At 61.8% G+C, this 57,671-nt stretch carries 42 protein-coding genes (1 of these 42 running past the window's edge); 18 read left to right on the top strand and 24 right to left on the bottom strand.

Features of this window, described 5'->3' with window-relative positions:
• Window positions 1-10: 10 nt before the first annotated feature.
• The 8 genes from AB5Y93_RS19000 to AB5Y93_RS19035 all read right to left on the bottom strand — a co-directional run bounded on the left by AB5Y93_RS19000 (window position 11) and on the right by AB5Y93_RS19035 (window position 13,232).
• Window positions 11-1,173, bottom strand: a protein-coding gene (locus tag AB5Y93_RS19000; RefSeq protein WP_368229181.1) for an IS3 family transposase whose coding sequence is annotated in 2 segments (ribosomal slippage) — window positions 11-918 and window positions 918-1,173 — 1,164 coding nt in all. Because the reading frame shifts where the segments join, the coding sequence is not laid out codon by codon here.
• A gap of 280 nt (window positions 1,174-1,453) precedes the next feature.
• Window positions 1,454-2,167, bottom strand: coding sequence for a M48 family metallopeptidase (locus tag AB5Y93_RS19005; protein WP_039038872.1), 714 nt, complete (start codon window positions 2,165-2,167; stop codon window positions 1,454-1,456).
• Window positions 2,167-5,271 (bottom strand): type I restriction endonuclease subunit R, encoded by a 3,105-nt coding sequence (locus tag AB5Y93_RS19010; RefSeq protein WP_368230115.1) that lies wholly within the window; start codon window positions 5,269-5,271, stop codon window positions 2,167-2,169. Before AB5Y93_RS19010 ends, AB5Y93_RS19005 begins: the two co-directional genes overlap by 1 nt.
• Window positions 5,272-5,387: 116 nt before the next feature.
• Window positions 5,388-7,433, bottom strand: a complete 2,046-nt coding sequence (locus AB5Y93_RS19015) for a DUF262 domain-containing protein (protein ID WP_368230116.1) — start codon at window positions 7,431-7,433, stop codon at window positions 5,388-5,390.
• Between the two features lies 1 nt (window position 7,434).
• Window positions 7,435-8,883 carry a DUF262 domain-containing protein gene (locus tag AB5Y93_RS19020; protein ID WP_042016506.1) on the bottom strand — a complete coding sequence of 483 codons (1,449 nt, stop codon included), beginning with the start codon at window positions 8,881-8,883 and terminating at the stop codon, window positions 7,435-7,437.
• The gene (locus AB5Y93_RS19025) at window positions 8,880-10,220 is read right to left on the bottom strand and encodes a restriction endonuclease subunit S (RefSeq protein ID WP_279987499.1); all 1,341 of its coding nucleotides are present in this window, start codon (window positions 10,218-10,220) and stop codon (window positions 8,880-8,882) included. Before AB5Y93_RS19025 ends, AB5Y93_RS19020 begins: the two co-directional genes overlap by 4 nt.
• Window positions 10,220-12,682 carry a class I SAM-dependent DNA methyltransferase gene (locus AB5Y93_RS19030; protein ID WP_042016507.1) on the bottom strand — a complete coding sequence of 821 codons (2,463 nt, stop codon included), beginning with the start codon at window positions 12,680-12,682 and terminating at the stop codon, window positions 10,220-10,222. Before AB5Y93_RS19030 ends, AB5Y93_RS19025 begins: the two co-directional genes overlap by 1 nt.
• A 139-nt stretch (window positions 12,683-12,821) precedes the next feature.
• On the bottom strand, window positions 12,822-13,232 hold the full coding sequence (locus AB5Y93_RS19035; RefSeq protein WP_279987500.1) for a hypothetical protein: 411 nt from the start codon (window positions 13,230-13,232) through the stop codon (window positions 12,822-12,824).
• Between the two features lie 279 nt (window positions 13,233-13,511).
• On the opposite strand from AB5Y93_RS19035, the gene AB5Y93_RS19040 reads away from it, so the two are divergent.
• The 3 genes from AB5Y93_RS19040 to AB5Y93_RS19050 all read left to right on the top strand — a co-directional run bounded on the left by AB5Y93_RS19040 (window position 13,512) and on the right by AB5Y93_RS19050 (window position 15,173).
• Window positions 13,512-14,294, top strand: coding sequence for a Sir2 family NAD-dependent protein deacetylase (locus AB5Y93_RS19040; protein WP_042016509.1), 783 nt, complete (start codon window positions 13,512-13,514; stop codon window positions 14,292-14,294).
• Window positions 14,295-14,323: 29 nt separating this feature from the next.
• On the top strand, window positions 14,324-14,656 hold the full coding sequence (locus AB5Y93_RS19045) for a cyclic-phosphate processing receiver domain-containing protein (RefSeq protein ID WP_279987501.1): 333 nt from the start codon (window positions 14,324-14,326) through the stop codon (window positions 14,654-14,656).
• Window positions 14,657-14,993: 337 nt separating this feature from the next.
• Window positions 14,994-15,173, top strand: coding sequence for an AlpA family transcriptional regulator (locus tag AB5Y93_RS19050; protein ID WP_080768032.1), 180 nt, complete (start codon window positions 14,994-14,996; stop codon window positions 15,171-15,173).
• 38 nt (window positions 15,174-15,211) lie between these two features.
• Here AB5Y93_RS19050 and AB5Y93_RS19055 read toward each other — a convergent pair whose 3' ends face one another.
• Window positions 15,212-16,405, bottom strand: a complete 1,194-nt coding sequence (locus AB5Y93_RS19055; protein WP_257726148.1) for a site-specific integrase — start codon at window positions 16,403-16,405, stop codon at window positions 15,212-15,214.
• A gap of 188 nt (window positions 16,406-16,593) precedes the next feature.
• Here AB5Y93_RS19055 and sbcB point away from each other — a divergent pair, with 188 nt between their 5' ends.
• Both sbcB and AB5Y93_RS19065 read left to right on the top strand, forming a co-directional pair.
• Window positions 16,594-18,009, top strand: coding sequence for an exodeoxyribonuclease I (sbcB, locus tag AB5Y93_RS19060; protein WP_368230119.1), 1,416 nt, complete (start codon window positions 16,594-16,596; stop codon window positions 18,007-18,009).
• A gap of 146 nt (window positions 18,010-18,155) precedes the next feature.
• Window positions 18,156-18,662 carry a hypothetical protein gene (locus AB5Y93_RS19065; protein ID WP_202045264.1) on the top strand — a complete coding sequence of 169 codons (507 nt, stop codon included), beginning with the start codon at window positions 18,156-18,158 and terminating at the stop codon, window positions 18,660-18,662.
• 58 nt (window positions 18,663-18,720) lie between these two features.
• On the opposite strand, the gene AB5Y93_RS19070 is transcribed toward AB5Y93_RS19065, so the two are convergent.
• Entirely contained in the window at window positions 18,721-20,436 is a 1,716-nt protein-coding gene (locus AB5Y93_RS19070; RefSeq protein WP_368230121.1) for a glycoside hydrolase family 36 protein, read from the bottom strand.
• Window positions 20,437-20,566: 130 nt separating this feature from the next.
• Here AB5Y93_RS19070 and AB5Y93_RS19075 point away from each other — a divergent pair, with 130 nt between their 5' ends.
• From AB5Y93_RS19075 to cdd, 3 genes are all read left to right on the top strand, one after another.
• The gene (locus AB5Y93_RS19075) at window positions 20,567-20,926 is read left to right on the top strand and encodes a CidA/LrgA family protein (protein WP_139435327.1); all 360 of its coding nucleotides are present in this window, start codon (window positions 20,567-20,569) and stop codon (window positions 20,924-20,926) included.
• The gene (locus AB5Y93_RS19080) at window positions 20,923-21,609 is read left to right on the top strand and encodes an LrgB family protein (RefSeq protein ID WP_368230123.1); all 687 of its coding nucleotides are present in this window, start codon (window positions 20,923-20,925) and stop codon (window positions 21,607-21,609) included. The genes AB5Y93_RS19075 and AB5Y93_RS19080 overlap by 4 nt, the downstream gene beginning before the upstream one ends.
• A 233-nt stretch (window positions 21,610-21,842) precedes the next feature.
• Window positions 21,843-22,724, top strand: a complete 882-nt coding sequence (cdd, locus tag AB5Y93_RS19085) for a cytidine deaminase (protein ID WP_010674459.1) — start codon at window positions 21,843-21,845, stop codon at window positions 22,722-22,724.
• Window positions 22,725-23,198: 474 nt separating this feature from the next.
• On the opposite strand, the gene AB5Y93_RS19090 is transcribed toward cdd, so the two are convergent.
• The 3 genes from AB5Y93_RS19090 to AB5Y93_RS19100 all read right to left on the bottom strand — a co-directional run bounded on the left by AB5Y93_RS19090 (window position 23,199) and on the right by AB5Y93_RS19100 (window position 26,464).
• Window positions 23,199-24,863 (bottom strand): AMP-binding protein, encoded by a 1,665-nt coding sequence (locus AB5Y93_RS19090; RefSeq protein ID WP_368230125.1) that lies wholly within the window; start codon window positions 24,861-24,863, stop codon window positions 23,199-23,201.
• Window positions 24,864-24,962: 99 nt separating this feature from the next.
• Window positions 24,963-25,241, bottom strand: a complete 279-nt coding sequence (locus AB5Y93_RS19095) for a YfcL family protein (protein ID WP_010674457.1) — start codon at window positions 25,239-25,241, stop codon at window positions 24,963-24,965.
• Between the two features lie 107 nt (window positions 25,242-25,348).
• Window positions 25,349-26,464: an ATP-NAD kinase family protein gene (locus AB5Y93_RS19100; RefSeq protein ID WP_368230127.1), complete on the bottom strand. Its 1,116-nt coding sequence runs from the start codon at window positions 26,462-26,464 to the stop codon at window positions 25,349-25,351.
• A gap of 117 nt (window positions 26,465-26,581) precedes the next feature.
• Here AB5Y93_RS19100 and AB5Y93_RS19105 point away from each other — a divergent pair, with 117 nt between their 5' ends.
• Complete coding sequence (locus AB5Y93_RS19105) at window positions 26,582-27,304, top strand: TerC family protein (RefSeq protein ID WP_010674455.1); 723 nt, start codon at window positions 26,582-26,584, stop codon at window positions 27,302-27,304.
• Window positions 27,305-27,390: 86 nt separating this feature from the next.
• Here the strand turns inward: AB5Y93_RS19105 and aroG are convergent, their stop codons facing one another.
• The 5 genes from aroG to AB5Y93_RS19130 form a co-directional block, all read right to left on the bottom strand.
• Entirely contained in the window at window positions 27,391-28,446 is a 1,056-nt protein-coding gene (gene aroG / locus AB5Y93_RS19110; protein WP_041212942.1) for a 3-deoxy-7-phosphoheptulonate synthase AroG, read from the bottom strand.
• Window positions 28,447-28,643: 197 nt separating this feature from the next.
• On the bottom strand, window positions 28,644-29,924 hold the full coding sequence (aroA, locus tag AB5Y93_RS19115) for a 3-phosphoshikimate 1-carboxyvinyltransferase (RefSeq protein ID WP_041212941.1): 1,281 nt from the start codon (window positions 29,922-29,924) through the stop codon (window positions 28,644-28,646).
• Window positions 29,925-30,094: 170 nt separating this feature from the next.
• Window positions 30,095-31,183: a 3-phosphoserine/phosphohydroxythreonine transaminase gene (gene serC / locus AB5Y93_RS19120; protein ID WP_257711181.1), complete on the bottom strand. Its 1,089-nt coding sequence runs from the start codon at window positions 31,181-31,183 to the stop codon at window positions 30,095-30,097.
• 224 nt (window positions 31,184-31,407) lie between these two features.
• A complete protein-coding gene (locus AB5Y93_RS19125) occupies window positions 31,408-32,337 on the bottom strand; it encodes an electron transfer flavoprotein subunit alpha/FixB family protein (RefSeq protein ID WP_042017251.1) in 930 nt (309 codons plus the stop codon).
• Window positions 32,338-32,440: 103 nt separating this feature from the next.
• Entirely contained in the window at window positions 32,441-33,190 is a 750-nt protein-coding gene (locus tag AB5Y93_RS19130) for an electron transfer flavoprotein subunit beta/FixA family protein (protein WP_039038996.1), read from the bottom strand.
• Between the two features lie 126 nt (window positions 33,191-33,316).
• Here AB5Y93_RS19130 and AB5Y93_RS19135 point away from each other — a divergent pair, with 126 nt between their 5' ends.
• The 3 genes from AB5Y93_RS19135 to AB5Y93_RS19145 all read left to right on the top strand — a co-directional run bounded on the left by AB5Y93_RS19135 (window position 33,317) and on the right by AB5Y93_RS19145 (window position 36,929).
• Window positions 33,317-34,960, top strand: coding sequence for an electron transfer flavoprotein-ubiquinone oxidoreductase (locus tag AB5Y93_RS19135; protein ID WP_368230129.1), 1,644 nt, complete (start codon window positions 33,317-33,319; stop codon window positions 34,958-34,960).
• Between the two features lie 415 nt (window positions 34,961-35,375).
• Window positions 35,376-36,323 (top strand): magnesium/cobalt transporter CorA, encoded by a 948-nt coding sequence (gene corA, locus AB5Y93_RS19140; RefSeq protein ID WP_005301617.1) that lies wholly within the window; start codon window positions 35,376-35,378, stop codon window positions 36,321-36,323.
• Between the two features lie 144 nt (window positions 36,324-36,467).
• Window positions 36,468-36,929 carry a DUF2919 domain-containing protein gene (locus tag AB5Y93_RS19145; RefSeq protein ID WP_368230131.1) on the top strand — a complete coding sequence of 154 codons (462 nt, stop codon included), beginning with the start codon at window positions 36,468-36,470 and terminating at the stop codon, window positions 36,927-36,929.
• Between the two features lie 9 nt (window positions 36,930-36,938).
• Here AB5Y93_RS19145 and AB5Y93_RS19150 read toward each other — a convergent pair whose 3' ends face one another.
• Window positions 36,939-37,688 (bottom strand): hypothetical protein, encoded by a 750-nt coding sequence (locus AB5Y93_RS19150; RefSeq protein ID WP_103259986.1) that lies wholly within the window; start codon window positions 37,686-37,688, stop codon window positions 36,939-36,941.
• Between the two features lie 215 nt (window positions 37,689-37,903).
• On the opposite strand from AB5Y93_RS19150, the gene AB5Y93_RS19155 reads away from it, so the two are divergent.
• The 5 genes from AB5Y93_RS19155 (at window position 37,904) to AB5Y93_RS19175 (ending at window position 44,192) form a co-directional block, all read left to right on the top strand.
• The gene (locus tag AB5Y93_RS19155; protein WP_368230133.1) at window positions 37,904-39,139 is read left to right on the top strand and encodes an MFS transporter; all 1,236 of its coding nucleotides are present in this window, start codon (window positions 37,904-37,906) and stop codon (window positions 39,137-39,139) included.
• 60 nt (window positions 39,140-39,199) lie between these two features.
• The gene (locus tag AB5Y93_RS19160) at window positions 39,200-41,173 is read left to right on the top strand and encodes a siderophore amonabactin TonB-dependent receptor (RefSeq protein ID WP_042017256.1); all 1,974 of its coding nucleotides are present in this window, start codon (window positions 39,200-39,202) and stop codon (window positions 41,171-41,173) included.
• A gap of 78 nt (window positions 41,174-41,251) precedes the next feature.
• Entirely contained in the window at window positions 41,252-42,268 is a 1,017-nt protein-coding gene (locus AB5Y93_RS19165; RefSeq protein ID WP_010674444.1) for an amonabactin ABC transporter permease subunit 2, read from the top strand.
• A gap of 12 nt (window positions 42,269-42,280) precedes the next feature.
• Window positions 42,281-43,330, top strand: coding sequence for an amonabactin ABC transporter permease subunit 1 (locus AB5Y93_RS19170; RefSeq protein WP_368230135.1), 1,050 nt, complete (start codon window positions 42,281-42,283; stop codon window positions 43,328-43,330).
• Between the two features lie 43 nt (window positions 43,331-43,373).
• On the top strand, window positions 43,374-44,192 hold the full coding sequence (locus tag AB5Y93_RS19175) for an amonabactin ABC transporter ATP-binding protein (protein ID WP_124244602.1): 819 nt from the start codon (window positions 43,374-43,376) through the stop codon (window positions 44,190-44,192).
• A gap of 90 nt (window positions 44,193-44,282) precedes the next feature.
• On the opposite strand, the gene AB5Y93_RS19180 is transcribed toward AB5Y93_RS19175, so the two are convergent.
• The gene (locus AB5Y93_RS19180; RefSeq protein ID WP_368230136.1) at window positions 44,283-45,014 is read right to left on the bottom strand and encodes a 4'-phosphopantetheinyl transferase; all 732 of its coding nucleotides are present in this window, start codon (window positions 45,012-45,014) and stop codon (window positions 44,283-44,285) included.
• 185 nt (window positions 45,015-45,199) lie between these two features.
• Here AB5Y93_RS19180 and AB5Y93_RS19185 point away from each other — a divergent pair, with 185 nt between their 5' ends.
• Window positions 45,200-46,138: an ABC transporter substrate-binding protein gene (locus AB5Y93_RS19185; RefSeq protein ID WP_368230138.1), complete on the top strand. Its 939-nt coding sequence runs from the start codon at window positions 45,200-45,202 to the stop codon at window positions 46,136-46,138.
• A 75-nt stretch (window positions 46,139-46,213) separates the two neighbouring features.
• On the opposite strand, the gene amoH is transcribed toward AB5Y93_RS19185, so the two are convergent.
• The 4 genes in view from amoH to amoF are tightly spaced (at most 29 nt apart) and all read right to left on the bottom strand, a layout consistent with a single transcriptional unit that may run on beyond the window.
• Window positions 46,214-47,758, bottom strand: a complete 1,545-nt coding sequence (gene amoH, locus AB5Y93_RS19190) for an amonabactin biosynthesis glycine adenylation protein AmoH (protein WP_368230140.1) — start codon at window positions 47,756-47,758, stop codon at window positions 46,214-46,216.
• Window positions 47,755-54,048, bottom strand: coding sequence for an amonabactin biosynthesis non-ribosomal peptide synthetase AmoG (gene amoG / locus AB5Y93_RS19195; protein ID WP_368230142.1), 6,294 nt, complete (start codon window positions 54,046-54,048; stop codon window positions 47,755-47,757). Before amoG ends, amoH begins: the two co-directional genes overlap by 4 nt.
• Window positions 54,049-54,062: 14 nt before the next feature.
• The gene (amoA, locus tag AB5Y93_RS19200) at window positions 54,063-54,812 is read right to left on the bottom strand and encodes an amonabactin biosynthesis protein AmoA (protein WP_195878483.1); all 750 of its coding nucleotides are present in this window, start codon (window positions 54,810-54,812) and stop codon (window positions 54,063-54,065) included.
• A gap of 29 nt (window positions 54,813-54,841) precedes the next feature.
• Window positions 54,842-57,671: the 3' portion of an amonabactin biosynthesis non-ribosomal peptide synthetase AmoF gene (amoF, locus tag AB5Y93_RS19205; RefSeq protein WP_368230143.1), read on the bottom strand. It continues 272 nt past the right edge of the window; the window shows 2,830 of its 3,102 coding nt (coding positions 273-3,102); its start codon lies off the right edge, out of view; the stop codon is at window positions 54,842-54,844.

Here is a 57,671-nt window from a genome sequence, read left to right on the forward strand (position 1 = left end):
AGTGTAGTGGTCAACTAAATCCGGACACACAGTTAAGCCGATTTTCGGCCTCTGCTGGCGGTATCCCATCATTGTGTTGATGCGGGCGCCGCCAGTTGTAGTAATCCATCAGGTAGTAGCTGATATCCCGCTTGGCTTCCCGCAGGCTCATGTACCCCGTGGTCGGAAGCCATTCCGTCTTGAGGCTCCTGAACAGCCGCTCCATCGGCGCGTTATCCCAGCAGTTGCCACGCCGACTCATGCTCTGGGTCATGCGATAGCGCCACAGCCGTTGCCGAAATACCCGGCTGCCGTATTGGCTGCCCTGGTCGGAGTGAAACAGCACGCCAGACGGGCAGCCCCGTTGCTGATACGCCATGTCGAGCGCTTTCACGGCCAACTCAGCATCAGGCCTGCCGGACATCGCCCAGCCCACGACCCGTCGGGTGTGGAGGTCGAGCACCGCGGCCAGGTAATGCCAGCGGCCACCTGCCCATACGTAAGTGATGTCGCCGCACCACACCTGATTGGGTTGCGGGGCAGCAAATTCACGCGCCAGATGATTGGGAATATCCGGTCGTTCAGACCGCACGACCTGATAACGATGAGCTCCCGGTTGTTTGGAGACCAGCCCGACCTCCTTCATCAGACGACGCACCTTGAACCGGCCAATCTGATGCCCCAGTGCCCGCATCATTGACATCAAGGCCCGGCTGCCAGCTGAGCCTCTGCTCTCTTTGAACAGACACCGTAACTCACTTCTCTGCTGCCCCCGTTCACGGTTAATTGTGCGCCTGCGAGCCAGATAGTCGTAAAAACAGGCGGTTGGTATACCGAAAGCGCAACAGACCAGGGTGGTGGGGGCTTGCTCCCTTAATCGGTCTATCAGCGCGTACGTTCGAGTTCGTCCGCCATCAAGAGAGCAGTAGCCTTTTTTAGAATGGCCTTTTCGCGTTCAAGCCGGTTGATGCGGGCTTCCAACTCCTGAATTTTTTGCTGCTCAGGGGTCAGCGCCCGGTTAGCAGGTGTAGCGCCACTTCGTTCTGATTGAAGTTGCTGAACCCATCGACGCAGCACGGTTTCGCCGACATCCAGTGAACGGCTGGCTTCGGGGACTGAATAGCCTTGGTCGAGCACCAGGGATGCGGCTTCCAGCTTGAACTCGGCAGTAAATGAGCGACGTAATCTTGTCATTGAACACCTCAAATAATGGTGGCGACTGTACCACCTAAAACGGTGTCCGGGATGATTAGACCACTACAGAGATATCCTTCAATCTTTTGATGAATTTTTCTGACTGAGTACTGTGGCACTCATCCCCTGATGATAAAAAATACTTGTTTAGTGTTTTGGCACATGGAGGATACAGCTTGTCTTTATTTATGCTAGGGGAAGTAAACACGCCTCGAAAAAATTCCCCTTGTGAAGGAAAACCAAGCCATTCGATAAACTGCGATGGATCATAAAGAAACATTTAATACCCCCACCGATTAAACGCCAGCGGCATCTTGTTGAGCTTCTCGCGGTGCTCTCGCCAATTTGGCAGGTGCAGATCCATCAGGGAGATAAATCGCTGGTTATGCTTGCGCTCTAATAGATGCACCATCTCGTGAACCACAATAAATTCCAGGCATTCAGGGGGCTTCTTGACCAACTCGAGGTTGATCCAGATGCGAGCAGTATCTGTTTTGCAGCTACCCCACATGGTTTTCATGCGTTTGATACCCACAAAGGAAGGTGACACCTTTAACGTCTCCTGCCACTTGGCGATAAGATCTGGCAAGCGCTGGCGTAGCAACTGGCGGTACCACTCAAGGAGCAACACCTCGCGGCGGTCTGCGTCATAGTGTGCAGGCACCCGCATACGGATCCAGCCGCCCTGTAACTTGACGCTATGGTCACCATCGGTCTGAATCACATCCAGCCGGTAACCTCGTCCCCAAAGATAATGGGTCTCTCCGCTACACATCTTGCGCTCGCTCTGGCGCGGCTGGGCAACAAACGCCGCCTGCTGCTGTCGAATCCAGGCCAGTCTTCGCACCACTGCAACTCGAATGGCGGTATCTGACAAAGAAGCAGGCGCGGATACACGCACCCGTCCATCAGGGGGTAATACATTGATGTGCAAGTTTTTGATGCCCTTGCGCTGCAACTCGAACGTCAGCTCACCGAAGGTAACCAACGCCATCAATGGTACTCCGGCTGGGCTTTTACCAGGGTCATCACATCCGCGACGGTCACATCGTACTCTTTGATCTCTTCGGCAATAGCAAAGGCAACCTCCCGCTCTTTGAAGCGATCACCGAGCCAGTCCGCTTTTTTGGTATATCTGACGGCAGTATCGATCTTGGTCACCAGCACTTCATCGCAGCCCAAATTGTCATATAGCGCGCGCTTGGCTGAGGTATCTACACTCGCAGGGTAGGTCTGTGCCCCCGCGCTGGCTGGACGTTTCACCTTCATGGCCAGCTCGCGCACCTTTTCCAGATACTCCTGGTAAGAGATAGCCTGAGAGCGACGCAGCTCAATCAGCTCATCGAGCAGCACCGACATCTTTTCGTAGTACTTGGGGTTAACCGGATTCTCGTCGACGATGGTCCGTCGCACGTTGTTTTCAATCGCCTCAGCCATAGCCTCGGGGTCTTTACGCAGTCCCTCAGGCGCCCCCTCAAGCCCTTCAGCTCCCCGCTCGATGATCAGCTCCAGCAATCCCAGCTCTTCAAAGTCCATAAGGGTTTCACTGGGGTCAGCATCAATATAGAGATCCAGCATCTGGCGCATCGCCGGCTCGAATTGCTTCATATCGACGTGATCACTACTGGCTACTTTGATCATGTAGCGCACCTTGCTGTAGTGCTCCACCTCACGACGGATTACAGCAGCCTGGCTCGCGCTATAACCGGCCTCTTCCATCTCCCCCGCCAACGCGGTGAACGCACGGATAAGCTTGGCGACATATTGATAAAGGGTTAGACGCAGCGCCTCCTTGTCGAGCAGCTCATCTTCGTTTGCCCCCGGAGCACAGCAGAAGTAGTGCTGATAATCCAACTCCTCGCGGGGAGCCTTGACCGGTTCGCAGAGCGTTCGCACTACCTCCAGAGCGTCGTCAAGATCCTGCCGTCCTTGCGCCAAGCGATCTTTGAGTAACCCAGCGACATCCTCCTTGTCATAGCCTTCAAACGCCTCGGCCGTATAATCCTTGACGGTCTTCTCAAGAGAGCGAAACAGATCCTTGTAATCGACGATGTAGCCATACTCCTTATCGGCACCATCGAGCCGGTTGACCCGACAGATAGCTTGAAAAAGGTTGTGATCGGCCATCTTTTTATCGATGTAAAGGTAGGTCGCCGACGGCGCATCGAAACCGGTCAACAGCTTGTCCACGACAATCAGCAGCCGCATCCGACCAGGCTCCTTGATAAAGCGCTGTTTGACCGTTTTCTCAAACTCCTCCACCCGCTTGCCAGCCTCATCCTCGCTCTGGCCGAAAAAGTTCGCCAGCATCTTGCGATAGATATGGTATTTCGCCAGCTTTTCGGTCAACCCAGCACCGGTCGTCTGTCCTTTGATGTTACTGGCATTAAGCTGATAGCTGGTGATGATGGCACACTTGTCAGCAAATCCTGCCTGACTGAACAGCTCATAGCTTTTGCAAGCCTGATAGACACTGGAGCACACCAGCATGGCATTGCCACGGCCATCCGCCAGGCGCTGTTTACGGTCAAAATCGAGCAGGATATCGGCCACGATCTGCTCGAGTCGTGAGCGGCTCGAGAGCAGCTTCTGCATCGAGGCCCACTTCTCTTTTAACTGCTGGCGACCAAGTCGGGAGAGCGCCTTGGTCTTCACCTCGAACCATTCATCCACCTTGGCCTGGGACTTGACCCGTTGGTCAATGTCGCGGGCCTCATAACGCAAGTCCAGCACCACCCCATCGCTCACCGCCTCGTCAAACTTGTAGGTGTGAATGAAGGGTCCAAACACCTCTACCGACTTCTTCTTATCCTTCTTCATCAGGGGTGTGCCGGTGAAGCCAATAAAAAGTGCCTCGGGCAATATGCTCTTCATGGCCCCATGCAACTTGCCCGACTGGGTACGGTGGCACTCATCCACAAACACAAAGAGTTTGCCCTTGGCCGCAAAATCAGCCGGCAGGCTGGCTTTGAGCTCGGCGATAAATTCATCGTCATCTCGCTCAGCCGTCTCATCTTCTTCTTCCGTGTGTCGGCCAAATTTGTGTACCAAAGAGCAAAGCAGCCAAGGGTGTGCCTCGTTAAGACAGCGTACCAGATCGGCCCCACTCTTGGTGCGCAGGATCTCCTCTTCAACCCCGGCAAATACTTTCTCTATCTGCTCATCGAGCTCGGTACGGTCAGTGATGATCAAGACCCGACTATCAGCGACATTCTCTCGGATCCACTTGGCCAGCCACACCATGGTCAGGCTTTTACCGCTGCCCTGGGTATGCCAGATGATCCCGCCCTCATGACGTTCAATAAACCGCTTAGCTGCCGAGATCCCGAAATACTGGTTATGGCGACAGGTTTTCTTAACCCCACTATCGAAGACAATAAAGTTGTGAATTAACTCAAGAAAGCGCCCCTTCTCGCAGAGCTGGGCCAGGTGGCGATCCAACGGATTTCCATCCAGCAAAGAGCCGGCCTCTTTCCACTCCAGATAATATTTCTCAGGGGTTTCGATGGTACCGTACCGCAGACCCTGGCTGTCGTTGCCTGCCATGAGCAACTGTTGAGTGGTGAAAAAATTGCGAATGAAATCCTGTTGCTGGTTGTCGAGGTTTTGCCGGATCCCTTCACCGATAGAGACGGTGGAGCGCTTGAGCTCGATCACCCCTAGCGCAATACCGTTAACGTAGAGCACCAGATCCGGCCGCTTGGTATTCTCCCCCGCGACCGTCACCTCCTCGGCGATGGCAAAGTCGTTAGCCTCAGGATTGGCCCAATCTACCAGCCAGACGGTCTGATGCTGCTCACCCGCCCCGCTCTTCTCCTTAACGCCATAGCGCAGCAGTCGGTAGACCTCTTTATTGGCATCATAGAGCTGACGCCCCTCCCCCAGGCTGGCCGCCCGCTCCAGCTGGCGCAGGACTCGGGGAATAAGCGCGCCATCCACCCCACGCCCAGCCAACCAACTGGTCAGCAAGGCGGGCTCGACATTGCGATTGTTGGGGCGGGTATGCCAGTTACCCAGATAGCGATAGCCCAGTGTCTCGCTAAAAAAACGGACGACTCGCTGCTGGGTAGCTCGTTCACGTTGGCCGACAGTTGTCACTGTTGTCATTCCTTCTAATCAAACCAAGCAGCCCAACCGGGCTCATCAGGTTTCCAGGGTTACTCAACACCGTCGTTGATAAACACCCGGAGCAAAACGACTGATAGTGATAAACATCACTCTTCAGCAGAGGTCCCTATGGTGCCTAGATAACGTTCAACAGCCGCAAAATACTTCTGATACTCTTCAATCATTTTTTGCTGATGGGCCTGCGCCCGCTCACCATTCCACTGTTCATGTTCATAAATCAGCGCCAACTTTAGAGAATCAACCCTTGCGGCATTTCGCTCACGAAAGCGCGCTCGTTTTTCGGCATAGGGCTTGTTGCCGTATTCCGAGTTGATGCTGCGTGACACCAGACCCAAATTGCCAAAACAGTCGCGTAATTCAGGGGCTACTTGATTGGTGTCAAAGGACTCAGGCTGCTGTGGCGAGACATGTTCCACCGAGTTTCTGGCAGTCATCCGAAACGCCTGCCACGCACTTCCTTTCTGGGTGCGGTAGCGATCCCACAAAATGTATTCCAGCTTGTAGAACCAGTAATGAGAAAAGTCAGTCCCCTCATTGGCGGTCAGCACCGCCTGCATATCACGAAGCGGATAAGCCCGACTCCATGGATTGAGTACAAACTCACGGGTTCGCACGATAAGAGGCTGTTCACTTTCACTGCACAACAGGTGGTTATCCAGATACTGGAGATAGCAATGAGCGTTTTCACCGCCAGGATCCAACAGATAATTCAGCAGCGGGGTTAACCAGTAATGAGTGGTCAATTGCTGCGAGTGATAGAGCATGCTTTGCAGCATGGCAAAGTTGCTTTCGGCATCACGGCTATCTCGGATCAGGCTCCGGTAGCCTCGGCTTTCATTAACCCTGAGCCGGCGAATACCATGATTTTCTTCATTATTTTCATCGCTGATCCACTTGATGACGTGTTTATCGAACAGATAGCGGCAGCGCCACAACAGCTCGATAAAATAACGCACCTCATTGGCCTGCTTCTGCTTGTCACACTGGGACAGCCCTTCCAGCCAGTGGCTCTGGAAAATCTGTAACAACTCTTTGTCCAGGATCTTGTTGATGTCGTCACGCTGCGACCGTAACAGAAAGAGGCGTAACACATGCTGCAACAACATGGGGAAGCCAATAACGCTGCGCACATCATCCGCCTCATACTCCTCCTCATTTCTTGTCTCACCACTGGATGGCTCCGTCAGGAGTGCCGCACCATTGAGGATCTCTTCCAGTGAATGAGGCTTGATGTCCTGCTGATTATCAAGCGCGAGCAAGGCATCACGTACAGCCAAGGGATCTGCGAGCCGCTCCTGATCGCGTTTTGCTTCATCCGCATCATAAAGAGGTATAAGTTTTAGCCCCTTGACGGTACGCAGATTCTTCTCGACATAGGCGCCCATAAACGAGCATGCATCCCACATCTGACCATAAACTTCCCGTTCACTTCTCTCTGGCAACAATGCCAGCAAGCGAGCCTTCAGAATTTCATGATGCTGCAATTGCACACCGCGATTATTGATAACCTCAAACAACTTGTTGAGATCCGTGTTAGCGGGAACCCGGGTCAGAACCAGTTGTACCCGCTCACGAATAAAACGGCCCAGTTTGACAAGATCAACACGGCTGCGTTCATCCGTCCTGTCTGAGAAATACCCCTCCATCACCTGCATCGCATAGCTCAACGCCGACGCTTGCGGCTCATCAGGCACAGCGCGGCCATCAAGCAACGCCGTGAAAAAGCGGCTAACACCGGGACGAATAGCAAACCGGATACGTGGTTCACGATTATCTCCAAACCAGGCACAGCGAAAATCAGTCAGAGGGTTATGAGCGGTTTGCTCGTCCCTTGAGGGTGGGAGCAGACGCTCCATCACCACACTCAGCAGCCACAAGGTCGTAAAACGTTGCTGGCCATCGATAAGATCCAGCAAAGGATGCCCACATGCAGTCCTCCCCTGTTCAATGACCAGTGTCCCCCCTAGGTAAAACACGTCCTTGTCTGCCTCGCAGGCCGCAACCAGATCATCGAGCAGAACTTTGATCTGATCACTGCCCCACACGTAAAGGCGTTGATAGATAGGGATATTGAAGAGGCGCTTATCTGCAATGATGTCGGCCAACGTGGTCAATTTTGATTCATGTTGCATCTTATTTTTCCATCTTCAGCCAACAGGCAAGCACCCAATTTTTACCCTCAGGGGCAGCGTCAAGCTGGAAATAGCCCAGCAATGCGGCCAGATAACAGCCCTGTACACCCTTCTGGAGGGTAATGTTGCTGACCTTTTTGTATCCCTCTGAACGTTCAATTTCAGAGCTTAAAAATGCCATCACCTCTTCCGGGCGATAGGCACCGCATATCTCATCGAGCAGGTTATAGGGGGCATCTCGCAGGTACTTGAGCGGCGACTCCTTGAAGATGTATTGCTTTTCCAGCCGCAGCCCGCCCAGAACCAGTTCCAGCCCCACGGCAAATGCCAATAACCGTTGATAGCCAAAGCGATCGACATACATCAACAAGGCCAGCTTGAAGAGCTCTTGCAAGTAATAGGCATTGACACATACAACCCGGCGGTAAAACTCACGAAATGCCGTCAACTCCAGGTTGGCGCTCTCCTGATACAACAACGCATCGAGCAACGCCGCATATTTTTGTGCATAGAGGAAGAAACCCACGCCCTTGTGAATGGGCTGACGCAAGGTGAACGGCAAACTGGCTGCACTTCCCCCCACCTGAACAGGGGTCAGAGCCAATCGATAATCGTTGCTGCCCTGCAATTTGAGAGCGCTGGCAAACTGATTGTGGTACCCCGGATAGAGCGGCACCTCGTCGCTCTCAACCCCCCCGATACTTTGCTGCTGAAAAGTCTCCAGCAAACGATCATGATCTTCGCGCTCAATATACTTGTTGCCCCGCCAGTTACGGGCACGCCACAAAAATTGCTCAAACAGTTCGGGGGCATAATCCTGCCGCTTGCCAGCTTGTCGATAAGGGCCCGCCACTTGCACCGCCTCCCAACGCTGGGCACAGAGCTGTTGTAGCGATTCGGCATGCGGACCAGTAACTGCTCGCAAATGATAAGCCTTGAGCAAGTCGGTGGCATTCAGTGGTACACCACGATGGTTCTGGGTATCGAAAAAGGTAAACGCAAGATCTTCACGCTCTACCGTGATCACGGTAAAACGTAACTGCTCAAAGATAGAGGGGTCCAGCTCAATATTGCTTCGCTCAAGCATCAGTTGGCGCGCCTCGTGCAAGTTGCGCGCCGAAATGGGGGATCGATAATGAAACGCTAACCCCTCAGGTAGCGAACCACACAAGGTGTAATACAGCACCGCCAGCGTACTGAGCCGCTGCTGGCCATCGATCACAAATCTGACCTGCTTCTCATCATTACGATGCAGCAACACGGTGCCGAGATAGTAGGCCTGCTCCTTGCTAGAGCGTCTGAACTCGTGTAAATCACTCATCAGTTGATTTACCTTGATTGAGTCCCACACATAGGGTCGCTGATAGTGATCGAGTTGTAATGCGGCGCCCTTACTGCACAGCTCATTAAATCCCTGAACAGTAACATCAACAGGCTGTCCGCGTGTCATGCAACCACCTCCAGCGGCAGGCGGATACGGCCGGTCAGCAACTGCTGCATCATTCCCTGTTTCAAGGAACGGGCCTTGGCCAGCTTTTGCTCCAGCACAGTTAGTTCGCTATCCATATTGGAAAGAATGGTGGCGATGGTGGTTTGTTCGAGTAATGTGGGGATTACTATCATCGTTGCACGGATAATTCCGTTATATAGCCTTGATATGGTACTGCCCTCTGGTGAGGCCCACCGAATCAATTTATAAGCGTGATATAAATACTCATTACAAATCTTGCTTTTATCGATTTTCAACCAGACAATGTTTGAGTCTTGAAAGTATGCAGGATATCCATCATAAATAACAGTTTTACCCAAAGTACCTGCTGCAGATATCAATATGTCTCCCTTTTCAGGAAATGAGTATTTATCTCTAAACTTCTTATATAAAGAAACAGAGATATATGCATCAGGCTCTCCACCAAAGGTCCCTATTTTATAGAAAGGTATCTCACCAACTTCCACTGTCTGACCAGAAAATATACGTTTACACATACAAACTTCAGAGATATCACCTAATGTTGTTGCATCCCAATCTTCAGGAATTTGTCCCAGCTCGCTGGTTTTATAACCTTTTGTGGTACCATCAGGGCGCAGGGCGAACTGCGGCAGGCGGGTACGACCGGTCAGCAGTTGCTGCATGGTGGCGGTCTTGATGGCTTGTTTCTTGACGATCAACTGCTCTAAGCCTGCAATCAGTTCATCAGTATCAGATAACACTCCGGCAATAGCTTTTTGCTCATTAAGTTCAGGAACGTAAAACTTCAACCCATTTATTTTCCCCAACGTCAGCCTTGTGATAGCGTTCCCTGACATCTCATCTTTTATAGTGGATTGGAATGTGGCTGACAATATTTGTTGGACAAAGAACTTAGGCTCATGATGTTTTTTATTTAGCCGTAAAAAAGCCACACTTGATAACAAGCTAAATGGCTCGTCGAGAGGATTTAAACATACATTGCCTGTATTGGCTCCATCCTTGGTTATGAGTATGTCATTTATTGTTACATCACACCGCCTGTATATTTTTTCATGCTGACACTTATCAATATAGTCAGCAGATTTCAGATCCAAAAAACCATTTCTTATGTTTTTAGATGTTATATAAAGGAACTCGCCCCCATTTACCTTGGGTGAAAAATGAGTTCCGTCCTGGATTTTTACAAATAGCTCTCGGCCATTTATCACTTTCCAGTCACTTGGAATCACCCCAATCTCAGTCAGCTTATACCCCGCCGGAATAATTTGCTTGGCGGCCATTTCACCCGCTTTATTCTGCTTCATCTGTTCCGCCATTATGCCCACTCCAGCCCCATGCTCTTAAGATGGGCAGCGACCTTAGCTTCCAGCTCGCTCACGTTTTTGGTGAGTTGTGGCAGGGAACTGCTATAACGCTCCTCCAGCTCCTTGACCCGGTTAGCCAACTGCTGAGTAACCCGCTCAATCTCGGCTTCCAGCGCGCCGCGCAGGCTCGCCTGCCATTTCGCTCCCACCAGCAGAGTTTTAATCTCGCCATCTTGCAGTTTGGGGTAGTGGGCAAATACCGCTTTATCGAGGTCGTCGCAGGCCTCCTTGTGGGCCTTCTTGGCGCGGGTCTCGGCGTCGAACAATTGCTGCGCCAGCTTGAGCACAGCCAGTTCTTCTTTGTCGGTGGCGGCCTTGATACGCGCCTTGACGCTGGCGGCGGTCACCTTCTCCTTGTCGTTCATGGCATCGACCAGACCGCCCTCTTCCCCGCTCTGCTCCTCGATAAAGCTCTCCAGTGCCTGGCTCGCTTCATCCAGCGCGGCTTGCAGGGTATCGAGCTCTTTTTGCTCATGGGCAAAGAAGCGGGCCACCAGCAAGGCGGGCGGGATCAGTTCCGCCTTGTACTTGGCCTTGCCAATCACCAGATCCGGGCTCTCTTTGATCTTTTCGCCCTTGTCGGCAATCAGCTCGCGCAGGACACGGCCCGCAGGCCAGCCATCCTGTGAAAGCACATAGAGATCGTCTTGCAGTTGGTTCTGCCAGTAGTCCATCAGCAGCTGATAGATGGCGTAGGGGTCGAGCAGCTCACCGGTCGCCTCGGCAGCGGTGCGGTAGTGCTCCAGCAGCGCTTCACTCACCTCGTCGATCAGCGCCTTGGGCGAGTCGCCCTTGGCAAACTCACCGAACTGGCACTCGCTAAACCACTGGGCGAACGGCGCCAGCGCCGCTTGTTTGAAGCGGGCAAACTCCTCACAGGCCAGTATGGTGCCCTTGACCTTGGCGGCGGCTACCCGCGCCTCACTGTAACCGGGCCGCAGCGGGGCAAACAGGGTAGCCTTGAGAGTCGGGAATACCCGCCAGTAGGAGCCAAGCGCCGCGATATCGCGCTCTGGGATCCCCCCTTTCAGGTGACCAGCCAGATCGTGCAGATCTTCCCCTTCGCTGCCATCGATATAGCGCGGGATATTGAGGTTGTAGTCGTTGCGGGCGATCTCGCCAAGCGGTACCCAGCGGCTGTAACCCTCCAGGGTCAGGCCACGGGTGAAGGTGTCGACAATCTTGTGGATGTCCTGCTCGCGCAGCCGGTTCTTGTTGCCATCTTTGATAAAGCCTTTGCTGGCATCGATCATAAACAGCTCTTGCTCATTGCCTGCCAGAGCATTGAAGGCGCGGGTGTGGGCGCTCTCTTTGTCGATAACGATGATGCAGGCAGGAATACCGGTGCCGTAGAAGAGGTTGGCAGGCAGACCAATGATCCCCTTGATATAACCTTGTTTCAGCAGGTTCTCGCGGATTCGCGCCTCGGCATTGCCGCGAAACAGCACGCCGTGGGGCAGGATCACCGCACCCTTGCCGGTGCTCTTCAGGCTCTTGATGATGTGCAGCAAGAAGGCGTAATCGCCGTTTTTCTCTGGCGGCACGCCCCAGACAAAGCGGCCGAACTCGTCGTGCTCAGCATCGAGGCCACTGGTCCAGTTCTTGTTGGAAAAGGGCGGGTTGGCCACGGCGAAGTCAAAGGTTTTGAGCTGGTTGTTGCCCTCTTTCCATTGGGGCGCGGCCAGGGTGTTGCCCTTCCAGATTGCGGCAGTGGGATTGTCGTGCAGGATCATGTTCATCCGCGCCAGCGCACTGGTGGCGTTGTCCATCTCCTGCCCGTAAATAGTCAGCCCCTTGGGGCCGGCCTCGTCGCTCGCCTTGAGCAGTAAGGAGCCAGAACCACAGGTGGGGTCGTAGACGGTGGCATCTTGCGGGGTCTGACGGCTGATGCCAATCACCTTGGCCAGAATGCGCGACACCTCGGCTGGGGTGTAGAACTGCCCCTTGGACTTGCCCGACTCGGTGGCGAAGTGCCGCATCAGGTATTCGTAAGCATCACCCAGCAGGTCATCACCTTCGGTGCGGTTTGCCGACAGATCCAACCCCTCGAAGATGGCCACCAGCTTGGAGAGGCGGTCGATCATCTCCTTGCCCTTGCCGAGTTTGTCCTCGTCGTTGAAGTCGGCAATGGTGATCACCCCTTGCAGATCGTTGGCAGTCGCCAGCGCACTGATGATGGTGTTGATCCCCTCGCCTATCTCCTTGCTGCCCTTGAGCGCCACCATGTCGTCAAAACTCGCCCCGGCTGGTACCTCGATCATGGCGTACGGGTTGCCCTTGGCCTTGTCGGAGACGTATTTCACAAACAGCAGGGTCAGCACATAGTCCTTGTACTGGGAGGCATCCATCCCGCCGCGCAGCTCATCGCAGCCAGCCCAGAGGGAGGAGTAGAGTTCGTTCTTTTTGATTGCCATGGTGAATCCGGTCTTTGAAACGGTAAAGGTGGCGCTAAAACAGCGTGTTAATGCGGGTTAGTGTATCCAGTTGAGATTGGGCAGACTATGGCTTGCGCCTCAGAACCTTCGTCTGATGGTGCAGTTGCCTATAAAACCCTCACTCGGATTTAAAAACGGCGGGCGGCGTGCTGCCACCATCGCAACGCAGCGTGCCTAATGAGTCGCTGCGGCACAGGGTGCCATCGGAGGCGCGCAGGTTGCCGAGGCTGTCTTTTCGCCAGGTGACCTTCAGGCCGCTCTTGCTGTTGCTGGCGCGCACATTGCCCAGGCTATCTTGCCGATAGGTGGTGCCGTCACTGCTTCTGACATTGCCCAACGAGTCTTTACGCCAGCTGGTGCCAGAACCTGAATCCCTGACGGTGCCAAGGCTGTCGGTGCGCAGCGAACCATGGCGGCCATCCTGGCATTGATAGCGGGTGTGGCCGAGGCTGTCCTTGCGGTAGGTGCAATCGCCCGCGATTCCAAGTTGGGGGAACGCACCGAGCAAGAAAACGGCTAGCCAGGGCAACCGGGCAATTTACCAGGAGATGAAACTGACGCTCATCGCATGTCTCCTCTGGATGTGAGCTCGACTGACTATACCGAGCGGACTGTGCCGGTTCGATACTGGGGTTTTGCACATGTCGTGTTTTCAGGCGGATACAGTAGCAAACTGCCCACATCCCATCACAGCTCCCCTTTGTTGCCCAAACAGGCATTGTCGCAAGGCTTCTAAATTGCCCTTACCCGAGTGGGATGACACCAACTAATTTGTCAATTTCAGCCGATGCTGACCAAAGGTATTCTTATGCAACCAATTTCTTCCCGAGCACGAAGACATCAGCGCCGTCATCGAAAGATACGAGCACAAGCCCTTACTACCGGCCAAGGCTATCGCCCCAATATCATCTTCTTCACCGGGGCCGGCTTGTCAGCCGAGAGCGGAGTGCCCACGTTCAGAGGCAAGGAGGGTATTTGGCATCACGATGAAAACTGGCGCTATTCCCATGCGAGCAGCCTGGACACGGATCTGGCTGGTTTCCTGGCCTTTCACAACCAGCGGCGTCAAACCATGTTGGAAGCCTCCCCCTCGCAAGCCCACTATCTGATCGCCCAGCTACAGCCGAAATATCGTGTCGGGATCATCACCCAGAATATTGATGACTTACATGAGAGGGCCGGTAGCCATGGTGTTATTCATCTGCATGGTTCAATCCGGTTTTTGGTACCCAAGGGCTTTCGTAGTCCAAAATACCGGCAGCTGTGGTCCAAGGATGTAAAGATGGGCGAGTGCTGCCCATGTACCCGCTCACAGTTGCGCCCTGATATCGTGCTGTTTGGTGAGACGGTTTATGAGTATCAACACGCTCGTCGCTGGCTCTGCGAGGCCGATATTGTGATAATTATCGGCACCAGTTTGCTGGTTGAACCTGCATTCTCTTTGCTGCAAAACATCAACCCAGGCGCATCTGTCTATTACATCGATCCCGACCCCGGGTTGTCATCCCGGCTGCCGTTTCCCGGTGAGCAGATTGTTGATGGGGCTAATCGCGGTGTTGTTCGCCTATTGCAGAAAATATGTCATGACTGATGAGCCTGTAGTGACCAAGAGGAAGCAACATGAAATTGTATCGGGACGATGAGAGAGAAACACCGGCAGGGTGCGTTCGCGTATTCTGGCCAGACGAAACGATTGCATGGCTAAAAACAGGAGCAGTGACAGAAATTAGACTCGACCATGACCTAGGTGATGATAATAGAGGGACAGGCTACGACGTTATTCTTTGGATAGAAAAAGAGGTAATGACCAATCCCTTCATACCGCCCCTTATTCGTGTTCACTCAGCGAATGTCTCCGCACGAAGAAAAATGGAATTGGGTATTATGGCTATTAATGATTTTCTGGCTAAGCCATCACGGATCGCCCCAGATGATACAAATTGTGTTCGCTGACTCAGTGACATGAGGGAGGGCCAATTGAATAAAGCAGTAGGGGTGCATGTTAAGCTGCGGTGGATTCAACTCTGAAGCAAAACCCTACCCTAAAGGCAACCAAGGAGACAGAACGAGCACCTCCGCCATTGAAATTTACATATCATGACCATGAGCCATATTGATACACGACCATTTTCATTGCTTTTATAATATACAAAAACAGTTTTAAAGTTCATTTTTATAGTATGAGCATGGCGACTTGTTTTTCTATATCATAAAAGCAAGCCATCTAAAAACGGAGCAAATTGACACATACGCCAATGGTGTTTTAACCTCCTAAAAAACAGGAGGCCATATGAACAACAACGAACCTAAACTAATAAAAACCAAAGCGCTTTTAAAACAGCTTGGCATTTCCAGATCAACACTGTACAGGTGGATTAAAGAACACAAGTTCCCACCGCCACACAATAAAGGCTTTTATTCTACCGCAGAGGTCAGCAGTTGGATATCAAGGGAAAATCGCTCATCTTAGATGATGAATTACACCGCTATTTAATGACTCCATTATATTTACATTTCCTGAAAGGATGTCACAGCCTCCATTAATTTTTTATCCCATAACTCATATGCCTCACGCTGTTCATCTATCCAATCATGTAGATTGTAAATAGCCATGACACCCGCCATCCTGTGGCCAAGCATTTTTTCTGTGACTTGTGGTAGAACTCGTTCTTCCGATAAACGAGTACTGAGTGTCCGACGCATGTCATGCATACGCCAATACGGCAGCTCCAGTTTATCTCGCACCCGCTCTGCTAGCTGGATAAGAGATGCACTACTTAATGACATCTTTGGATTCACCGGCGAGCGACATACTGGCCCCCCCTTTAGCCGAGATTTCGCCGCCGCTTCTTGCAGCAACATCATCACCCTGGTAGGAATAGGCCGACGTATTGGTGAGCCGCTTTTGGCACGAGCAGCGGGAACCGTCCAAATTTGCTCCTCCAGATTAAACTCACTCCACTGCGCCCCCAATGCCTCGCCACTGCGACAGCCCAGCAGGATCACCAGTTTGGCGGCCAATTTTAATCCGCGGCTGGCCCTGCTCTGTTCAAATGCAATCCAAATCTGAGCGAGTTCACGCATGGTCAGCACACGAGTACCTCTTTCAGGTTGAGATCCAACATCTTCGGTGCGTAATTGCAACACCGGGGAGCCGCCAATGAGATTTCTCCGAATACAAAAACTAAGAATGGACTTTAATCTGCGTAATAAATGACCGGCATTTTTGGGCTTTTTCTTGCCAATTTTATCAAACCACTCCAGCCAGCTGGAAAACGGGATCTGCTCAACCGGAATACCAATAAACAGAGGTTCGAAATAGCGCTGCATGGTATGCTCATAGAGCATGACCGTACGAGGCCGCAGCTTGGGAAGATGATGCTCACGAAAATGCTCGCAGCACTGTTTCAGTGTGACATCATGCTTCTGGTGGAGCTTATCCCAGAAAACTCTAGGGTGTTCATTACGCTCCAGCGCACCACGGATAGCAGGGATCAATGCCCTGGCATCAGCGAGTTTAAGGTCGGGATAGCGTCCAATTTTGAGTCTCGCCGCTTTTCCTTGCCAGCGATAGCGATATTGCCATGAGATGGTGCCACGCTCGGTGACCCGAGCTGACAATCCATCACGATCTGACAATTCCGTCTTACCAAAGTAGGGCTTACCATACAGGGCACGTAGCTTCGCATCAGTAAGTGGCATATGACTCTCCTGTGATTGGCCATCTGATTTTTCACTGACACATTAACGCGCCCTGACGTGTACACAGATACGTACCAAACTGGTCTGAAACGGACTGAATCAAGATCAGACAAAGTGAGACAATCTGAGATAACACTCCGTATAACGACTTGTTTTTCAAGCATATAAACACAATTCAGAACCACGAAATGAGCCAGCAGACAAAGCCTACCTTCTATTTCCACGACTACGAGACCTTCGGCATCAGTCCGGCCAAAGACAGGCCGTCGCAGTTTGCGGGCATTCGCACCGACGCCGATTTCAACCTCATCGGCGAGCCACTGGTGATCTATTGCAAGCCGCCTGCGGACTACCTGCCGGAGCCGGAAGCCTGCCTCATCACCGGCATCACGCCGCAGAAGGCGATGAAGGATGGCCTGTGCGAGGCGGACTTCATTCGCCAGATCCACGAGCAGTTCGCCACCCCGAACACCTGCGTGCTGGGCTACAACAGCATCCGCTTCGATGACGAGGTGACCCGCTACACCCTCTATCGCAACTTCTATGACCCCTATGCCTACAGCTGGCAGAACGGCAACTCCCGCTGGGACATCCTCGACATGCTGCGGTCCTGCTACGCCCTGCGCCCTGAGGGGATAGAGTGGGCGTTTGATGAAGAGGGCAAGCCGAGCTTCAAGCTGGAGAGGCTGACGGTGGCAAACGGGGTGGCCCACGCCAACGCCCACGATGCGCTCTCGGACGTGCTGGCCACCATAGAGATGGCCAGGCTGGTGAAAAAGGCCCAGCCCAAGCTGTTTGACTACCTGTTTGCCCTGCGCAACAAGAACAAGGTGAAGGCGCTCATCGACGTGGTGACCATGAAGCCGCTGGTGCACGTCTCCGGCATGTTCTCCCCCTGGCAGGGGTGCGCAAGCTGGGTGTCGCCGCTCGCCTGGCACCCCAGCAACCAGAACGCGGTGATCATGGTGGATCTGACCCGCGACCCCACCCCCCTCATCGAGCTCACCAGCGAGGAGATCCGCGAGCGCCTCTACACCAGGAAAGAGGAGCTGGGGGATCTGGCGGCCATTCCGGTGAAGCTGGTGCACATCAACAAGTGCCCGGTGCTGGCGCCGGCCGCCACCCTGACCCCGGAGCGGGCCGATCAGCTTGGCATCGACCGGGAGCAGTGTCGCAAGAGCCTGGATCTGCTGCGGGCCCATCCCGAGGTGCGGGAGAAACTGGTGGAGGTGTTCAATCAGGAGTTTGCCGGCAGCAATGACAGCGATCCCGATACCCAGCTCTACGCCGGTTTCTTCGGCCACGGCGACAAGGCCACCATGGATCTGGTGCGCGCCACCCCGGCGGAGCTGCTGGGTGAGCGGGAGTTTGCCTTCAGCGACCCGCGCCTGCCCCAGATGCTGTTCCGCTACCGCGCCCGCAACTGGCCCCACACCCTGAGCGAGGCGGAGCAGAAGCGCTGGCGCCTGCACTGCAGCGACTACTTCAGCCGCCGTCTGCCGGACTATGTGCCCCGTCTCGAGGCGCTGGCGGAGCAAAATCAGGGTAACGAACGGAACTTTGCGATCCTGAAGAGTCTCTATCACTACCTGGAAGATCTATGAGATGTGAGGCGTTTCACACATAAAACCCTGTCGGCTCCCCGCGCTCGCGACATAATGAGCAGGGGAGCCAAGCTCCTGATAGTTTGATAATTACATGCGCTGCCGGCATGGATGCCGCGCCTCGACTGTTGGGGATCTCACGTTTTATGCGTTCAGCACTGCCTGCTCTCACCCTTGTCGCCTGTGCCTTGCTGCCCCAGAGCACCCTGGCCGGGGTACGTTTCGAAGTGCCGGACTATCTGCTGCGCCTGCCGGAGCAGACCTATCGGCTCATCGAGCGCAACTTCAATACCCTCTACCAGCAGACCGACTTCACCCCCCAGATCACCAACAGCTATTTCAACCACTCGGATCTCTATCGCTTCGCCGGCATTCCCCTGGCCATCACGCCCCAGAACGGCTTCCAGATGGAGATCTTCGGTCAGCTCTACAACAAGTCGTCCCAGATCTATGCCCAGATGAGCCAGGATCTCTCCCTCTACCGCACCCTGCGGGTGGACATGATGGGGGATCAGAGCGACGAGGTCGCCATCGGCATGGGGCTCGGCATTCCCCTCAGCGCCCGCCTCACCCTCAAGGCGCTCGCCTCCAGCAACGAGATCCCGGGCTATGGCTCCGCCAACTACGCCATCGGGATGGAGTGGCACTTCTAGGGGTCAACCCCGCCCGATAAAAAGGCTCCCGAGGGAGCCTTTTTGCTGAGTGCGGCATTCAGGAGTAGCGGATCACCGCCCCCTGGCCCCCCGCCAGTTCCAGCGTCTCTCCCAGGGGGGTGTCGTCCCAGAAATCCCTGCCCCCCGCCGGCAGCGCCATCTTTGTGGCTTGCTCGTCCCAGTTGAACAGGCAGAGCAGCTCGCCGCCCCCGGGCAGGGCCACCCGAGCGCGGCCAAACCCCATGTCATCGAAGCGGGCCGCCGGGGTGCGCGCCGCGCACAGGGCCAGCAGCTTGCCAAGGTGCGCCCCCTGCCCCTCGTCCAGATCCTGCAATCGGTCCCCCGCCAGCACCATGCCACCGCTCGCCACCAGGGCAGCCAGGTGGAAGTCATACTCGGCGCGGCTGGCGTGCTGGCCCGGGATATCCCGCAGGCAGACGCAGTCGGGATCCAGCGCCCAGAGCCTGTCGTTTTGCCAGGCGCGGCAGAAGGCTTCCCGCGCTATCTGGCGAAAACGCCGGCCCTGGCGCTCCACGTCATCGCTCACCCGCATGCCGTGCACCAGGCCAAGGCTTGGCCAGATCGGCGCGTTGCAGCCGAGCAGGAAGGCGCCCTCCCCCGCCCCGCGCAGGATGGCGGCCATGCCGCGTCTATAGGCCTCGACCCGGGTGGCAGCGGGGTCGTGGAAGCGCCCGCCGTGGATGGCGCCCCAGAAGTTCGCATCGAGCTTGAAGTAGTGGATGCCCCACTGCTCGCGCAGGGTGCGAAACACCTGCTCGAGGTGGGCCTGCACCTCGGGATGGGTGCCGTCCAGCACATACCAGGGGGTGCAGCGCCAGCCGCCGTAGGTGACCCGCTCCGAGGGGAGCGGCAGGCCATCCTCCCCCTTCACGAACCACTCCGGGTGCTGCTGGAACACTTGCGAACCGGGCTCGGCGATAAAGGGGGCGACCCAGAGCGCGGGCTCGCAGCCGGCGGCGCGGATCTCCCCGGCCAGGGTTGCCACCCCCTGCTCGAACTTGGGGGAAGGGGTGAGCCAGTCCCCCATTTTCGCCTGATAGCCGTCATCTATCTGCACGTAGCGCAGGGCCGGGAAGCGCATCGCCCGCACCGCCAGGTTCTCGCGAATGTCGGCGGCGCTCACGTCCGCGTAGTAGTGATACCAGGAGCACCAGCCACTCGGGCGCGCGGGCACCTCGTTCACCAGCGAAGGGTGTTCGGCCTCGATATAGTCCGCCAGCGACCCCAGCAGGACCTCTCTGTCCGGCCCCTCCAGGCAGATCAGCGCCTCGCTCTGCCAGTGCTCTCCCGGTGCAAGGGTGCGCCCTTCGGCGTTCATCACTATCTCGAGGCGCCCGTCCGGGTAGAGGCGAAACTCCCCGCCAAAGCGCTGGCAGCTCGCAAACGCCAGCAGCAGCCAGCCCCCCTCGCAGGCCACCAGCAGCAGGTTGTGCACGGTGTGATAGCCGTCGTCGTCCGTGATGCGATAGACGCCGGCGTCGGGGCAGCGGCCCACCGGCTCGGGGGCCTGCCAGCTGCCCATGGTCTGGGCCAGCATCTGGAACCCCTCCCCGTAGATGGCCGCGTCGGGAGAGAGACCGAGCTTCCCCTCAAACAGCCGCCAGTGGCGCACGACCTCGGGGCTGGACCCGGTATTGTCCAGCCTCACCCGGCACAGGGGGCCCTCCCACTGACGGGTTTGCAGCAGTTGGGGAGGCAGGGCGGGATCGGCGGGCAACTGGCGCAACCTGGCCAGGAGAGAGGTGTACGACATGGGAACTCCTTCTGGTGAATGGGGATGATGCCGGGGCCATTGTATCCCCTGCGGGTCAGTTGACCCTGTTCCATGCCCCCCGTGCCTGTTAAACTGCGACCTCGCTCACAGTTGCCAAGATGAGGCCCCCGTGTTGTTGCAACGCGCCTTGCGCTACCTCCGTGATTTTCTGGTCATCATCGCCTGCCTGCTGGCGGGCAAGGCTCTGGCCGCCCTGCTGCCCTTCGTCTTCCCCGGCAGCATCCTCGGCATGCTGCTGCTGTTCGTGCTGCTCTCCCTGCAGCTCATCCGCTTCTCCTGGGTCGAGCAGGGGGGCGGCCTGCTGCTGCGTCACATGGGGGTCCTGTTCGTGCCGGTCGCCGTCGGTCTGGTGGCCTGGCTCGAGCCCCTGCGCCAGTCGTTTGGCCTCATCATGCTCTGCGTCGTGCTCGGCATCGTGCTGATCCTGGGGGCGGTCGGCCATCTCTACCAGAGGATGAACAGAGAATGATGTTCTGGTTCGCCCTGCCCCTGACCCTGGCCCTCTATTTCATGACCCGGGCCCTCTACCGCCGCCTGCCCTGGCCCGTCATCAATCCGGTGCTGATCCCCACCGCCGCCATCATAGGCCTGCTGCTCTGGCTGGATCTGCCGCTGGATCAGTACCAGCGCGGCACCGCCCCCATCACGGCCCTGCTGGAGCCCGCCGTGGTGGCGCTGGCGCTGCCCCTCTACCAGCAGGCGCGCCAGATCCGGGACAAGCTCAAGCCCATCGTCCTCTGCACCCTCACCTCTGTGCTCATCTCGGTCTGCACTACCCTGGGGATTGGCCACCTGATGGGGGCGGATCCGGCGCTGCTCGCCTCCATCGCCACCAAGTCCATCACCACGCCGCTCGCCATGAGCGTCAGCCAATCCCTCGGCGGCATTCCCGCCATCGCCGCCGCTGTGGTGGTAGTGGTGGGGATACTGGGGGCCCTGATAGGCTATCCCCTGCTCAGGCTGATGCGAGTGACCGACCCCGAGGCCCAGGGGCTCGCCATGGGGGCCTGCGCCCACGCCATCGGCACCGCCGCCTCCGCCGAGCAGGGGGTCACCCAGGGGGCCTTCTCGTCGCTGGCCATGGTGGTGTGCGGCGTGCTGACCGCCGCCGTCGCCCCCCTGCTGTTTGCCCTCTACCACTGGCTGATCTGAGCCCGGCGCCCCCCTGCCATGGCCGCCCCTGCGGCCATGGCCTCCTTGCCCTTCAATCACAGCCATAGGGCACAGCCACTCCCCTGATGCTGCGAGCAAGCGCACAGATTGCGAAAGACAAACGTTTCCTTTACCATCCCCGCCCCTTTGCCCATCAAGGCGTGAGCGCGCTCACACAATTCGCCGCGCTTGCTCCCTACAATGGCCCCCCAATTGGCCTTTGAGGACACAGTATGCATCCCCGCTTTGCCAAGCCATTCGAGACCCTTTCCGCCCCGCTCCAGGCCGCCCTGCTGCCCATGCTGGGGGACGATTTCCAGGCCCGTTTCACCCCGGACCAGGTCGCGACCCTGAAAGCCGCCACCGGGCTGGATGACAGGGCCCTGCGTCTGGCCTTGCTGCCGCTGGCGGCCGCCTGCTCGGTGGCCCCCATCTCCAGGTTCTTCGTCGGCGCCATCGCCTGCGGCCTGAGCGGCACCTGGTACTTTGGCGCCAACATGGAGTTCGCGGGCCAGGGGCTGTTCCACTCGGTCCACGCCGAGCAGTCCGCCATCTCCAACGCCTGGCTGGGTGGCGAGACCGGGATCTCCGAGATCACCGTGAACTACACCCCCTGCGGCCACTGCCGCCAGTTCATGAACGAGCTGAGCACCGCCAAGACCCTGAAGGTCTCCCTGCCGGACGATCTCAGCGAGCTGCAATCCTTCCTGCCCCACTCCTTCGGCCCTGCCGATCTCGAGATCACCGATGCCCTGATGAGCCCCCAGGCTCACGACGAGCTGGTGCTCGAGAGCGACGATCCCCTGTGGCAGGCTGCGCTCGCCGCCGCCCGCCAGAGCTATGCCCCCTACAGCCAGGGCTATGCCGCGGTGGCGCTGCAGTTCGAGGACGGGCGCATCTTCTGCGGCCGCTATGCCGAGAACGCCGCCTTCAACCCGAGCCTGCCGCCGATGCAGATGGCCTGCGCCCACGCGGTGCTGGGTGGCGAGGATCTCGCCACCGTGCGCCGCGCCGTGCTGCTGGAGAGCAAGGATGGCCAGATCAGCCAGCGGGATTCGGCCCAGTCCACCCTGAAGGCCCTGGGTTCAGTCGAGCTTGAGTACAAAGCCGTCTGACCCCGGCATCCGTCAACGGGAAGGGGAGCTGAGGCTCCCCTTCTTGCTCTCTGCGGCTCTCATCCTGCCCCTCACCCCCTTTCTCTGCGCCTCTGGCGCCGTGCATCAGATGCCCCCCTGCCCCATGTGAGGGCGGTCTCCCTCCGATGACCTTATTGGCAGACCTCCTCTGCGGTGGCGGGAAGCGTCGGTGAAGGGGTCAATGCCCTGCCCTCGCCCCTTGCGGCCCCAATGTTTGACCCCAAGATGCATTTGCCAAGCCACTGGGATCCCGCCTTTCCATGGATTTTGCAAATGCCTTTCCCTGCCTGTTCCCCCGACGCGGGGCGGCATGGCGGCAGCGGGAAACCTCGGAGAAGGCGTCAATGCCCCAGCCCCGCCCCCTGTCGGCTGCTTCCCCCTGAAATACAGCGGGGGAGCCACTGGCTCCCCCGACTGTCATTGATGTGGCCCATATGGCGGCACCAGCCCCTGTCAGGACTCCCACAGGATGCGCTGGCTGCCGGACCAGCGCTCGCCGATGTCCGCGTATTTTTGTTCCAGCAGGTGGCGGCGGATCTTCATGGTGGGGGTCAGCACCCCGTTCTCGATGTTCCAGGGGCTCTTGACCACCAGGATGCCTCGCAGGCGAGCATGGGATTCCAGCTTGTCGTTGACCCGATTGAGGGCAGCCTCCAGCTGGGCCTCCACCCCGGCCTTGTCCCCCTTCATGGCGCTCTCGGCGAGCTGCACCAGGGCGACCGGCTGCGGCATGCCGTAGCCGATGACGCAGAGCTGCTCGATGATGGGCTCCTGCCCGAGCATCCCCTCGATGGGCACCGGGGCCACGTACTTGCCCTTGGCGGTCTTGAAGACGTCCTTCATGCGACCGGTGATGGTGAGGTAACCCTCCCTGTCCAGCTTGCCCATGTCACCGGTGTGCAGCCAGCCCTCGGCGTCGATGGCCTCTGCACTGTGCTCGGGATCCTTGTAGTAGCCCACCATCATGCCGTCGCAGCGACAGAGGATCTCCCCCTCGTCGGAGATCTTGATGGTCACCCCGGGCCCGGCCTTGCCGACGGTGCCTATCTTGTCCGCCCGGAACGGGTAGTTGAGGGTGGAGTAGGCGTGGTTCTCGGTCATGCCCCAGGCCTCGGTGATATGGATGCCGATGCTGTGATACCACTCCAGCAGCGCCGGGGCCACCGGCGCAGAGCCGCAGCCCAGCACCCGTGCCTGATCCAGCCCCAGCCCCTTTTGCAGCTTGCTCTTGATGAGGCTGGAGACGAGGGGGATCTTGAGCAGCAGCGCCAGCTTTTTCTGGGGCAGCTTCTCGTGGATCTTGATGCGGAACATGGCCCAGAGCCGCGGCACCGAGATGAAGACGGTGGGACGGCAGCGCTTGACGTCCTCGATGAAGGTGTCGAGGGATTCGGGGAAGGCGATGGTGGCACCGCTGAACAGGCTGCCGCCGTAGATGTAGACCCGCTCGGTGATGTGGGCAAGGGGCAGGTAGGAGAAGCCGCGATCCTCGGCGGTGAGGGAGACCGCCTCCACCAGCTTCTCGCAGGACCAGGCATAGCGCTCCACGCTCAGCATGGCCCCCTTGGGCTTGCCGGTGCTGCCGGAGGTGTAGACCAGGCTCAGCAGGGCATCCGGCGCCTGCACCGGGCTGTCCGGGATTGGGTCGTATTGCGCCAGCAGATCGTCCCACTGGTGGGCGGCCGGCATGGTGTCGTAAGGCAGGGCGATACGCAGCAGATCCCCGGGTACCCCCGCCTCCTGGCTCTTCCAGTCGTCCAGCTTGCCGACGAAGATCGCCCTGGTTTCACTGTGACGCAGCACGTACTCGATGGTGTCGACGTTGGCGGTGGGGTAGATGGGCACGCTCACGTATCCCCCCATCTGCATCGCCAGATCGGCGATGAACCACTGGGCGCAGTTCTTGGAGAGCAGGGCCACCTTGTCACCGGGCTCCAGGCCCAGGGCGCGCAGTGCCGTCACCATGCGCCGCGCCTCGTCGGCGACCTCACCCCAGGTGAAGTCGACGTATTCGCGGTGGATGGTCTGACGCAGATAGATTCGTTCGGGACACTGCCGCTCCCAGTGATAGAGCATCTCGAGCGGCAGTTTGGTGGCAATGCGTGAGGTGGAGGCCATGGTTTAATCCCTGAAACAAAAGGCGAGCCTCATTATTAACCTTTTGATAACACTCAGGGAAGCAGATTACTTAAACTTGTGTTTGAACTGCGAATGGGATCAAGCTTCCGCCTGGGCCTGCAGACGCTTCCACATCTCCTGCACCAGCACCTCGTCCTGCTCGGAGAGCTCACCCTGCAAGATGGCCTCGTTCAGGCTGCGCAGCACATAGCTCTTGACGTCCCGCACCAGGGTCTTGCCCTCCAGCTCGGCGCGCGCCACCGCAAGGGAGATGTGCCCCCGCAGATAGCCGCCCGCAAACAGCTCGTCTTCGCTGGCCGTGGCGACCATGGCGTCGATCAGTCCCAACAACTTGTGTTCAAAATCGTGAATCGTCATTTAACGCAGCCTCATTTCCGGGGTTGCCGGCAAAAAATTCGGGGAGTGGAACCGCGATCCGGTTGATCGCGGCTCTCTGGCGCCAGGCCAGCCGCATCCTTGATGTCCTATTCCGGGTTGGCCACCGGGTAGATGACCTGATCCTTGTATCCCGTGGTTATGCGCAGATAACCACTCAACGACCGGTTCAGTGCCGGATCGTCGGTGTCCACCAGCAGCGGACGGCCTTCTAGCGCCGCCAGCTTGGCTTTGGTGGCGAGCACCTGGATATGCTCGCGCCCGACGGCCCGGATCACGTCTGGACTCAATTGCTGATTTCCGCGCCCGAACAGATGTCCCTGACCGCCGATCAGGGTGATGATCAGACGGCAGCGACGGCCGCGGATAAGGGTCAGGATCTCGGCGGCGCTGAGATCCTGCCCGATAAGCCGGCCATTTTCCACCAGATCCACACCGAGCAAGGTATTTTCCAGACCCAGCTCCCCCATGCAGGCGGCCACCGTGCTCCCCGACCCCATCAGGTAGAGGGTATCGGGCTCCATCTGCTCCACCACACCGGCGGCAAGATCGGCGAGCACCAGCTCCTCGGACTCCCGCCCCCCCTGCTTGACCGCCTGCACGTAGCGCAGATCCCCGGGCACCAGCAGCTGGCCGTAGTGGCGGGCGCGCACCTTGCCGGCGCGAAACGCCTCCTCGTCGATGTCCATCACCTCCGCATCCACCAGGCTCAGAAGCTCCCCTGCGATCATTCTGGCCGCCACCCGGCCGCTCGCCGCCGGCGTCACCCCGTAGACCCCGGAGTGGATTTTGCACCCCGCCGGGATGCCGAGCACATGGCAGGACTCCCCCACCGCCGCGCAGATGTCACGGGCAGTGCCATCGCCACCGGCGAAGAGCAGCAGATCCACCCCGGCATCGCGCAGGGCCAGGGCGGCAGCCCGGGTGTCCTCGGCGCTCGTCTGCACCCCGGCAGGCCGATGGACGATGCGATGGGGCAACCCCAGCTCGGCGGCGAGGTCGGCCCCCATCTCTTCGGCCACCGTCAGCAGCTCGAATGACGTGGTAAGCTCGCACAGGGGCAACAGGGCCTGGCGGGCCCGCTCCCGGGCCTTGGGGACGGCCCCGCGCGCCAGCGCCTCGGCGACCATGCCGTCACTGCCCTTGAGACCGACGGCCCCGCCGATGCCGGCAACGGGGTTGATGATGAGCCCTAATCGAAACATGTTTCCCTCCTGTTGGATCGCCGCCATTTTTATCTTTTCCCGCCACTGGGACAAGCCATGACCCCCTGCTAAAATGCGCGGCTTCTACCTCAATCACTGTTCAACCAAGGTTCAATCATGCTGGAATGGATTGCGGACCCCTCCGCCTGGGTCGCGCTCGCCACCCTGACCCTGCTCGAGATCGTGCTCGGCATCGACAACATCATTTTCATCTCCATCCTGGTGGGTCGCCTGCCGGAAGCCCAGCGCCAGAAAGCGCGCATCCTGGGGCTGGGGCTCGCCATGGGCACCCGCATCCTGCTGCTGCTCTCCCTGGCCTGGGTGATGCGCCTCACCGAGCCCCTCTTCACCGTGCTGGGGGAAGCCATCTCGGGACGGGATCTCATCTTGCTGGTGGGGGGTCTGTTCCTCATCGCCAAGAGCACCCACGAGATCCACCAGAGCCTGGAAGGGGCCGCCGAAGAGGCGGGTGTGGTGAGCAAGACCGCGGGCTTCCTGTCCACTCTGGTGCAGATCGCCATCCTCGACATCATCTTCAGCCTGGACTCCGTCATCACCGCCGTGGGCATGGCGGATCATGTCCCTGTCATGGTGCTGGCCATCATCATCGCCGTCGGCGTCATGATGTTTGCCGCCAAGGCCATCGGCGACTTCGTCGATACCCACCCCACCATCAAGATGCTGGCCCTCTCCTTCCTTATCCTGGTCGGGGTGGCGCTGATGGCCGAAGGGCTGGATCTGCACATTCCCAAGGGTTACATCTACTTCGCCATGGCCTTCTCGCTGGTGGTGGAGATGATCAACATCCGCCTGCGCGGCCACCAGGAGCGGGCCAAGTAAACCGCGACCTGCCGAGAGATGGCCAAACAAAAAGCGCGACCCAGGGTCGCGCTTTTTTATTGCCCCGCCAACGGGGCGCCTTGGGCTCAGAGGGCGTTGCGAGCGGCCACGGCGTCCGCCAGGTTGCGCAGCAGTACCTCGGTATCGGCCCAGCCGATGCAGGCGTCGGTGATGCTCTGGCCGAAGGTGAGCTCGCACCCGTCCACCAGATCCTGGCGCCCTTCCACCAGGTGACTCTCCACCATGACGCCGAACACCGCCTTGCTGCCGGCACGCAGCTGACCGGCCACGTCCTCGGCCACCAGCATCTGGTTCTTGAACTGCTTGCTGCTGTTGGCGTGGCTGAAGTCGATCATCACTTTCTGGGGCAGACCGGCCTTGTCCAGACCACTCACCACCTCATCCACGTGACGGGCGCTGTAGTTGGGCTCGCGGCCACCGCGCAGGATGATGTGACAGTCCGGGTTGCCAGCGGTCGAGACGATGGCGGAGTGGCCGTACTTGGTCACCGACAGGAAGTGGTGCGGGGCGCTGGCGGCGCCGATGGCGTCGATGGCCACCTTGATGGTGCCGTCGGTGCCGTTCTTGAAGCCCACCGGGCAGGAGAGACCGGAGGCCAGCTCGCGGTGTACCTGGGATTCGGTGGTACGGGCGCCGATGGCACCCCAGCTCATCAGATCCGCCACGTATTGCGGGGTGATCATGTCGAGGAACTCGGAGGCGGTCGGCAGCCCCATGTCGTTGAGATCCAGCAAGAGCTTGCGACCCAGGCGCAGGCCGTCATTGATCTGGCAGCTGTTGTCGAGGTAGGGATCGTTGATCAGCCCCTTCCAGCCCACTGTGGTACGGGGTTTTTCGAAGTAGACCCGCATCACGATCTCCAGCTGATCTTTCAGCTCGTCGCGCAGCACCTTGAGGCGCTTGCCGTATTCCAGGGCGGCGACCGGATCGTGGATGGAGCAGGGGCCGATCACCACCAGCAGGCGATCATCGTCGCCGGCCAGGATGTTGTGGATGGCCTGACGGGATTCAAACACGGTGGCCGAGGCGGTGTCGGTCGCCGGAAACTTCTCAAGCACCGCAACCGGGGGCAATAACTCTTTGATTTCACTGATACGAACGTCGTCGGTTTGATGCTGCATGACCAAGTTTCCTGCTAGATGACTGCGATAAAGAGATCTCAATCTAGCCCTGTGCCGGGTCGGTGTAAATAGAAAATTACATTCTTCGGCAAGGAATTTTATTATCGAACCTTGCAAGTTTGCATAATGCTGCTAGGAGGCATGAAAAAAGCGGGGGGCAGAGATGAAAAGGCCCGCACGAAGCGGGCCGAAAGGGCTCAAGCCTGACTGACGCTGGCCAGCTTGTCGAAGTAGTCCGGGAAGGTCTTGGAGGTGCAACCCGGATCATTGATGGTGACCGGCGTATCGGAGAGCGCCACCAGGGAGAAGCACATGGCGATGCGGTGATCGTTGTAGGTGTCGATGGCCGCGTGGGTCAGCTGTGCGGGCGGGATCACGGTGATGAAGTCGTGCCCCTCCTCCACTTCCACGCCCAGCTTGCGCAGCTCGGTCGCCATGGCGTGCAGGCGGTCGGTCTCCTTCACCCGCCAGTTGTAGATGTTGCGGATGGTGGTGGTGCCCTCGGCAAACAGCGCCGTGGTGGCGATGGTCATGGCCGCATCCGGGATGTGGTTCATGTCCATGTCGATGCCGTGCAACGGCCCCTGCTCGGCCTCGATGAAGTCATCGCCCCAGGTGATGCGAGCCCCCATCTTCTCCAGTACGTCAGCGAAGTGGATGTCCCCCTGGATGCTGTGCTTGCCGATGCCGGTAACCCGCACCTTGCCCTTGATGGCGCCCGCCGCGAGGAAGTAGGAGGCGCTGGAGGCATCCCCTTCCACCAGGAAGTCGCCTGGGCTGACATAGGTCTGGTTGCCCTTGATGTAGAACACCTTGTAGTCGTCGTGCTCGATGACCACCCCGAACTGTTTCATGATGTGCAGGGTGATGTCGATGTAGGGCTTGGAGACCAGCTCCCCCTTGATGTGGATGCGGGTGTCGCCGGCCGCCATGGGGGCCGCCATCAAAAACGCCGTCAGGAACTGGCTGGAGACGGAGCCGTCGATGTGGACATCGCCACCCCAGAGCCCCTTGGCATCCACCACCAGGGGCGGATAGCCATCTTTCTTCAGGTACTGGATGTGGGCACCCGCTTCGCGCAGGGCATCCACCAGGTGGCCGATGGGGCGCTCTTCCATGCGCGGCTCGCCGCCCAGGGTGTACTCGCCGGAGCCCAGGCACAGGGCGGCACACAGGGGGCGCATGGCAGTACCGGCATTGCCGAGGAACAGGTTGACCGGCGCCGAGACCGCGAAGCTGCGGCCCAGACCGTGCACGGTGCACTCGGTCTTGTCGGCGGAGAGCTTGTACTTGACGCCGAGCTGGGTCAGCGCCGCCAGCATGTGGCGGATGTCATCGCTGTCGAGCAGGTTGGTCAGCCGGGTGGTGCCCCGGGCCAGGGCCGCCAGCAGCAGGGCCCGGTTAGAGACACTCTTGGAGCCGGGCAAATTGACCACCCCGGCCACGCTAGAAATGGGTTCCAAACGCAACGAATTCATAGACTTCCTGTTCGATCTCAATTAAATCACCTGACCGGACGTTAACAGCCCGCGTCCCCCGCGGCAAGTTCGACAGTGGCACGACCTCGGGAGAGGGCGGCCTGGGTCAGGATGGGTCTGAAAAACAGACGCCGGGGAGTCCCCGGCGTCTGGCAATGGGGAGACACGCCTCAACCGTGGCGTTTGGCAAAGTCATCCATAAAGCTGACCAGGGCCTTGACCCCTTCCAGGGGCATGGCGTTGTAGAGGCTGGCGCGCATGCCACCGACGATGCGGTGTCCCTTGAGGGCCAGCAGACCGGCCGCTTCCGATTCCGCCAGGAACAGCTTGTCCAGAGCCTCGTTTTTCAGCTGGAAGGGCACGTTCATGCGGGAGCGGCAGGCCACATCCACCTTGTTGCCATAGAAGCTCGACTGATCGAGGTAGCCGTAGAGGAAGTCGGCCTTCTCCTTGTTGCGTGCTTCCATCGCCGCCAGGCCACCCTGCTCCTTGAGCCACTCGAACACCAGACCGGCCAGATACCAGGCGTAGGTGGGGGGCGTGTTGAACATGGAGTCGTTCTTGGCGGTGAGCTGGTAGTCGAAGATGGACGGCACATCGGCGCGGGCCTGGTTCAGCAGGTCATCGCGCACGATGGCGATGGCCAGACCAGAGGGGCCTATGTTCTTCTGGGCACCGGCGTAGAGGATGCCGAAGCGGCTCACGTCGAGGGGACGGGAGAGGATGGTGGAGGAGAGATCCGCCACCAGGGGCACATCGCCAGTGGCCGGGATGTCGAACATCTCGATGCCATCGATGGTTTCGTTCGGGCAGTAGTGCACATAGGCGGCATCGGCGCGAAACGCCGGCGTCGGCAATAGGTGGGAGACCCCCTGCTCGTTCTTGGCCACCCCCTGGAAGGTCTGGATGTCACCGTATTTCTGGGCTTCATCCACGGCGCTCTGGGCCCAGACGCCGGTCACCAGGTAATCTGCCTTCTTGTTGGCGCCACCCAGCAGGTTCATGGGCACGGCGGAGAACTGGCCGCGGCCACCGCCGTGCATGAAGAGCACCTTGTAGTTGTCCGGCACCGCCAGCAGGTCGCGCAGATCGCTTTCCGCCTTCTCGGCGACCGCCATATAGGGCTTGCCGCGATGGGAAAGCTCCATAACCGAGGCTCCCAGCCCCTGGAAATTACAAAATTCGCGCTGGGCGCGCTCCATGACTTCAACCGGCAACATGGCGGGGCCGGCGCAGAAGTTGTAAATCTGTTTGCTCATGACGCTTTCCGTGAATGGATGTGTGTGATCGGTGACTCGAACGTTTTTACACGACAGCCCCCCGTGGGGGCAAAGGCTTTTTGGGATCCAGCGCAACCTTTTGCCCCGGCGCCACCGGGCACCCATCAGACAAAAGCCCTGAACGGGCCAGGGCTTGCAGAGAATATGCATGGAAACAGGGGCGAGACAGCACGGACGGCTTTCTTCGCCCCTTTGTGGCAAATTTACAGCTTGGCGGTGAGCTCCGGCAGCAGGGTGAAGAGATCCCCCACCAGACCGTAGTCCGCCACCTGGAAGATGGGGGCCTCCGCGTCCTTGTTGATGGCGACGATCACCTTGGACTCCTTCATCCCCGCCAGATGCTGGATGGCGCCCGAGATGCCCACCGCGATGTAGAGCTCGGGGGCCACCACCTTGCCGGTCTGCCCCACCTGCAGGTCGTTGGAGACATAACCTGCATCCACGGCGGCCCGCGATGCCCCGACGGCAGCCCCCAGCTTGTCCGCCAGTGCGTCGATGAGGGCAAAGTGCTCTTTCGAGCCGAGTGCCCGCCCGCCGGAGACCACCACCCGGGCCGCCCCGAGCTCGGGTCTGGCGGAGCGCACCGCACGCCGCTCGATGAGCCGGGTACGGCAGCGCACCTCGGCCACCGGCAGCGATTCCATCACGGCACGCTCCTCCCCGGACCCGGCCTTGGCGAACGCGGTGGGCCGCACGGTGAGCACCTTGACGGGGGCGCTGCTCGCCACCCGGGCGATGGCGTTGCCCGCATAGATGGGACGCAGGAAAGTGTCGGGCCCCTCGATGCCGGTCACCTCGGCGATCATCTCCACCCCGAGCCTGGCCGCCACTCGCGGCAGCAGATCCTTGCCCTGGCTGCTGGCCGCCATCAGGCAGTGCTGGTAGTCCCTGGCCACCTCGGCGAGCAGTCTGTCGACCCCGTCGTTGAGCCCCTCCGCCAGCATGGGATGTTCTGCCAGCAGCACCCGGTTTACCCCCGTGAGGGCGGCGGCCTGCTCCCCCGCCTCCGTCAGCCCCTGCCCCAGCAGCAAGAGGTGCACCTCGCCCCCCAGGCGCCCCGCCGCCGTGACCAGCTGGGCCAGGTTGTCGGCGATCCGCCCCTGATGATGTTCCGCAATCACAAGTACGCTCATGGCAGCACCTTCATGTCATCCATTGATCCCTTGCTCCCCTGGGCCGCTGCCCCATGCATGGCGCTCACGCCTGTGGGAGGCATCCCTCTCATGCCCCTGCCCATCAGAGCACCCGGGCTTCGTGCTTGAGCTTGTCCAGCAGCTCGTCCACCGAGCCCACCCTGATGCCGGCGCTGCGTACCGGCGGCGCCATCACTCCGAGCTGCCGTGTCTGGCCGGCCGGCACTACCCCAAGGGCGGCGAACGGCTGGCTCTCCAGCGGCTTGCGCTTGGCCTTCATGATGTTGGGGAGGGAGGCGAAGCGCGGCTCGTTGAGGCGCAAGTCCACGGTCACCACGGCGGGCAGCGCCATGCCGAGGGTCTCGAGGCCACCGTCTATCTCGCGGGTCACTTGCAATTCCCCCTCCACCAGCCTGATGGCGGAGGCGAAGGTGGCAAGCGGCCAGTCATTGAGGGCGGCGAGCATCTGCCCCACCTGGTTGTTGTCGGAATCGATTGACTGTTTGCCGAGCAGCACCAGGTCGGGCTGCTCCTGCCCGCACACCGTTTGCAGGGCCCGGGCCACGGTGAGCGGAGTCAGGGTCTCGCCGGTAACATAGTGCAGCGCCCGATCCGCCCCCAGCGCCAGGGCATGGCGCAACTGCTCGGCCGCCGCCTCGGGGCCGAAGGTCACCACCACCAGCTCGGATGCCACGCCGGCTTCCCGCAGCCTCACCCCCTCCTCCACCGCGATTTCACAAAACGGGTTGATGCCCATCTTCACATTGGCGAGCTCCACATCGGAGCCATCCCCCTTGACCCGGATCCTGACGTTGTAATCAACGACCCGTTTGACTGCGACCAGCAGCTTCATGGCGGTCATCCCTTATACCTGTTGTGTGGGTCCACCTTGTCGTCACTCACTTTTCTGCTGACAAAGTGGTTTACGTTTACGTAAACTACCAGCACTACCCTAGGCCAAGTCGAGCACAGAGGCAAGATGGAACGCGAAGCAATGGAATTTGATGTCGTCATCGTCGGTGGCGGCCCGGCAGGCCTGAGCGCCGCCATCGCATTGAAGCAGCAGGCCCCGGCCCTCTCGGTCTGCCTGCTGGAGAAGGGGGCCGAGATAGGCGCCCACCTCATCTCCGGCGCCCTGCTCGATCCCTTCGCCCTCAGGGAGCTGCTGCCAGAGAGCTGGCAGGAGGCCCCCCTCGGCGTGCCGGTGACGGATGATCAGGTCCATCTGCTGCAAAGCGACAGCCGCTCCCTGCAACTGCCCCACTGGGCGGTGCCACCCCGCATGCACAACGACGGCAGCCACATCATCAGCCTCGGCACCCTCTGCCGCTGGCTCGGCAAGCAGGCCGAGGCCCTCGGAGTCGAGATCTACCCGGGCTTTGCGGCGAGCACCCTCATCGTGAAGGAGGGCCGGGTGCGCGGGGTGGTGACCGGCGATCTTGGCCTCGACAAGGAGGGCAACCCCAAGCCGGATCACGTGCCCGGCATGGCCCTGTATGGCCGCTATACCCTGTTTGCCGAAGGGGCGCGCGGCCACCTCGGCAAACAGCTGATCGCCCGATTCCATCTGGAAAATACCGCCCAGCCGCAGCATTACGCCATCGGCTTCAAGGAGGTGTGGCAGGTGCCTGCGGGACAATCCCATCCTGGGCGGGTGCTCCATGGCAGCGGCTGGCCCCTTGGTGAGGGAAAGGGCAACAAGAGTCAGGGGGGCTTTTATCTCTATCATCTGGCCCAGGATCAGGTGGCAGTCGGCCTTATCGTCGATCTCAACTACCAGAATCCCTGGCTCAGCCCCTTCGACGAATTCCAGCGTCTCAAGCACCACCCCCTCATCGCGGCAACGTTGCAGGGGGGCGAGCGCATCAGCTACGGCGCACGGGCCATCACCAAGGGGGGCTGGCACTCATTGCCGCGCATGCACTTTCCGGGCGGCCTGCTCATCGGCTGTGATGCGGGCACCCTGGACTTCTCCCGCATCAAGGGGATCCACACCGCCATGAAGTCAGGCATGGTGGCCGCCGCGACGGTCGCCATGGCACTGCGAGGAGGGGATGAAGGGGGACGGGATCTGGCCGAGTTTCAGGACGCGCTGCTGCAAAGCTGGCTGACCCGGGAACTGAAGAGGGCCCGCAACGTTGGGGCCGCACTGCACCGCTTCGGCCCCTGGCTCGGCGGCGCCTTCAACTGGCTGGAGCAGCGACTCTTTGCCTTGACCTCTCCTTTTACTCTGCTGGACAAGGAGCCGGATTACCGCCAGCTGCGCCAGGCCAGCCGTTGCCAGCCCATCGACTACCCCAAACCCGACGGCAAGCTCAGCTTCGACAAGCTCTCCTCCGTCTATCTGGCCAGCACCAGCCACGACGAGGATCAACCCTGTCACCTGACCCTTCAGGACGCGCGCATTCCGGTCGAGGTCAACCTGCCCACCTGGGCCGAACCCGCCCAGCGCTACTGCCCGGCGGGGGTGTTCGAGATCCTCGATGGGGATACCCGGCCAAGGCTGCAGATCAACGCCGCCAACTGCATTCACTGCAAAACCTGCGACATCAAGGATCCCAGCCAGAATATCGTCTGGACGCCGCCCCAGGGCGGCTCGGGCCCCAACTATCCCAATATGTAACAGGCTTGCCCACGCAAACCAGAGCAGATAACAAGGAGACGCAGCCCCGGAACACCGCCCGGAGACCGTTTCCTGCGCTTGGCCGGGGGCTGTCGCAGGGCGACAAGCAACCTGCCATTCCCGCCGGTGAGCCCGGGCCCTCCTCCACTCCAGGGCGAACAAAGGAGGCGACGCCGGGATCGCCCGCATCGGGGTCGCCACGGCTGATCCGACCTCGCCGCTTTTTTGAGCGAACAGGCTGAACCCCTGATGAATAGGCCCTGACAAGCGGGTCCCGCCCCTGTATAGTTCGCCGCATTCAGGTTGTCCATCGGCCTCGTTATGCTATTTCATGGGATCGCTTTCCGTGCGATCTAAGGCCGCATGAACCTGTGCAACCATCCCTGATTACCCATGACTTCTTAAGGGGGGACAGATGATCACCGCCTACATTCTCAACAACAAGGTGCTGGACATAGTCACGCTCGGGCCGGATGACATCGTTCCCGACAACACCGTCTGGCTGGATGCCTACAAGCCGGACACAGCGGAGCGAGAATGGTTGACGGGCCTGTTCCTGGAGGAGGTGCCGGACAAGGAGGAGCTCGATGACATCGAGGCATCCGCCCGCTTCTACTGGGACACCGACGGTCTGCACATCCACTCCCTGTTTCCCCAGCGCATCGGTCGCGACACCAAGGGTGTGCACGTCTCTTTTACCCTGCGCAACAACCTGCTGATCAGCATCCGCGAGGATGACATCGGCCTGGTGCGTCTGCTGCGCCACTACATGCGTCAGGACAGGCTGGAGGTCGAAGACGCCCTCGACATCCTGCTGGAGGTGCAGAACCTCAAGGTGGAGTACCTCTCGGATCTCATCGAGGATGGCTACAAGACCCTGGAGAACACCGCCGATCAGATCTTCGAGCCGGACCAGATCAACCCCATGCTCAAGGAGCTGATGGCCCAAGAAGAGGCCAACGGCCAGATCCGTCTCTCCCTGCACGATACCCGCCGCGCCCTGCGCTTTCTCAAACGCAGTCTGCGCCAGCGCATGACGGGGGAGCAGAACAAGTGGATCGACGAGATGCTGCACGACGTGGAATCCCTGCTGCCCCATACCCAGTTCCTGTTCGACAAGATCAACTTCCAGCTGGAGGCCTCCATGGGGGTGACCAATCTGGAGCAGAACAAGGTGATCAAGATCTTCTCGGTAGCCGCGGTGATCTTCCTGCCGCCGACGCTCATCGCCAGCATCTACGGCATGAACTTTGGCCGCATGCCGGAGCTCGCCTGGGAGTATGGCTATCCCCTCTCCCTGGTGCTGATGGTGATGTCATCGCTGGGCACCGGTCTCTTCTTCAAGCGAAAAGGCTGGCTGTGACGCCGGAACCCGGCAACTAAAGACTGCGGATTGGGGGGCCTGGCCCCCCGATTAATTCCCGGCCGTTGCCGGCCTTGCAATGGCCTGCCCTGTGCCCCATATCCCCTTCATCACTCGCACTGCATGAATGGATACCGGGCCACCATGACCCTCTACCCCGAACACCGTTACGACGATCACGGCCAGTTGCGCCCCCCGCTCTGGTTCTGGCCCATCGCCCTCTTGCTGACCCGCTCGGTCTGGCTGTTTCTGATGGCGGGGGTCACCCGGGAGAGTGGCAGCGCCATCCTGACCCTCTTCTACCCGGACAAGCTCGCCCTCTATGTGAGCCTGCTGACGGACGTGCCCGCCATGCTGGCGCTGCTCGCCTGCGGCGGCACCCATCGCCAGACCCACAGTGCCAGAGCCTGGCTCAGACGCCACAGCCGCGCCCTGCTGCTTTGCTCTGCCGTCAGCGGCCTGCTGATACAACTGCACAGCCTCAATCTGCAACAGTGGTCGTTCAACTGGCCCACAGCCCTGGTGCTCATCGCCAGCCTCTGGGCACTCTGGTATCTGCTAAGAAGCCGCCAGTTGCGGGATTACGCCCTGGATCAACCCCACTGACAGGCTGGTTCACTGGCGCGTGACCCGGATCTGCAGAGTCTGGCGTTCGCTGCCGCTGGCCCCGCCCATGCCTGATGGATTGGCGATCGCCGCCTCCCGGCTGCCTTGGGTTGTGGAAAGCTCCCCCACCGTCAGCCACTGGCCCGGGGCGCCGCTCACCTCGGTGGCACTCTGGCCGGTGTGTATGTTGCCCCGCTCCACTCTTGCCTGTTCACTGCTGAGGGCCACCTGCACCCTGTCCCCTATCAGGGTCGCGGTGGCGTAGAGACCGTTCATCAGCGGCATCATGCCCACTACCCTTCCCCCCTGCCACTGGTAAAAGGTGACCGGCTGATAGGACCCCATCTGCAACAACACGGGCCGCCCGGAGAGGCCACGCACCTGCCAGTTGTCACTCTGGCTGCGTTCATAGTGCCGGGCATCCCCCTCCAGCAACCACTGCCGTTTGGCATCCAGGCCCAGCCCCACTCCGGCCTGCTGACGGCTGGAAGCGCCATCCACCCGCCACTCGATGAGCAGGCTTTGGGGCGGCTGGTTCACTTGCGCCAGGGTACGCTCGGCCTCCTGCAACTGGGCGGGGGTTCCGCTCAGTACCAGCTGGTTGCCCATGGCGCTCACCCCGAGATCCGGGTAGATCTCCTTGAGCGTCTGCACCGCGGCATCCGCCTCGAATACCGGTATGACCTTCACTTCGGCCCTCAGAGGCAATGCCAGCAACAGGCAGCACCCCAGCCCCCAATACCCTGATCCTGCGCGCATCTTCTCCTCCCGGCGTTCACCGCCACCCTCTCGCTTCCTGCCATCATGGTCCATGGCGCCCCGATTGCAACGGGCCTGGTATGCAACCCCACACAGAGGCACCTGATCAAGACTCGTTAAGATACCAGTCAATACAAATAAAAATGGTTATCATTTGTTGTCACAACAAAAACCCTCGGATACAATTCGGACTCATTTTTTCGAGTCAGCCTCTGATGAAGCCAGAATCCGTCGCATCCACCCCTGCCGCCATCCACCTGGCGCTGCTCATCAACATGCTCTCCATGGGCTGCATGATGATGGTGATGCCCCTTGGCCCGGAACTGGTAACCCGCCTGGGGATGCTGCCGGAGCAGACAGGTTACTTCAGCGGTGGCGCAACTCTGGGAGCCGCCCTGCTGGGCCTCCTGGCCGCCCCCTGGCTCGATCGGGTCAACCGCAAACCCGCCCTGCTGGTGCTGCTGGTCCTGCGCTTCCTGCTCTTGATGGCTTGCGTCCTGGCCGAGGATAGCCAGACCCTGCTGCTGATCTTTATCCTGTCCGGCTGCGTGGCCGGCCCCCTGGGTGCCATCCTGATGGCGGCGGTGCTGGATCTGGTACCGCCCGCCGAGCGGGGCCGCCGCCTCGCCTACGTGGGCATGGCGTTTTCCCTGGCCGCCATTCTGATCGTGCCCGCGGCCCTCGTGCTGGCCCAGTGGTCTGGCTGGCAGAGCCCCTTCCTCTTGTTCGGTGCAAGCGGTCTGCTGCTGGCCCTGCTGTGTGCCATCTGGCTGCCGTCCCTGCCGGTCAACCGGGCCCCGGCAGGCCAGGGGATGCGCCAGTTGCTGGGGTCACCGCTCTGCCAGGGAGCCCTCTTCATCCTCTGCCTGCAGATGTTCGGCCACTTCCTGCTCATTCCGCACTTTGCCAACTACTTCCAGTTCAACCTGGGTTTCCCGCGCGAGCAGATCGCCAGCCTCTATCTGTGCGGCGGCCTTGCCAGCATGGCCACCATGCGCCTGTGCGGCGTCTGGATCGATCAGGGCCGCGCCCAGGGCGCCATCCTGCTCACCAGCCTGGCCCTGGCCCTGATCACCCTGGTGGGCTTTGCCTTGCCGGCAGGCCTGCCTCTCTATCTGCTGTTCACCCTCTTCATGGCCCTGAGCTCCGCCCGTGCCAGCACCACCCTCGCGGTCACGGCGGCCATTCCGGCCCCCCACCAGCGCGCCGCCTTCATGTCTTTCCAGGGCTCGATCACCAATGTGGCGGCGGGCCTCGGCAGCCTGCTCTCCGCCAGATATCTGGTCTCCGACGAGGGGGGCGCCCTGCACGGTTTCCCCACCCTGGCCTGGATCAACATTGCATGCACCCTGGTGGCCTGCGCCGGTGTCTGGTTCCTCATCCGGGGCCTGAAGAGCACAAGAGATAACAATAATCCTGCCTCTGGCACCGCCAGACAAGGAAGTCAGTGAGCACCGGATCAGAAGAATCCGGACCCCATAACCTCAGTTATATCCATGGAGTTTTTGACAATGCAGTTGCAGCACGGCCTCTTTAAACTGAACCCCATTCTGCTCTCCCTTGGTCTGCTGGCCGTACCGGGCCTGGCCCAGGCCGAGTCCGTCAAGGCCAACGAGACGGTGGTGGTCACCGCCACCCAGACCAAACACACCGAGCTGACCGCCCCGGCCAGCGTCTCCGTGGTCACCCGCGCCGATCTGGACAAGATGAACGTCAACAACATCGGCGATGCCCTCAAGCACGTTCCCGGTGTCAACATCATCGGCACCAACCCCACGGGTCGCAACGAGATCAAGATCCGCGGCATGGGCGGTGACTACACCCTGCTGCTGGTCAACGGCAAGCGGGTCAACGCCCGCGAGACCCTGGGCAGCTCCTTTGGCAACGACTTCGACTTAAGCTCCATTCCCATGGCCGCCATCGAGCGCATCGAAGTGATCCGCGGTCCCGTCTCCTCCCTGTACGGGGCCGATGCCCTCGGCGGCGTGGTCAACGTGATCCTGCGCCAGGCCAAGGAGAACACCGAAGCGGCCGTCGGCTACACCCACACCATGCCCACCAAGGGGGATGGCGGGGATGCCAACCAGGGTAGCGCCTTCGTCTCCGGCGCCCTGATCGACAACAAGCTGCTGGGCAGCGTGGTGGTGGAAGGCTATCAGCGGGATCGCTGGAAGAGCGATCAGTCCAATAACCCGGATGCCGACGCCCTGGAGAAACGGGAAGTGGTCAACGTGCTCTCCAGCCTGAAGTGGCTGGTGGCCGACAACCAGGACATCGACTTCGATCTGGGTTACAACCAGAACGACATGGACAGCTACTTCAACAACGTGCCCCGTGCCCCGACCGCACCGGCCACCCCCCACAACGTGCAGAAACTCGATCGCCTGAGCCTGGGGCTGACCCATAACGGCCGTTGGGAACACTTCGACAGCCGCGCTCGTTACTACTTCGAGCAGACCGATCTGATGGATGACTCCCAGCTCAACGGTGGTGCCGCCGACATCACCCAGACCAACAACACGGTGGATGGCCAGTTGAGCGGCTACCTCGGGGATCACCTGCTGACCTCGGGTGCAGAGTTCCGCAAGACCGAGCTGGAGCACAGCCGCAGCATCCAGAACGGCAGTGTGGATGCGAGCCAGAGCGCTCTCTACCTGCAAGACGAGTTCGGCTTTGGGGATCTGGCCCTGACGCTCTCCGGCCGTCTGGATCACCACGAGACCTATGGCAACGAGTTCAGCCCCCGTGCCTACGCCCTCTACTCCCTGAGTGACGAGTGGGTGATCAAGGGCGGCGCTGGCAAGGCGTTCAAGGCCCCGACCCTGGCCCAGTCCAGCGAAGGGTTCGCCACCACCGCCTGCCGCGGCGCCTGCAAGGTGATAGGCAACCCGGATCTGAAGCCGGAAACCTCCGTCAGCTACGAGCTTGGCACCGCCTACAACGCCGATCGCTTCGGCGCAGGCGTGACCGGCTTCCACAACGAGATCGAGGATCTGATCCAGAGCGATCAGTGGGGCCCGGGCTACCGTCCGACCGTCATGACCTACCTCAACGTCAAGAAGGCCCGCATCAAGGGGCTGGAGCTGACCGGCTGGTTCGACGTGCTCGACAACGTGCAGCTGACCGGCAACCTGACCCTGCTGGACTCCGAAGACAAGAGCACGGGTGACGATCTGGCCAAGACCCCGGATCACACCGGCAACATCGGCCTGGACTGGAAGGCGAGCGACGTGGTCAGCGCCAACCTGGCCTGGCAGTATGTCGGCAGCCAGGTGATCAAGGTGCCGGCCCGCAACGCCCAGGCATTCACCTCCAAGCACTACCAGACCCTGGACGTGAACACCAAGTGGACCGTCACGCCGGCCCTGGACTTCAAGCTCGGCATCACCAACCTCACCAACACCCAGCGTGACGAGGTGGCGACCGACGCCGACTTCATCCTGGAAGGTCGCACCGTCTACGCAGGGGTCGATTACAAGCTGTAATCCATCCTGTATGCGGGAGCCCCGGTCGCGGAGCTCCCTTTTTGCGTTTCTGCCTCCCCGAATTCAAGGAGTCATTGAGTGCTCAGATACCAAGCTCGGCTGTTCTGGCTCGGCGTGCTGCTCCTCTTCCTGCTGATTTGTCTGTCACTGGCCACCGGGGCCGGTGTCTATGGTGGCCGCGAGGTCGCCGGTTTCCTGATGGGCGATCCCGCCTTCGTGGCCGATGAAAAGCTCGCCATGATAGTCCATACCCTGCGCCTGCCCCGCACCCTGGCAGCCCTGGTGGTGGGGGCGTCACTCTCCCTGGCGGCTTCCATGCTGCAAAGTGCCACCCGCAACCCTCTGGCCGAACCCGGCCTGCTCGGGGTCAATGCTGGCGCCGTCTTTGCTCTGGTGATCGGCCTCACCTGGTTTGGCGTCGAATCCGCCTACGGGTATCTGCTCTGGTCCGGCATGGGGGCCCTGCTCGGCAACCTCATCGTGCTGGGCCTCGGCCTCATGGTGGGACGCTCCAACCCCCTCAAGCTCATCCTGGTAGGGGTCGCCCTCTCCGCCACCTTCGGCGGTCTTTCCAACTTCCTGCTGCTCTCCAACCGGGTGGTGCTGGAGCAGTTCCGCTTCTGGAACTTAGGGTCCCTTGCCGCCTCCAGTCTGGAAGCGGTACTCACCGTGGTCCCCTTCGCCCTGGCCGCCCTGCTGCTGACCCTGGCGCTCTGTCGCCCTCTCACCCTGATGCAGATGGGGGATCACCAGTCCAGGGCCCTCGGCATCCGCCCCACCCGGGTGCGGATCGGCGTGCTCTTGGCCGCAACGCTCTTCACCGCCTGCGCCATCGCCATCGCCGGTCCCATCGGCTTTGTCGGCTTCCTCGCCGCCTACTGCGCCCGCCTGGTGGAGCCGGTTCGCCTCGCCATCCAGGTGCGCTTCTCCGCCCTGTTCGGGGTGCTCTTTCTGCTCGGTGCCGATGTGCTGGCCCGCTGGCTGATCCAGCCCTACGAGCTGCCCAACGGCGTCATTCTGGCGCTCATCGGGGCGCCCGTGCTCATCCTGGTGGTGCGCAGCGGCGGCTTCCGCTCCCTGCTGGCCGTCAAATAAGGTGCCACGCCCATGAAGAACTCTCTCTCACTCCCGAGCGGCACCCTCTGCCTTCGCCTTGGCAGCCGCACCCTGTTGCTGCACCGCCGCGCCTGGCTCATCACCCTGGGGCTCCTGGTCACCCTCACCCTGCTCTCCCTGCTGGCCCTCACCCTGGGTTCCGGCAAGATCACCATGATGGGGGTGATCCAGACCCTGCTCGGGGAGGGAAGCCGACTCGATCAGGTGACCGTCTTCAAGATCCGACTGCCGCGCCTGCTGGCGGTGCTGGTGGCTGGCGCCGCCATGGGACTCTCGGGCTGCCTGGTGCAGACCCTGGTGCGAAACCGCCTCGCCACCCCGGACATGATCGGGGTCAACGAGGGGGCATCCCTGGCCATCATCATCTTCTCCCTCTATCTGACCCTGGGTACCTGGCCCTGGTGGGCCGCCCCCTTCGGCGCCCTGTTTGCCGCCGCCGTGCTCTATGCCCTGTGCAACAAGCCGGGGGAGCAGGGCTACCTGTTCGTGGTGATCGGCATCGGGGTCTCGGAGCTGATGAACGCCCTCGGCCAGTTCGTCATGTCCACCCAGTCCCTGGTGCACCTCACCAGCCTCTATCTGTGGAACATGGGCAACTTCGTCGGTCAGGGCTATGGCACCTTGCTGCCGGTAAGCCTGCTGCTCCTGCTCATCTGTCCCTGGACCGTCTGTCTCTCCCGCTCCCTTGGCGTGCTGCGCCTGGGGCCGGTCACCGCCCGCACCCTGGGGGTCAACGTGAACCGGGTGCAGCTCGGGGTGCTGGCCCAGGCCATCATCGTCGCAGCCCTTGGCACCGCCATCGGCGGCCCCGTGGTTTTCATCGCCATGGCGGCCCCCATCCTTGCCTCCTGGCTCAGCCGGGATCGCATCGTGCCGCTCTGGATTGCCGCCCTGTGCGGCGCCCTGATGCTGCTCGCAAGCGACACCCTGGTGCGGGTGCTGGCCAGCCCCCACGAAGTGGCTACCGGCATCATGACCCGTATTCTCGGCGGCCTGCTGCTGCTCTTCATCCTGCTCAAAGATCGCCAGAAGGCCGACTGACCATGGCATTCATCCATTTTCAATACAGACCGAGGGCCGCCCGATGACGCTCACCGTGAACCGACTCCAGTTCGGCTACCCGCAAAAGACCATCTTCAAGGAGATCTCCTTCTCCCTCCCCCGGGGCAAGCTGGTGGGGATCGTCGGCCCCAACGGCGGTGGCAAATCCACGCTGCTCAAGCTCCTTGCGGGACAGGAGCAACCCCGGTCCGGGGAGATCCTGCTCAAGGAGAAGCCACTCGGTGCCTATGGCGCCAAAGCCCTGGCTCGGGAGCTCGCCTATCTGCCCCAGCGCCCCCTGGTCCCCCCCGGTATCCTGGTGGAGCAGCTGGTGCAATATGGCCGCCATCCCCATCAGGGCTGGTTCAATCAGTGGAGCGAGGAAGATGCCCGCATGGTGGACTGGGCCCGGGAGCGGATGCAGCTCGATGCCATCTGGCACCAGAGCGCCAGTTCGCTGTCCGGCGGTCAGGCCCAGCGGGTGTGGCTCGCCATGGTGCTGGCCCAGGATGCGGACATCATCTTGCTGGACGAGCCCACCAGCGCGCTGGACATCGGCCACCAGACCGAGGTGATGGAGGCCATCCATCGGGTCGCCGCCGAGGGCAAGACGGTGCTTATCGTCATCCACGATCTCGCCACCGCCGCCCGCTACTGCGACGAGCTGATTGCCCTGGGGGATGGCGCCATCCAGGCCATGGGCCCGGCCCGGGAGGTGGTGACCAAGCCCCTCATCGATCGCCTCTACCAGACCGATGTGGACATACTGCACGCCCCCGGCGACGGGGCCCCTGTCATCGTGCCCCGCCGACGCGCTGACGAAGTGCCCCGCCTGCGCGCCGACCATGACGTGTCGGCCTGAGCCAGACCCAGTGCCAGAGAAAGAAACCGCCTGATGGCGGTTTCTTTCTCTGGGCTTTGCGCTGGCGTTATCCGGGCGCTGGCATCGTGCTCACAGCAGCAAGACGGTGAGCACGCCCCCCGGCAGGGCTTGCCAGTGCAGGGTGGCGCGCCAGCCGGCAGGCAGGGTCGGCGTCAGCGGGCATTTGAGCTCCAGGGTGAGAGTCTGCGCCTTCATGGCGAGCCAGCGGGCATCGAGAAAGTCAAAGTAGCGCCCCACCCGGGGATAGAGCCCCTTGAAGAGGCTCTCCTTGGCGGAAAACACCAGGGTCAGTCCCTCTGCCAGGCTCAGCTGCGCGTCGTGAACCCCCGCCTCCAGCCGTCCCCACTCCTCCCCATCCATGATGCCGGGCCAGAGCTGCGCCCCTTGGTCGCCATCGAGCCAGGCCTCCAGATCCAGCCCTATTCCCTCCTGGCCCGGGCGCACCGCACACAGGGCCACCCCCTCTCCCGCCAGCCGGCTGTGGCTGATGCTCCCCTCCACCCCTTCAGGCCAGAGCGGCTCCCGGGCCGCTCCGATGTCCACGCTGCATCCTGCAAGACCGAAGGGACGCAGGGCCTCGCGGGCCGCGAGGCGCCCCGCCAGAAACTCCCCGAGGCGCTTGGGGACAGCCCCCTGCAATGAAGCAGGCAGGGTGATGCCCTGGGCTCCAAAGCACTCCGGCGAGAAGGCGGCGGGATCAAAACTGACCCGATGAAGAGACAGCGTCTCCAGGCCCGGCAGGCACAAGGTATCGAATTGACGGACAAAGGATCCATCGAGTGAGGGACAACGAGGCAACATGAAAGGCTCCTGACAGGGGCCTGCGATGGTACCAAAGCAAGCCGAGGCCATGCCACAAATACAAATGACAACGCTTCTCACTTGCTTTGTGGTAGCATGTCCCCGCCCATTCGGGGCTGGCCGGGCGGCTCTCAGGCACTTTCCACAGACTCCGGCCCACCGATTTCACCCATAAGGATGTCACCATGAAGATCTTCTCCCCGCTGGCCACCTTGCTCATGCTGGCCAGCCTGACGGGCTTCCAGGCCCAGGCGGGCAGCCGCCAGGTCATCGATGCCAACGGCCAGCCCCAGAGCGTCCCCGATGCGCCCCGGCGGGTCGTCGTGTTGAGCGAACTCGATCTCGACAGCGCCCTGACTCTGGGGGTGCAGCCGGTAGGCACCGTCAATGGACGCGGCCAGTCCACCCTGCCCCGCTATCTGCTGGACAAGGCGGGCAAGGAGATCGCTGTGGTCGGGGATCTGGACAACCCCAATCTGGAGACCCTCATCGATCTGGAGCCGGACCTCATCCTCACCGGCCAGACCAAGCCCGAGCTCCTGGCCCTGCTCAAGGAGATCGCCCCCACTGTCGTCACCGGCAACTGGGGCGAGCCCTGGAAAACCGTGTTCGGTCGCAGCGCCGACGCGATGAACCGGGGGGCCGAGGCCAAGGCGTTCCTCACCCGGTATGAGGCCCGCCTGGCAGAGGCCCGCAGCAAGCTCGCCCAGCATCAGGGGGAACAGATGAGCATAGTGCGCTGGAACCCCAAGGGGCCGAGCTACATGCACGGCGGCACCTTTGCCAGCAGCGTGGTCACCGAGATAGGGCTCACCCGCCCCTCCCACCAGATTGGCGACAAGAGCCCCCACTCCCCGGCCCTGAGCCTCGAATCCCTCAACCTGCTGGACGGTGACTGGCTGGTGATCGGCACCCTCAGCACCAGCGGGGATGCGGTGGATGCCATGAAGCAGGCCGAGCAGACCCCGGCCTTCCAGCAGCTCGGCGCCATCAAGGGCAAGCGCTTCGGCGCCGTGGACGGGTCACTCTGGACCTCCACCGGCGGCCCCCAGGCGGCCCTCAAGGTGATCGACGACGTCGAGCGCCTGCTGACCAAACCGGATGCCGCCCCAATCGCTCACTAATCCCCCCTCGGTTGACGGCCAACAAGAAGCCCGCATGATGCGGGCTTCTTTTTATCCATGGCTCGGCAAGGCCGTCTACTCGGGCAATGGCAGCGCCTTTCTGTCGAGCTTGCCGCTGCCGGTCTTGGGCAGGGCATCCAGCAGGATGAGCCGCGCCGGCACCATGTAATGAGGCAGCGTCGCCTGCAGCCCCTTGCGCAGGGCGAGGCGATTGAGGGTCACCCCGCTTTTCGCCTCCACGTAGCCCACCAGCCTGGCCTCGTCCCCCTCGCCCACCAGGCGCACAGCCGCCTCCTGCACCCCGGCCTGGCGGCGCAGTCCCGCCTCCACTTCGCCGAGCTCGATGCGAAAACCGCGCAGCTTGATCTGATCGTCGCGCCGTCCCAGATAGAGGAAGCGGTCCGCCCCAATGAGGCGCACCCGATCGCCAGTGCGATAGAGGCGATGGGTGGCAAGGCGCAGGAAGGCGGCGCTGGTCAAGGCCGGCTTGCGCCAGTACCCCTCGCACAGGGCCGGGCTCTCGATGCAGAGCTCGCCGCACTCCCCCTCTGCCACCGGCTGCCCCCCCTCGTCCAGCACCCAGTGACGATAGCCGGGCAGGCTGTGGCTGATGGTGATCTGCCCGCCAACCGGCGGCCAGCGCACCTCGCTCACCAGCGACCAGACGGTGGCCTCGGTCGGCCCGTAGCAGTTCCACAGCCGCCGGGTGCGGGCACAGAGCTGCTCGGCCAGACCTGGGTCCAGCGCCTCGCCACCGCACAGGGCGGTGAGGGTATTGCGCCCCTGCCAGCCCGCCTTGAGCAGCATGCGCCAGCAGGCCGGGGTGGCCTGCAGCCAGTTGATGGAGGGGTCAGCCTCGAGCAGGGCCAGCATCCCCAGGGGATCCTTGTTGTGCTCGCCGCCGGCCACCGTCAGCCGGCCACCGCCCCAGAGCGGCCCCAGCATCTCCAGCAGGGAGATGTCGAAGGCCGGGGTGGTGATGAAGAGCCAGTGGCAGCTCGGTGAGAGCCCGAGCCGCTCGCGGATCCCGTCGAGGAAGCAGAGCAGGGCCCGCCGGCTGATGACCACCCCCTTGGGCTCACCGGTGGAGCCCGAGGTGAACATCATGTAGGCAGCCAGGGCATCATCCACCTGAGGCCAGGAGACGGTCCCTGCCGCTGCGGGCCCATCGAGGGTGCGCAGCGGACAGCCGAAGGCGGGAGCCGGCCTGTCGCCGTCGCAGATCACCGCCGACAGGCGCGCCTGGCGGGCGATCCCCTGCAGCCGCTCCACCGGAAAGTCCGGCTCAAGGGGCACGAAGGTGAGGCCGAGGCGCAGGCAGGCCAGCAGGCTGGCCACCAGATCGGGGCTGCGGGAGAGATAGAGGCCGACCCGCTCCCCCACCGCCAGCCCCTGCAAGCGGGCGGCAATCTGGGCTACCCGATCATTGAGTGCGCCGTAGCTAAGCCACTGCTCATCTGATCCGCCCTCACTGATGCCCTCCCCGCCCATGCGGATGGCGGGGGCCAGCGGGGTGGCGGCCAGACAGGCCGCCAGCCGCGCGCCCAGGTTGGCCGCCCCCTCACGGGGGGCGGGCCGGGTTTGCACGAGCGGAGCCTTATGCTTGATGGTCACTGTCATAGCGCGGCCTCCGTTTGGCGCACCAGCCAGTGCCGATAGAGCCGGCTGGGGGATGGGTGGGCCTTGAGCGTCTGCAGGGTAAGTGGCGCCCGATCCTGCGCGAACGCCTCGTTGAGGGCCGCCAGCAGGGCGAGCTGCTGCACCGAATCCACCCCGAGTTCACACAGGGTCTGCTGCCAGATGCCGGGCACGCCACACTGGCGCTCCCACAGGGCCACCAGCACGCGGGCCTCGGCCGGCGGCTGAGCCAGACCGGGGGCAGCCACTTGTGTGACAGTCGATGGTGTGGCGGCCACCTGCGGCATCACCGGGGGCTGTGCCGTCGCCACCACGCTGGCCGGCTGGCTCAGGTCCGCCTGCGCCAGCCAGTCGAGCTCGGCCAGCCAGTCGGCCAGCACCGCCTCTGCCCGGGCCTCGGGGATCTGCTCGCCATCGAACTCGAGGCGCAGCTGGAGCGTCTCACCCCGGCTGCTGACCACCAAGGAGAGCGGCAGCTCCACCTTCTCCACCACGGTGCCAAAGCGCGGCACCAGCTGGTGAGGCTCGGGGGCGACAGGGGCCGCCGGCATGGGGTAGTTCTCAAACACGAACAGACTCTGGAACAGACGCGACCGGCCTTTGGTCAGTGCCGCCAGCGACTGGGTGCCGTGCTCATTGAGTGCCATCAGGTCGGTCTGCAACCGGGCGATATGCTCGGCCAGGGTCAGCTCGGTGCGCCACTCAAGCGCCAACGGCAGGCTGTTGATGTAGAGCCCGACGCTCGCGGTGATCCCCTCGATGGGGTAATCCCGGCCCGGAGTCACGTTGCCCACCAGGGTGACGGCATCGCCAGAGCGGCGTGCCAGCAGACGGTGCCAGGCATATTGGGCCAACAGGCCCGCGGTCACGCCAAGCTCGCGGGCTCGGCGCGCGAGCAAGGTCGCTACCTCGGCCGGCAGCGCCGTGGCGCACACCGCCGGTCGCAGCTGGGTATGGCGCCCGCTTGCGCGAGCGTCCAGCGTCACCCCGAACAGGCAGGCGAGATCGTTAGGCTTTGTTAGCAGCTCCTCCCGCCCCTGCCAGTAAGCCTCGGCGCTGCGGGCTTGGCTGGCGATATGGCGGCCAAACTCGAGCCAGGCGGTATCCGGCTCGCGCTGCGGCAACAGGCCGTTCATCAGCGCCTGATAGCCGCGATGCAAAGAACCCAGCAACACGGGGCCGCTCCAGCCATCCAGCACGCCGTGATGGGCGCTGAAGATCACCTTGTGGTGATCGGAGGCCAATTTGAAGCAGGCAAGGCGCAGCAGGGGCGCCTGATCGAGCGGGATCGGGCGGGCCAGATCCTGCTCGCGATAGGCCTGGACCCGTGCCTCGGCCTCTCCCGCCTCATTCCCTACCTCGGACAAGTCCTCATAGTGGAATGGCAACTCGGCGCGCTTCAAGATGCGCTGCAGAGCCACCCCGTCCGCCAGCACCAGCTCGCTGCGAAGGGCCGGCCAGCGGGCGATCTGCCCCTGCCAGGCCTGACGGTAGATTGCCACGTCCAGCGGCTGGTGATAGTCAATCTCGGTCTGCAGGTGATAGGCGTGATCTCGGGGCAGCAGCGCCCTGTGATGGAACATGCTCTGCTGAAGCGAGGTCATGGGCAGCAGGGTCTCCACCTCGCGTTCGCTCAGCACCCGATCGAGCGCGCTTTGCGAGAGACCAAGCCCCGGGAAGTCGCTCGGGGTGTGACGCGGCGCCTTCACCGTGCAACAGTGATCTACCAGCGCCGTCAGGTTGTCCGCCAGCCGCGCCATCAGGGCGTCGCTCCCTTGCTGGTTGAGGGCGCCGACCTGACGCAGGGTGAGGCGCCCGTCATAGACGCCCCCGTGCAGGCTGACCAGCTCGCGCGGCAGGTTGTCAGGGGATGTGGGTGCCCCCGGCGCCACGGGCAGCGGCTGCCAAGGTTGAGCGGCCTCGCCCTGATGGCTGACCCCCAGGTAGTTAAAGACCACCAGGGCCTGGGGCAGCTCAGACCCACGAGGGTGGTGCAGTCGCAGGGCGTTGAAGCCCACCCCCTTGTCCGGCACGGCGCGCAGCTGCTCCTTGGTGGCGCAGACCAGCGCGTCCCACTCCTTGGCATCCGCCAGTGCCAGCGGGTAGGTGCTGGTGAACCAGCCCAGGGTACGGCTCACGTCGAGTTCCGCATCGATGGCCTCACGGCCGTGCCCTTCCAGCATCACGCAGTGACGGCTGCCATAACCCTGCTCGCTCAGTGTACGAGTCAGTGCCGCCAGCAGCAGGTCGGGCACCCGGGTGAAGTAGGCCTGGTTGGCGGTGTCGATGAGACGGGCCGTGGTCTCCTGACTCAGCTGCAGCAGGCTGGCGGCGGCGCGGCCATCGGCGGCGCGCGCCGTTTCCAGCAGGTGACCCTGGCTGCCTTCCCCCTGAGCCAGCCAGAAGCCAAGCTGCTCCTCTTCCCGTTTGGCGTAGGCCGCGAGCCCCTCGCCCCACTGGCGATAGCTGCTGCTCTTGGCGGGCAGCGGCTCGCCCCTGCTCACCCGTGCCAGATCTTCGGCCAGAATGCGCCAGGAGACCGCATCGATGACCAGGTGGTGGAAGGCGAGGAAGAGCCCCTCCACCGTCTCGCCCTCCCGCTCACCTTCCAGAGAGAGATTCCGCAGGCGGGCCCAGGCCAAAGTGTGGCCGCTGGCAGGGTCGAGCTCTCCCTGCTGCTCGGTCAGGCGGGCTTGCAGCTCGGCCTCATCGAGATTGGCGGCATCCAGGGTCGGCAGCGGCGGCAATGGCAGTTCGGCCAGGTAGCGCTGGCCGGTCGGGGTCACCGCCAGGCGCAGGGCATCGTGGTGCTGGCGCAGGGCATTCAGCCAGCCGCGCAGGTCCTCATCGTCCACCCCGGCCGGCAGGCGCAGGATCACCCCCTGATTCCAGTGACCGGGCCTGGCAAAGCCCTGCTCGAAGAACCAGTGCTGAATGGGGTGGAGCGGAAACTCGCCGGTCAGGCTGCCCTGCTCGCTTCTGTGGCTGACGGCCTGCTGCTGGCCGAGCTGGCGGCAGAGGCGGCGCACCGTCTTGGCTTCGAACACGTCCTTCACGCTGCAGTGCAGCCCCGCATCCCGCAGCCGGGTGGTGAGCTGGATGCTGAGGATGGAGTCACCGCCCAACCGGAAGAAGTCATCCTCTACCCCGAGCGGTTGCTTGAGCACCCCTTGCCAGATGGCGAGCACGGTCTGCTCCAGTTCGTTTTGTGGCTCGCCCTTGCTCTGCTGCCAGACGATGGCGGGCAGGCGGCGCAAGTCCAGCTTGCCGTTGGGGGTGAGCGGCATCTCGGGCAGCCAGCAGAGGCGCGCCGGCACCATGTATTCGGGCAGGCACTCGCCGGCCCGCTGCAGCAGGGCATCGCCGTCGGGCTCGTTCGCCCCGGCCTGCAAACAGGCGTAAGCGAGCAGGCGCCCCTCCTGCACCACCACCTTGATCTGGCGAATGGCCGGGCACAATTCGGCAAGCCGGGTCTCTATCTCCCCCGGCTCGATGCGATAGCCGCGCAGCTTGATCTGCTCGTCTATCCGGCCCAGATACTGGATGTTGCCATCGCGGCGCAGCAAGGCCCGATCGCCGGTGCGATAGAGGCGATGGGTACGATTCGCCAGCACCAGCTCGATAAAGGCCTCCTGGGTGCGCTCTGGCAGATTGAGGTAGCCGCGGGCCAGCCCCAGCCCTGCCAGGCAGAGCTCGCCGGGGACCCCCACCGGGCAGAGGTTGCCCGCCTCGTCCAGGATCAGCGCCTTCAGGTTGTTGACGGGTCGACCTATGGTGATGGGTGCCCCCGGGGTGAGCCGCGCGCAGAGCGCGGTGACGGTGCACTCGGTCGGGCCGTACATGTTGAACAGGGCCACCCGATCCCCCCAACGTTCAACCAAAGTGCTCGGGCACGCCTCGCCGCCAAAGCCGATGGCCTTGAGGGAACCGAGTTCCGCCGGTGGCAGCAGGTTCGCGAGCAGGGCGGTCGGCAAAATCATATGGCTGGCACCGCAAGCGATCGCGGCACTGATCACCCCCTCACCCGGCTCGCCGAAGTGCTGGGCCGCGCCGCAGTAGAGCGGCAGCAAGCTGGTCATGTTGCCCGCATCGAACGAGAGGGACATGCAGTTGAACATGGCGCCATCCTTCCCAAGGGCGATGCGCTCACCGTGATCCGCCATCAGGTTGACCAGGCTGCCCTGCTCCACCATGACCCCCTTGGGCAGGCCGGTGCTGCCCGAGGTGTAGATGATCTGGGCCAGCATGGCGGCGTCCCGGGGCAGTGCGGGTGTGCTGGTTGGCATCTTGTCCAGCGCAAGCTGGTGCAGATCGTGATACGCGGCCGTCGTGCCCGCCAGCGCCTCCCCAAGCCGCGGGTCCGGCACGCCACCCAGCACCAGGCTGATGGATGCATCGCCGAGGATATGGGCCAGCCGCTCGGCGGGATAGGCAGGGTCGAGCGGTACATAGGCCGCCCCCGCCTTCCAGCAGGCGAGCAGGGCAACCACGAAAGCGACATCCCGTCTGGCCTGGATGCCGATGGCGGCGCCCGGGGTGACGCCCTGAGCCTGCAGCCAGTGGGCCAGCCGGTTGGCACGCACCTCCAGCTCGCCATAGGTCAACGATTGCGCGCCGTCGCTGACCGCCAGCGCGTCCGGCAACTGAATAGCGCGTCGCTCGATATGACAGAGCAGGGTGTCGCGGCTCGGGTAATCCGGCGGCAAGTCGGCAAGCTCGGCGGCCAGCGCGGCCTGGTCGGTGCCCGCCTCCAGCGGCAACTGCCAGATGTCGGTCTCGGGGGCCGCCACCACGGCGCGCATCAAGTGCAGCAGGCGATCGGCGTAGGCCTGGATGGTCTCTCGCTCGAACAGGGCGGTGGCAAACAGCCAGTCCACCCTGACGGAGTCCATCAGCTCGGTCACCTTGACCGAGATGTCGGTCTTGGCCGGCAGCACAGGCGAGGTCTCCTCCACCAGCTGGCAACCGGGGATGAGATCGTTGAAGTCCACCTTGGCCTGATAGACCAGCATGATCTGGAAGATGGGGTTGATGGCGGTGGTGCGATCGGCGCCGATGGCCTCGGCCAGCGCCTCGAAGCGGTAGAGCTGGTGATCGAAGGCCGCCAGATCTTCCTCCCGGCACTGCTGCAGATAGTCGACAAAGCTGGGCTTGCCGCTGAGTTGAGTGCGCAGCACCAGGGTATTGACGAAAAAGCCCACCAGCGACTCGATCTCGTGGCGCTCGCGATAGGCGAGCGGGGTGCCGATCACCACCTCCTTCTCACCGCTCTGGCGCACCATCAGCAAGGCAAACAAGGCGTGCAGGCCGATGAAGTTGGAGGTGCTGTGGCGCTGGCAGAGGCGCTTGAAGCTCTCCCACAGCGCGTTGTCGATGGTGGAGAAGACCAGCTCGCCGCCGCTGTCCTGATGGGCCGGGCGCGGCTTGTCGAGCGGCAGACCGTGCACCTCGGGGCTGCCACCGAGCCGATCGACCCAGAACGGCTTGAACTCGGCGTGATAATCGAGAAAACGCGGTGAGTTGAACCAGCGGGCATAGTCGATGTAGGTGAGCGGCAGCTCGCTCACCTGCAAGGGCTCGCGGTTCTGGTGGGCAAGAAAGGCGCGCTTGAGATCCGCAAACATGTTCTTGACCGACCAGCCGTCGGAGATGATGTGGTGCTGGGTGATCAGCAGCACGTGCTCGCGGCTGCCCAGCCGAATAAGATGCACTCGGCTCAGATCCCCCTGGGTCAGGGAGAAGGGACGTCCAATCTCCTCGCGCACCCGGCGAGCCACATAGGCCTCCCGCTCAGCAATGGGCTCTGCGCTGACATCCTCTATCTGCAGCTTGAAGGGCGTGTGGGGCAGGATCTCCTGGGCCCCCCTGCCCGCCTCGTCCTTGATGAAGCGGGTGCGCATGCTCGGGTGGCGGGCGAACAGGTGGTCGAAGGCAAACTCCAGCGCCGCCGTGTCCAGCTCTCCCTTGACGCGAAAATAGACCGGCATGTTGTAGAGGTGGGAGGCCTCCTCGTACTGCTCGATAAACCAGAGCCCGCTCTGGGACGAGGAGAGCGGCCCCTGCCGGGCGCCCCCGGCGGCGATGGGTTCTTCGAAGGCGGCGCGGGCCGCCAAGCAGCGCACCAGCTCATCCTTGTGGGCCTTGATGGTGGCGCCGATGGACGGCGTCACCGCCTCCTTGCTCGACTGGGAGATAAGCTGGCCCTTGTCGTTCAGGGCCAGCTTGACCCCCTGCCGTTCCAGCTGTTTCAACAGCAAAATCATATTGTTCATCTGTTTCTCAAGCCTCAGGCACTCAGGGTGGCGCCGCCGTCGACGACCAGATCCTGCAGCGTGATGTGGCTGGCCAGATCCGAGGCCAGGAAGAGGACGGTATGGGCGATCTCCGCCGGGGTGGCGACCTTGCGCAAGGGGATGCCGAGCTTGAACTGCTCCGGCAACCCGGCAATGGTGCGGGCCATGGCCTCCTCGCTTGGCAGCATGCCGCGCAGCATGGGGGTATCCGTCGAGCCCGGCGACACCAGGTTGGCGCGCACGCCGAAGGGGGCCAGCTCCAGCCCCACCGTCTGGGTCAGGCTGGTGACGGCCGCCTTGGAGGCGCAATAGGCCGCCATCTGCATGCGCGGCACATGGGCGGCGTTGGAACCGATGGTGACGATGGCGCCGCGCCGCTGCCCCTTGAAGTGGGGCACCAGGGCCCGCAGCAGATAGAAGACGCCGCTGGCGTTGACCGTCATGCAGTCGTGCCAGTCGTCATCGCTAAGAGTCTCGGTGGGGCCGAGGCGCAGCACCCCGGCCCCGTTCACCAGCACATCCAGCCCGCCGTCCGCCAGCAGCGCTGCGCAGCAGGCGTTGACCGCCTTCGAGTCGCCGATATCGAGCAGCCGGGTGGCATAGGGGTAGTCGGCTTCGGGAAACGCCAGATCCAGCCCCACCACGATTGCGCCGGCCGCCACGAACTGCGTCGCCACCTCGCGGCCGATACCGCGCCCGGCCCCGGTCACCCAGACCCACTTGCCAGTGAAATCAAAGGCCATTTTTTGCTGATCCTTCGTCATCTTGCTCATCACCACACCATCTCCACGCTCTCTTCATCCTCGGCAAGCAGGCCGTCGAGGAAACGGCAGAAGTCATCCAGCCGAGGGTGATCGAACACATCGGAGACCTTGACCTGCACCCCGAACTCGGCGCCGAGCCGGTTGACGATCTGGATGGTCTGCAGGGACTGGCCCCCCAGTTCGAAGAAGTTGTCGGCGGGCGCCATGGTGGCGAGCCCCAGGATCTGCTGCCAGATGGCGCCGACCCGGTTCTCGGTCTCGCTGCCCAGGGTCAGGGCTTCGCCGCCCGCCTGGTAGGCGGCCAGCAGGGCCTTGCGATCCAGCTTGTTGGAGCCGGTGCGAGGCAACTGGTCATAGTGGCGATAGTCGGTGGGGATCATGGCGGCAGGCAGCACCCTGGCGAGCTGCGCCTTGATGACCCGGCTGTCGCGCTCCGGCCCCGCCACGAAGGCCACCAGCCGGCGCACGCTGCCGATGCTCACCCCCTGCACGCACGCCTCGTCCACCCCGGGCAGGGCCAGCAGCTGGGCCTCCACCTCGCCGGGCTGGATGCGATAGCCGCTTATCTTGAATTCATTGTCGCGCCGACCGAGGTAGACCAGCCGGCCGGCCACCAGGCGCACCCGATCGCCGGTGCGATAGACGGGCATCAGCTCCGCGCCAACCCGCAGGGTGCCAAAGCTCCCTTGCACGCCCCCCACGTAACCATTGGCCAGCTGTGGGCCGAGCAGCACCAACTCTCCTTCCTCGGCAGGTTGCTCCCCCGCCCCCAGAATGAGCGCCTGCATGCCGGGCAGCGGCAGGCCGATGGGCAACTGGGCCTGGCTCGGGTCTTCCTGTTGCAGCTCCTGGGTGGTCACCACCACGGTCGTTTCGGTGGGACCGTAGGTGTTGAAGAGGCGCACATCGGAGCGGCCCTGACGCTGCCACTGGGCCAGCTGCTCGGGGTAGACCGCCTCGCCGCCGATGATGACGGTAGCCAGATTGGCAGGAATGTGGGCCTGACCCGCCGTCAGCGCCACCACCCACTCGTTCCAGAAGGCGGTGGGCAGGTCGAGGTGGGTGATCCCCATCTGCTCCACCCCGGCCGCAAAGGCGGGCATGGATTCGAGCAGGGCGTCGGTACGCAGTACCAGGGTGGCGCCGGCGCTCAAGGTAGCGAACACCTCCTCGATGCTGGCGTCGAAGTTGAAGGGGGCGAATTGCAGCATCCGCGCCTCTTCATCCAGGTGATAACGGCAGCGGGCGGCGGCGGCGAAGTGATCCAGCGCGCCGTGGCTCACCGCCACCCCCTTGGGCAGGCCGGTCGAGCCCGAGGTGAACATCAGGTAGGCGACGGCGCGGCCGGCGGCCGGCTGGTTCAAGCGGTTATCGCTCACCAGATCCCCCGCCAAGAGCGTGCGCCCCTCAAACAGGCTGGCCAGCTTGTGACGGTACTCGGCCTGGGTGATCAGGGTCTTGACCTCCCCCAGCCGCAGAATATGGCCCTGACGCTCCAGCGGCTGCTCAGGATCGAGGGGCACGTAGACGGCGCCCGCCAGCAGTACCGCCAGCTGGGCGAAGATGGCCTGTGGGGTGCGGGCCAGCATGACCCCCACCTTGTCGCCGGGGGCGACGCCTGCGGCCTGCAGGGCAGCCGCCATCTGTTCGGCTCTGGCCAGCAGCGCCTCGTAGTTGAAGCGGGCCTCTCCCTGCGCCGTGCTCTGAATCAAGGCAATCTTGTCCGGGGTCTGGGCGGCGAAGTGGCAGAGCGCCTCTAGCACCGGCCGCACCTGGAGAGCTTCATGGGCGGGGCCGGCGATCAGGGCCCTGACTCGCTGCTCGGCCAGCCAGTCGGCCTTGAGCGTCCCCAGCGTCTGGGCGGGCTCGGTCAGCCAGCGGCCCAGCAGGGCAAACAGAGTATCGGCGATGACCGCCAGATCGGCCTGCTGGTAGCAGCCGGGGTTGGCGTCCAGATCCAGGCGTGGTTGGCCATCGACGCCGACCTGTACCTCGATGGTGAGATCCTCCACCGGGCCGGCGCTGATGTTGAGAATATGGGCAGATAGCGGCCCAAAGCGGCGAGCGTGATCAAACGGCATGATGTTGACCAGCGGACCGAACAGGCGCTTGTCGCCCCCCACCAGGCCAAGGTCGCGGCGCAACAGCTCGTAGCGGTAGTGCTGGTGCTTGCGCACCCCGCGCTTGGCCTTGGCCACGGCGCCGGCGGCCTCCGCCAGACTCAGCCCCTCTTCGAGCTCCAGAGCAAGGGGGGTGATGTTCATCTGCATGCAGGGTACGGTCAGCGACGCCGAGCCGATGCGGTTCATCATCATCAGGCCGAGCAGGGTCTTATCCTGGCCGCTCGACAGCGACAGCTGGGCCGAGAGACCGGCCAGCAGCAGATCGGGCCAGCCCAGTTTGTGCTCGTCGGCAAAGCCGGTCAGGGATTGCCAGAGCGCCGCCGGCAGCGGACGGCTCTCGCGGATAAATTCGGCGGCAATCGGTGCGCGGGTCTCGCCAAAGGACTTCACCTCGGGCCAGCCTTGCAGCTGCTCCTGCCAGAAGGCGCGGGCGGCGTCGTTCTTGCCGCTCTGCTCGCGGCTCGCCTCTTCTGCCAGCACCTCAGCCAACGAGCCGAAGGGGGATGGGGAGTTCATCTCACCGGCCAGCCCCTCTGCATACAGTTCGGCGATGCGCTGGAACAGCAAGGTGGTGCCAAAGCCGTCGAGGGCGATGTGGTGCACGCAGCTGTAGAGATAATCGCGGCAGGGGCCGCGCAGCAGGGCGAAACGGCAGGGTGCCTCTTGGGTCAGCTCGAACGGGCGGCGCAGATCGGCCCAGGCCCAGGCGCGGGCC

Origin of the sequence: Aeromonas sp. R10-1 (genome assembly GCF_040908465.1) — a bacterium.
In the GTDB taxonomy this organism is placed as follows: domain Bacteria; phylum Pseudomonadota; class Gammaproteobacteria; order Enterobacterales; family Aeromonadaceae; genus Aeromonas; species Aeromonas caviae.

What these genes read in the sequence shown, in the direction of transcription:
- AB5Y93_RS19005 (WP_039038872.1), bottom strand. Translation starts at nt 2,167, where the DNA reads ATGGCGTTGGTTACCTTCGGTGAGCTGACGTTCGAGTTGCAGCGCAAG.
- AB5Y93_RS19015 (WP_368230116.1), bottom strand. Translation starts at nt 7,433, where the DNA reads ATGCAACATGAATCAAAATTGACCACGTTGGCCGACATCATTGCAGAT.
- AB5Y93_RS19020 (WP_042016506.1), bottom strand. Translation starts at nt 8,883, where the DNA reads ATGACACGCGGACAGCCTGTTGATGTTACTGTTCAGGGATTTAATGAG.
- AB5Y93_RS19025 (WP_279987499.1), bottom strand. Translation starts at nt 10,220, where the DNA reads ATGGCGGAACAGATGAAGCAGAATAAAGCGGGTGAAATGGCCGCCAAG.
- AB5Y93_RS19030 (WP_042016507.1), bottom strand. Translation starts at nt 12,682, where the DNA reads ATGGCAATCAAAAAGAACGAACTCTACTCCTCCCTCTGGGCTGGCTGC.
- AB5Y93_RS19040 (WP_042016509.1), top strand. Translation starts at nt 13,512, where the DNA reads ATGCAACCAATTTCTTCCCGAGCACGAAGACATCAGCGCCGTCATCGA.
- AB5Y93_RS19045 (WP_279987501.1), top strand. Translation starts at nt 14,324, where the DNA reads ATGAAATTGTATCGGGACGATGAGAGAGAAACACCGGCAGGGTGCGTT.
- AB5Y93_RS19050 (WP_080768032.1), top strand. Translation starts at nt 14,994, where the DNA reads ATGAACAACAACGAACCTAAACTAATAAAAACCAAAGCGCTTTTAAAA.
- AB5Y93_RS19055 (WP_257726148.1), bottom strand. Translation starts at nt 16,405, where the DNA reads ATGCCACTTACTGATGCGAAGCTACGTGCCCTGTATGGTAAGCCCTAC.
- sbcB (WP_368230119.1), top strand. Translation starts at nt 16,594, where the DNA reads ATGAGCCAGCAGACAAAGCCTACCTTCTATTTCCACGACTACGAGACC.
- AB5Y93_RS19065 (WP_202045264.1), top strand. Translation starts at nt 18,156, where the DNA reads ATGCGTTCAGCACTGCCTGCTCTCACCCTTGTCGCCTGTGCCTTGCTG.
- AB5Y93_RS19070 (WP_368230121.1), bottom strand. Translation starts at nt 20,436, where the DNA reads ATGTCGTACACCTCTCTCCTGGCCAGGTTGCGCCAGTTGCCCGCCGAT.
- AB5Y93_RS19080 (WP_368230123.1), top strand. Translation starts at nt 20,923, where the DNA reads ATGATGTTCTGGTTCGCCCTGCCCCTGACCCTGGCCCTCTATTTCATG.
- cdd (WP_010674459.1), top strand. Translation starts at nt 21,843, where the DNA reads ATGCATCCCCGCTTTGCCAAGCCATTCGAGACCCTTTCCGCCCCGCTC.
- AB5Y93_RS19090 (WP_368230125.1), bottom strand. Translation starts at nt 24,863, where the DNA reads ATGGCCTCCACCTCACGCATTGCCACCAAACTGCCGCTCGAGATGCTC.
- AB5Y93_RS19095 (WP_010674457.1), bottom strand. Translation starts at nt 25,241, where the DNA reads ATGACGATTCACGATTTTGAACACAAGTTGTTGGGACTGATCGACGCC.
- AB5Y93_RS19100 (WP_368230127.1), bottom strand. Translation starts at nt 26,464, where the DNA reads ATGTTTCGATTAGGGCTCATCATCAACCCCGTTGCCGGCATCGGCGGG.
- AB5Y93_RS19105 (WP_010674455.1), top strand. Translation starts at nt 26,582, where the DNA reads ATGCTGGAATGGATTGCGGACCCCTCCGCCTGGGTCGCGCTCGCCACC.
- aroG (WP_041212942.1), bottom strand. Translation starts at nt 28,446, where the DNA reads ATGCAGCATCAAACCGACGACGTTCGTATCAGTGAAATCAAAGAGTTA.
- aroA (WP_041212941.1), bottom strand. Translation starts at nt 29,924, where the DNA reads ATGAATTCGTTGCGTTTGGAACCCATTTCTAGCGTGGCCGGGGTGGTC.
- serC (WP_257711181.1), bottom strand. Translation starts at nt 31,183, where the DNA reads ATGAGCAAACAGATTTACAACTTCTGCGCCGGCCCCGCCATGTTGCCG.
- AB5Y93_RS19125 (WP_042017251.1), bottom strand. Translation starts at nt 32,337, where the DNA reads ATGAGCGTACTTGTGATTGCGGAACATCATCAGGGGCGGATCGCCGAC.
- AB5Y93_RS19130 (WP_039038996.1), bottom strand. Translation starts at nt 33,190, where the DNA reads ATGAAGCTGCTGGTCGCAGTCAAACGGGTCGTTGATTACAACGTCAGG.
- AB5Y93_RS19135 (WP_368230129.1), top strand. Translation starts at nt 33,317, where the DNA reads ATGGAACGCGAAGCAATGGAATTTGATGTCGTCATCGTCGGTGGCGGC.
- corA (WP_005301617.1), top strand. Translation starts at nt 35,376, where the DNA reads ATGATCACCGCCTACATTCTCAACAACAAGGTGCTGGACATAGTCACG.
- AB5Y93_RS19145 (WP_368230131.1), top strand. Translation starts at nt 36,468, where the DNA reads ATGACCCTCTACCCCGAACACCGTTACGACGATCACGGCCAGTTGCGC.
- AB5Y93_RS19150 (WP_103259986.1), bottom strand. Translation starts at nt 37,688, where the DNA reads ATGCGCGCAGGATCAGGGTATTGGGGGCTGGGGTGCTGCCTGTTGCTG.
- AB5Y93_RS19155 (WP_368230133.1), top strand. Translation starts at nt 37,904, where the DNA reads ATGAAGCCAGAATCCGTCGCATCCACCCCTGCCGCCATCCACCTGGCG.
- AB5Y93_RS19160 (WP_042017256.1), top strand. Translation starts at nt 39,200, where the DNA reads ATGCAGTTGCAGCACGGCCTCTTTAAACTGAACCCCATTCTGCTCTCC.
- AB5Y93_RS19170 (WP_368230135.1), top strand. Translation starts at nt 42,281, where the DNA reads ATGAAGAACTCTCTCTCACTCCCGAGCGGCACCCTCTGCCTTCGCCTT.
- AB5Y93_RS19175 (WP_124244602.1), top strand. Translation starts at nt 43,374, where the DNA reads ATGACGCTCACCGTGAACCGACTCCAGTTCGGCTACCCGCAAAAGACC.
- AB5Y93_RS19180 (WP_368230136.1), bottom strand. Translation starts at nt 45,014, where the DNA reads ATGTTGCCTCGTTGTCCCTCACTCGATGGATCCTTTGTCCGTCAATTC.
- AB5Y93_RS19185 (WP_368230138.1), top strand. Translation starts at nt 45,200, where the DNA reads ATGAAGATCTTCTCCCCGCTGGCCACCTTGCTCATGCTGGCCAGCCTG.
- amoH (WP_368230140.1), bottom strand. Translation starts at nt 47,758, where the DNA reads ATGACAGTGACCATCAAGCATAAGGCTCCGCTCGTGCAAACCCGGCCC.
- amoG (WP_368230142.1), bottom strand. Translation starts at nt 54,048, where the DNA reads ATGAACAATATGATTTTGCTGTTGAAACAGCTGGAACGGCAGGGGGTC.
- amoA (WP_195878483.1), bottom strand. Translation starts at nt 54,812, where the DNA reads ATGGCCTTTGATTTCACTGGCAAGTGGGTCTGGGTGACCGGGGCCGGG.